50 protein-coding genes and 1 riboswitch (1 of these 51 running past the window's edge) are annotated in these 57,671 nt (G+C 71.0%); of the genes, 39 read left to right on the forward strand and 11 right to left on the reverse strand.

Annotation, left to right across the window (positions count from 1 at the left end; all coding sequences use genetic code 11):
• The 4 genes from AB0K02_RS27335 to gcvT form a co-directional block, all read right to left on the reverse strand.
• The coding region (locus tag AB0K02_RS27335; RefSeq protein WP_365995186.1) for a serine dehydratase beta chain at nt 1–194 on the reverse strand (194 nt) is incomplete at its 3' end.
• Nucleotides 195–338: 144 nt separating this feature from the next.
• Nucleotides 339–1,598 carry a serine hydroxymethyltransferase gene (gene glyA / locus AB0K02_RS27340; protein ID WP_365995187.1) on the reverse strand — a complete coding sequence of 420 codons (1,260 nt, stop codon included), beginning with the start codon at nt 1,596–1,598 and terminating at the stop codon, nt 339–341.
• Nucleotides 1,599–1,621: 23 nt separating this feature from the next.
• Entirely contained in the window at nt 1,622–1,996 is a 375-nt protein-coding gene (gene gcvH / locus AB0K02_RS27345) for a glycine cleavage system protein GcvH (protein WP_365995188.1), read from the reverse strand.
• Between the two features lie 58 nt (nt 1,997–2,054).
• Nucleotides 2,055–3,170, reverse strand: a complete 1,116-nt coding sequence (gene gcvT / locus AB0K02_RS27350) for a glycine cleavage system aminomethyltransferase GcvT (RefSeq protein ID WP_365995189.1) — start codon at nt 3,168–3,170, stop codon at nt 2,055–2,057.
• 146 nt (nt 3,171–3,316) lie between these two features.
• A riboswitch (glycine riboswitch) is annotated at nt 3,317–3,414 on the reverse strand.
• A 147-nt stretch (nt 3,415–3,561) separates the two neighbouring features.
• On the opposite strand from gcvT, the gene AB0K02_RS27355 reads away from it, so the two are divergent.
• From AB0K02_RS27355 to AB0K02_RS27400, 10 genes are all read left to right on the forward strand, one after another.
• Nucleotides 3,562–4,233: an AAA family ATPase gene (locus tag AB0K02_RS27355; protein ID WP_365995190.1), complete on the forward strand. Its 672-nt coding sequence runs from the start codon at nt 3,562–3,564 to the stop codon at nt 4,231–4,233.
• A gap of 260 nt (nt 4,234–4,493) precedes the next feature.
• On the forward strand, nt 4,494–5,243 hold the full coding sequence (locus tag AB0K02_RS27360; RefSeq protein WP_365995191.1) for an enhanced serine sensitivity protein SseB: 750 nt from the start codon (nt 4,494–4,496) through the stop codon (nt 5,241–5,243).
• Between the two features lie 118 nt (nt 5,244–5,361).
• A complete protein-coding gene (locus AB0K02_RS27365) occupies nt 5,362–6,150 on the forward strand; it encodes an enhanced serine sensitivity protein SseB C-terminal domain-containing protein (protein WP_365995192.1) in 789 nt (262 codons plus the stop codon).
• 188 nt (nt 6,151–6,338) lie between these two features.
• Nucleotides 6,339–8,006, forward strand: coding sequence for an ABC transporter substrate-binding protein (locus AB0K02_RS27370; protein ID WP_365995193.1), 1,668 nt, complete (start codon nt 6,339–6,341; stop codon nt 8,004–8,006).
• A gap of 84 nt (nt 8,007–8,090) precedes the next feature.
• On the forward strand, nt 8,091–9,095 hold the full coding sequence (locus AB0K02_RS27375; protein WP_365995194.1) for an ABC transporter permease: 1,005 nt from the start codon (nt 8,091–8,093) through the stop codon (nt 9,093–9,095).
• 10 nt (nt 9,096–9,105) lie between these two features.
• Nucleotides 9,106–10,059 carry an ABC transporter permease gene (locus AB0K02_RS27380; protein ID WP_365995195.1) on the forward strand — a complete coding sequence of 318 codons (954 nt, stop codon included), beginning with the start codon at nt 9,106–9,108 and terminating at the stop codon, nt 10,057–10,059.
• Nucleotides 10,060–10,065: 6 nt separating this feature from the next.
• Nucleotides 10,066–11,064 carry an ABC transporter ATP-binding protein gene (locus tag AB0K02_RS27385; RefSeq protein ID WP_365995196.1) on the forward strand — a complete coding sequence of 333 codons (999 nt, stop codon included), beginning with the start codon at nt 10,066–10,068 and terminating at the stop codon, nt 11,062–11,064.
• Nucleotides 11,061–12,524 carry an oligopeptide/dipeptide ABC transporter ATP-binding protein gene (locus tag AB0K02_RS27390; protein ID WP_365995197.1) on the forward strand — a complete coding sequence of 488 codons (1,464 nt, stop codon included), beginning with the start codon at nt 11,061–11,063 and terminating at the stop codon, nt 12,522–12,524. The genes AB0K02_RS27385 and AB0K02_RS27390 overlap by 4 nt, the downstream gene beginning before the upstream one ends.
• A gap of 34 nt (nt 12,525–12,558) precedes the next feature.
• On the forward strand, nt 12,559–13,230 hold the full coding sequence (locus tag AB0K02_RS27395; protein ID WP_365995198.1) for a trimeric intracellular cation channel family protein: 672 nt from the start codon (nt 12,559–12,561) through the stop codon (nt 13,228–13,230).
• 22 nt (nt 13,231–13,252) lie between these two features.
• On the forward strand, nt 13,253–14,107 hold the full coding sequence (locus AB0K02_RS27400) for a thioesterase family protein (RefSeq protein WP_365995199.1): 855 nt from the start codon (nt 13,253–13,255) through the stop codon (nt 14,105–14,107).
• A 118-nt stretch (nt 14,108–14,225) separates the two neighbouring features.
• Here the strand turns inward: AB0K02_RS27400 and AB0K02_RS27405 are convergent, their stop codons facing one another.
• Nucleotides 14,226–14,840: a TetR family transcriptional regulator gene (locus tag AB0K02_RS27405; RefSeq protein ID WP_365995200.1), complete on the reverse strand. Its 615-nt coding sequence runs from the start codon at nt 14,838–14,840 to the stop codon at nt 14,226–14,228.
• A 93-nt stretch (nt 14,841–14,933) separates the two neighbouring features.
• On the opposite strand from AB0K02_RS27405, the gene AB0K02_RS27410 reads away from it, so the two are divergent.
• The 3 genes from AB0K02_RS27410 to AB0K02_RS27420 all read left to right on the forward strand — a co-directional run bounded on the left by AB0K02_RS27410 (nt 14,934) and on the right by AB0K02_RS27420 (nt 16,757).
• The gene (locus tag AB0K02_RS27410; RefSeq protein ID WP_365995201.1) at nt 14,934–15,086 is read left to right on the forward strand and encodes a hypothetical protein; all 153 of its coding nucleotides are present in this window, start codon (nt 14,934–14,936) and stop codon (nt 15,084–15,086) included.
• Between the two features lie 32 nt (nt 15,087–15,118).
• Nucleotides 15,119–15,391 (forward strand): DUF4190 domain-containing protein, encoded by a 273-nt coding sequence (locus AB0K02_RS27415; RefSeq protein ID WP_365995202.1) that lies wholly within the window; start codon nt 15,119–15,121, stop codon nt 15,389–15,391.
• Nucleotides 15,392–15,593: 202 nt separating this feature from the next.
• Entirely contained in the window at nt 15,594–16,757 is a 1,164-nt protein-coding gene (locus AB0K02_RS27420; protein WP_365995203.1) for a cysteine desulfurase family protein, read from the forward strand.
• On the opposite strand, the gene AB0K02_RS27425 is transcribed toward AB0K02_RS27420, so the two are convergent.
• A complete protein-coding gene (locus AB0K02_RS27425; protein WP_365995204.1) occupies nt 16,750–17,445 on the reverse strand; it encodes an N-acetylmuramoyl-L-alanine amidase in 696 nt (231 codons plus the stop codon). The two genes, AB0K02_RS27420 and AB0K02_RS27425, sit on opposite strands and share 8 nt — an antisense overlap.
• A 60-nt stretch (nt 17,446–17,505) precedes the next feature.
• On the opposite strand from AB0K02_RS27425, the gene mnmA reads away from it, so the two are divergent.
• The 14 genes from mnmA to AB0K02_RS27495 all read left to right on the forward strand — a co-directional run bounded on the left by mnmA (nt 17,506) and on the right by AB0K02_RS27495 (nt 34,979).
• Nucleotides 17,506–18,627, forward strand: a complete 1,122-nt coding sequence (mnmA, locus tag AB0K02_RS27430) for a tRNA 2-thiouridine(34) synthase MnmA (protein ID WP_365995205.1) — start codon at nt 17,506–17,508, stop codon at nt 18,625–18,627.
• Nucleotides 18,628–19,225: 598 nt separating this feature from the next.
• On the forward strand, nt 19,226–19,657 hold the full coding sequence (locus AB0K02_RS27435) for a hypothetical protein (protein ID WP_365995246.1): 432 nt from the start codon (nt 19,226–19,228) through the stop codon (nt 19,655–19,657).
• A gap of 17 nt (nt 19,658–19,674) precedes the next feature.
• The gene (locus AB0K02_RS27440) at nt 19,675–22,008 is read left to right on the forward strand and encodes a hypothetical protein (RefSeq protein WP_365995206.1); all 2,334 of its coding nucleotides are present in this window, start codon (nt 19,675–19,677) and stop codon (nt 22,006–22,008) included.
• A 28-nt stretch (nt 22,009–22,036) separates the two neighbouring features.
• Nucleotides 22,037–22,705 carry a hypothetical protein gene (locus AB0K02_RS27445; protein WP_365995207.1) on the forward strand — a complete coding sequence of 223 codons (669 nt, stop codon included), beginning with the start codon at nt 22,037–22,039 and terminating at the stop codon, nt 22,703–22,705.
• Nucleotides 22,706–23,135: 430 nt separating this feature from the next.
• The gene (locus AB0K02_RS27450) at nt 23,136–23,675 is read left to right on the forward strand and encodes a TIGR00730 family Rossman fold protein (RefSeq protein WP_365995208.1); all 540 of its coding nucleotides are present in this window, start codon (nt 23,136–23,138) and stop codon (nt 23,673–23,675) included.
• A 7-nt stretch (nt 23,676–23,682) separates the two neighbouring features.
• A complete protein-coding gene (locus AB0K02_RS27455) occupies nt 23,683–24,381 on the forward strand; it encodes an SDR family oxidoreductase (protein WP_365995209.1) in 699 nt (232 codons plus the stop codon).
• 48 nt (nt 24,382–24,429) lie between these two features.
• Nucleotides 24,430–25,443 (forward strand): methionine synthase, encoded by a 1,014-nt coding sequence (locus AB0K02_RS27460; protein ID WP_365995210.1) that lies wholly within the window; start codon nt 24,430–24,432, stop codon nt 25,441–25,443.
• A 30-nt stretch (nt 25,444–25,473) separates the two neighbouring features.
• The gene (ligA, locus tag AB0K02_RS27465) at nt 25,474–27,657 is read left to right on the forward strand and encodes an NAD-dependent DNA ligase LigA (protein WP_365995211.1); all 2,184 of its coding nucleotides are present in this window, start codon (nt 25,474–25,476) and stop codon (nt 27,655–27,657) included.
• Nucleotides 27,658–28,019: 362 nt separating this feature from the next.
• Entirely contained in the window at nt 28,020–30,149 is a 2,130-nt protein-coding gene (locus AB0K02_RS27470; protein WP_365995212.1) for a bifunctional diguanylate cyclase/phosphodiesterase, read from the forward strand.
• Nucleotides 30,150–30,765: 616 nt separating this feature from the next.
• Nucleotides 30,766–31,062 carry an Asp-tRNA(Asn)/Glu-tRNA(Gln) amidotransferase subunit GatC gene (gatC, locus tag AB0K02_RS27475; protein WP_016642027.1) on the forward strand — a complete coding sequence of 99 codons (297 nt, stop codon included), beginning with the start codon at nt 30,766–30,768 and terminating at the stop codon, nt 31,060–31,062.
• 4 nt (nt 31,063–31,066) lie between these two features.
• Nucleotides 31,067–32,560, forward strand: coding sequence for an Asp-tRNA(Asn)/Glu-tRNA(Gln) amidotransferase subunit GatA (gatA, locus tag AB0K02_RS27480; protein ID WP_365995213.1), 1,494 nt, complete (start codon nt 31,067–31,069; stop codon nt 32,558–32,560).
• On the forward strand, nt 32,557–32,799 hold the full coding sequence (locus AB0K02_RS27485; RefSeq protein ID WP_177147715.1) for a hypothetical protein: 243 nt from the start codon (nt 32,557–32,559) through the stop codon (nt 32,797–32,799). The genes gatA and AB0K02_RS27485 overlap by 4 nt, the downstream gene beginning before the upstream one ends.
• 16 nt (nt 32,800–32,815) lie before the next feature.
• The gene (gene gatB / locus AB0K02_RS27490; RefSeq protein WP_365995214.1) at nt 32,816–34,324 is read left to right on the forward strand and encodes an Asp-tRNA(Asn)/Glu-tRNA(Gln) amidotransferase subunit GatB; all 1,509 of its coding nucleotides are present in this window, start codon (nt 32,816–32,818) and stop codon (nt 34,322–34,324) included.
• A 517-nt stretch (nt 34,325–34,841) separates the two neighbouring features.
• Nucleotides 34,842–34,979, forward strand: a complete 138-nt coding sequence (locus AB0K02_RS27495; protein WP_365995215.1) for a hypothetical protein — start codon at nt 34,842–34,844, stop codon at nt 34,977–34,979.
• A 15-nt stretch (nt 34,980–34,994) separates the two neighbouring features.
• Here the strand turns inward: AB0K02_RS27495 and AB0K02_RS27500 are convergent, their stop codons facing one another.
• A complete protein-coding gene (locus tag AB0K02_RS27500; protein WP_365995216.1) occupies nt 34,995–35,894 on the reverse strand; it encodes a hypothetical protein in 900 nt (299 codons plus the stop codon).
• Between the two features lie 273 nt (nt 35,895–36,167).
• On the opposite strand from AB0K02_RS27500, the gene AB0K02_RS27505 reads away from it, so the two are divergent.
• The 4 genes from AB0K02_RS27505 (at nt 36,168) to AB0K02_RS27520 (ending at nt 42,232) form a co-directional block, all read left to right on the forward strand.
• Nucleotides 36,168–38,261, forward strand: a complete 2,094-nt coding sequence (locus AB0K02_RS27505; protein ID WP_365995217.1) for a phosphocholine-specific phospholipase C — start codon at nt 36,168–36,170, stop codon at nt 38,259–38,261.
• A 216-nt stretch (nt 38,262–38,477) separates the two neighbouring features.
• A complete protein-coding gene (locus AB0K02_RS27510; RefSeq protein WP_365995218.1) occupies nt 38,478–40,688 on the forward strand; it encodes an MMPL family transporter in 2,211 nt (736 codons plus the stop codon).
• 16 nt (nt 40,689–40,704) lie between these two features.
• A complete protein-coding gene (locus tag AB0K02_RS27515; RefSeq protein ID WP_365995219.1) occupies nt 40,705–41,268 on the forward strand; it encodes a GNAT family protein in 564 nt (187 codons plus the stop codon).
• Between the two features lie 184 nt (nt 41,269–41,452).
• Complete coding sequence (locus AB0K02_RS27520) at nt 41,453–42,232, forward strand: GNAT family N-acetyltransferase (protein WP_365995220.1); 780 nt, start codon at nt 41,453–41,455, stop codon at nt 42,230–42,232.
• 149 nt (nt 42,233–42,381) lie between these two features.
• Here the strand turns inward: AB0K02_RS27520 and AB0K02_RS27525 are convergent, their stop codons facing one another.
• From AB0K02_RS27525 to AB0K02_RS27535, 3 genes are all read right to left on the reverse strand, one after another.
• The gene (locus AB0K02_RS27525) at nt 42,382–42,591 is read right to left on the reverse strand and encodes a DUF6191 domain-containing protein (RefSeq protein WP_365995221.1); all 210 of its coding nucleotides are present in this window, start codon (nt 42,589–42,591) and stop codon (nt 42,382–42,384) included.
• A gap of 14 nt (nt 42,592–42,605) precedes the next feature.
• Nucleotides 42,606–43,760, reverse strand: a complete 1,155-nt coding sequence (locus AB0K02_RS27530) for a PQQ-dependent sugar dehydrogenase (protein ID WP_365995247.1) — start codon at nt 43,758–43,760, stop codon at nt 42,606–42,608.
• Nucleotides 43,761–43,978: 218 nt separating this feature from the next.
• Entirely contained in the window at nt 43,979–44,977 is a 999-nt protein-coding gene (locus tag AB0K02_RS27535; protein WP_365995222.1) for an aldo/keto reductase, read from the reverse strand.
• An 83-nt stretch (nt 44,978–45,060) separates the two neighbouring features.
• On the opposite strand from AB0K02_RS27535, the gene AB0K02_RS27540 reads away from it, so the two are divergent.
• From AB0K02_RS27540 to serA, 6 genes are all read left to right on the forward strand, one after another.
• A complete protein-coding gene (locus tag AB0K02_RS27540; RefSeq protein WP_365995223.1) occupies nt 45,061–46,014 on the forward strand; it encodes a 2-hydroxyacid dehydrogenase in 954 nt (317 codons plus the stop codon).
• A gap of 410 nt (nt 46,015–46,424) precedes the next feature.
• Nucleotides 46,425–49,214 (forward strand): EAL domain-containing protein, encoded by a 2,790-nt coding sequence (locus AB0K02_RS27545; protein WP_365995248.1) that lies wholly within the window; start codon nt 46,425–46,427, stop codon nt 49,212–49,214.
• A gap of 212 nt (nt 49,215–49,426) precedes the next feature.
• Entirely contained in the window at nt 49,427–51,280 is a 1,854-nt protein-coding gene (locus AB0K02_RS27550) for an acetolactate synthase large subunit (protein WP_365995224.1), read from the forward strand.
• A 26-nt stretch (nt 51,281–51,306) separates the two neighbouring features.
• Nucleotides 51,307–51,831: an acetolactate synthase small subunit gene (gene ilvN / locus AB0K02_RS27555; protein ID WP_365995225.1), complete on the forward strand. Its 525-nt coding sequence runs from the start codon at nt 51,307–51,309 to the stop codon at nt 51,829–51,831.
• Nucleotides 51,832–51,923: 92 nt separating this feature from the next.
• The gene (ilvC, locus tag AB0K02_RS27560) at nt 51,924–52,925 is read left to right on the forward strand and encodes a ketol-acid reductoisomerase (protein ID WP_307713286.1); all 1,002 of its coding nucleotides are present in this window, start codon (nt 51,924–51,926) and stop codon (nt 52,923–52,925) included.
• A 227-nt stretch (nt 52,926–53,152) separates the two neighbouring features.
• Nucleotides 53,153–54,745, forward strand: coding sequence for a phosphoglycerate dehydrogenase (serA, locus tag AB0K02_RS27565; RefSeq protein ID WP_365995226.1), 1,593 nt, complete (start codon nt 53,153–53,155; stop codon nt 54,743–54,745).
• A 397-nt stretch (nt 54,746–55,142) separates the two neighbouring features.
• On the opposite strand, the gene AB0K02_RS27570 is transcribed toward serA, so the two are convergent.
• Nucleotides 55,143–56,360: a helix-turn-helix domain-containing protein gene (locus tag AB0K02_RS27570; RefSeq protein ID WP_365995227.1), complete on the reverse strand. Its 1,218-nt coding sequence runs from the start codon at nt 56,358–56,360 to the stop codon at nt 55,143–55,145.
• A gap of 184 nt (nt 56,361–56,544) precedes the next feature.
• Between AB0K02_RS27570 and AB0K02_RS27575 the strand changes: the two genes are divergently transcribed.
• Together AB0K02_RS27575 and pruA are read left to right on the forward strand one after the other, a co-directional pair.
• On the forward strand, nt 56,545–57,471 hold the full coding sequence (locus AB0K02_RS27575; protein WP_365995228.1) for a proline dehydrogenase family protein: 927 nt from the start codon (nt 56,545–56,547) through the stop codon (nt 57,469–57,471).
• Between the two features lie 73 nt (nt 57,472–57,544).
• On the forward strand, nt 57,545–57,671 hold the beginning of the coding sequence (pruA, locus tag AB0K02_RS27580) for an L-glutamate gamma-semialdehyde dehydrogenase (RefSeq protein WP_365995229.1). 1,505 nt of this gene lie beyond the right edge of the window; the window shows 127 of its 1,632 coding nt (coding positions 1–127); the start codon lies at nt 57,545–57,547; its stop codon lies off the right edge, out of view.

Below are 57,671 nucleotides of genomic sequence, written 5' to 3' on the forward strand. Positions count from 1 at the left end.
TTGGGGGTGCCGTGGCCGTGTCCGGTCGCGCCCAGGGAGCCGTACAGCTCGGCGCGTATCGAGGCGGTGTGGGCCAGCAGGCCCTCGTTCTTCAGCCGCCGGGCGAACATCCGGGCGGCGCGCATCGGGCCCACCGTGTGGGAGCTGGAGGGGCCGATGCCGATCGAGAACAGGTCGAAGACGGAAAGGGCCACGGAAAACTCCTTGTGGGGTGGTAGACGCCGTTGTCTGCCGGGTGGTGCAGAGCGATGCGGTGGTACGTGGTGCGGGGCACCGCACTCACTGTCCAGTGTGCGCGGTGCCCCATTTGTTTTGCTCCGGGCGTTACGGGAGATCCGTCACAGTCCGGGGTAGAGGGGGTGCTTGTCGGCGAGGGCCGTGACCCGGGCGCGCAGGGCCTGCGCGTCGTAGGTGGGCTTGAGGGCCTCGGCGATGATGTCGGCGACCTCGCGGAAGTCCTCGGCGGTGAAGCCGCGGGTGGCGAGTGCCGGGGTGCCGATCCGCAGGCCGGAGGTGACCATCGGGGGCCTCGGGTCGTTCGGGATGGCGTTGCGGTTGACGGTGATGCCGACCTCGTGGAGGCGGTCCTCGGCCTGCTGCCCGTCGAGCTCGCTGTTGCGCAGGTCGACCAGGACGAGGTGGACGTCGGTGCCGCCGGACAGGACGGAGACGCCGTGCTCGGTGACGTCGGCCTGGACCAGGCGCTCGGCGAGGATGCGGGCGCCCTCCAGGGTGCGCTGCTGGCGCTCCTTGAACTCGTCGCTCGCGGCGACCTTGAAGGACACGGCCTTGGCGGCGATGACGTGCTCGAGGGGGCCGCCCTGCTGGCCGGGGAAGACCGCGGAGTTGATCTTCTTGGCGAGCTCGGCCGTGGACAGGATCACACCGCCGCGCGGACCGCCGAGGGTCTTGTGCGTGGTGGTGGTCACGACGTGGGCGTGCGGCACCGGGTTCGGGTGCAGACCCGCGGCGACCAGACCCGCGAAGTGGGCCATGTCGACCATCAGGTAGGCGCCGACCTCGTCGGCGATCCGGCGGAAGGCCGCGAAGTCCAGCTGGCGGGGGTAGGCGGACCAGCCGGCGACGATCAGCTTCGGCTTGGACTCCTTGGCCAGGCGCTCGACCTCGGCCATGTCGACCTGGCCGGTGGCGTCGTCCACGTGGTAGGCGACGACGTTGTAGAGCTTGCCCGAGAAGTTGATCTTCATGCCGTGGGTCAGGTGACCGCCGTGGGCCAGGTTCAGGCCCATGATCGTGTCGCCCGGCTTGAGCAGCGCGAACATGGCGGCGGCGTTGGCCTGCGCGCCGGAGTGGGGCTGCACGTTGGCGTGCTCGGCGCCGAACAGCTCCTTGATGCGGTCGATCGCGATCTGCTCGACCACGTCGACGTGCTCGCAGCCGCCGTAGTAGCGGCGGCCGGGGTAGCCCTCGGCGTACTTGTTGGTGAGGACGGAGCCCTGGGCCTCCATGACCGCGACCGGGGCGAAGTTCTCCGACGCGATCATTTCCAGGGTGGACTGCTGGCGGTGGAGCTCGGCGTCGACAGCGGCGGCGACATCCGGGTCCAGCTCGTGAAGAGGGGTGTTGAGAAGCGACATCACTCGGTCCCTAAGGTCTGGGGTCAGCCCGCGAAATCGGTGTACTCGTCGGCGGAGAGCAGGTCCTTCGGCTCCTCGCCCACGCGCACCTTGAAGAGCCAACCGCCCTCGAAGGGCGCCGAGTTCACCAGCGACGGGTCGTTGACGACGTCCTCGTTGGTCTCGGTGACCTCACCGCTGACCGGCGAGTACAGGTCGCTGACCGACTTGGTGGACTCCAGCTCGCCGCAGGTCTCGCCCGCGGTCACCGTGTCACCCACCTCGGGAAGCTGGACGTACACCACGTCGCCGAGCGCGTTGGCCGCGTGCTCCGTGATGCCGACCGTCGACACGCCGTCCTCGGCGGCCGACAGCCACTCGTGCTCCTTGCTGTAGCGCAGCTGCTGGGGGTTGCTCATGACCTGAATTCTCCTGTACGCGGGGGAGTGGTGGTGAACGAAGAGAGGGTGCGGGCGATCACTTCTGACGCTTGTAGAACGGCAGCGCCACGACCTCGTACGGCTCGTGCGTGCCGCGGATGTCGACGCCGACGCCCGGCGTGCCCGGCGCGGCGTGGGCGGCGTCCACGTACGCCATGGCGATCGGCTTGCCGAGGGTCGGGCTCGGCGCGCCCGAGGTGACCGTGCCGACGACCTTGCCGTCGGCGACCACGTCCATGCCGGCGCGCGGGACCCGGCGGCCCTCGGCGATCAGGCCGACGAGCTTGCGCGGCGGCGCCGTCTCGGCACGCTCGGCGGCCGCCGTGAGCGCCGCGCGGCCGACGAAGTCGCCGTCCTTCTCGAACTTCACGACCCGGCCGAGGCCCGCGTCGAACGGGGTGAGAGCCGTGGTCAGCTCGTGCCCGTACAGCGGCATGCCCGCCTCCAGGCGCAGCGTGTCGCGGCAGGACAGGCCGCAGGGGACGAGCCCGGCCGGGGCGCCCGCCTCGGTCAGGGCCTGCCACAGCTTCTCGGCGTACTGCGGCTCGACGAACAGCTCGAAGCCGTCCTCGCCGGTGTAGCCCGTACGGGCGATCAGGGCGGGGACGCCCGCGACGGTGCCGGGCAGGCCCGCGTAGTACTTCAGACCGTCGAGGTCGGCGTCGGTGAGCGAGGCGAGGATGCCGGGGGACTGCGGGCCCTGGACCGCGATCAGCGCGTAGGCGTCACGGTCGTCGCGCACCTGCGCGTCGAAACCGGCCGCACGCTCGGTGAGCGCGTCGAGGACGGTCTGGGCGTTGCCCGCGTTGGCGACGACCATGTACTCGGTTTCGCCGAGGCGGTAGACGATCAGGTCGTCGAGGATGCCGCCGTCCTCGCGGCAGATCATCGTGTAGCGGGCACGGCCGGGAGCCACCGTGCCGATGTTGCCGACGAGCGCGTAGTCCAGCAGGGCGACGGCCTGCGGGCCCGTGACGGTGATCTCGCCCATGTGCGAGAGGTCGAAGAGGCCGGCCGTCGTGCGGACGGCGTTGTGCTCGTCGCGCTCGCTGGCGTAACGCAGGGGCATGTCCCAGCCGGCGAAGTCTGTCATGGTCGCGCCCAGAGAACGATGCAGGGCATCGAGGGCTGTACGACGGGGGGCGTTGCTCATAGGTATGGCTCCCAGGGCATGGCTGCGAGGACAATCCTCCCCATCTGTCATCGGAACCTGAGAGGTTCGCCGCGACCCCGCGTTTGGATGGTCGTGGCTTGCACCTTGGGTGGAGCCGTCCGGACGGCTCGCTTTTCAGATCTGCCTCATCGCACGCGGTACGGGGCCTGAGAGATTCAAGGGAGGAACTTGCTCCTTCGGCGCCCGCCACACCAGGTGGCAGGGACTCTCCCGCGCGGATTCAAGCGGCCGGTATGCAGTTGGCGCGCACATCATTGCATGCCTGCGGCGGGAGTGGGGCGCGCGGACCGAGGCAAAGTCGGTTGTCCTGTATTACCAATTCTTTACACTTCATGGGCAAGGGTGGGGTGACCCGACTTGGGGGAGCGTGATGATGTTGCAGCGGTCCGGCGCATACGCCGCCACAGCCGCGGGGATGCCCGTCCAGCAGGGCGCCTCCGTCGGTGGTCTGCTCGGGGCGCCCGCGCCCGTCCTGCGCGACCTGCGGGCCCGTGCGGGCCGCAGTCCGCGCGCCCTGGTGTTCGCTGCCGGTGACGTGGTGGTCGTCTCGGGACTGCCCGGCAGCGGCAAGACGACGCTGATGAAGCGCGCGGTGACCGGGCGCGGGATCGACTCCCAGGACACCCGTGACCGGTGGGACGCGCGCATGCCCCGCTTCCTGCCGTACGCCGTCTACCGGCCCCTCGTGCGCCTCGCGCACTACGCGGGTCTGTGGCGAGCCCTGCGCTCGGGCGAGAGCGTCGTCGTGCACGACTGCGGTACGCAGGCGTGGGTGCGGCGCTGGCTGGCGCGGGAGGCGCGGCGGCGCGGGACGTCGCTGCATCTCGTCCTGCTGGACGTACCGCCGCGGGTGGCGCGGGAGGGCCAGCGCGAGCGGGGCCGCGGAGTGTCGGGGTACGCCTTCGCCCGCCACCGCCGGGCGGTGGGCCGCCTGATCGCCGACGCGGAGTCGGGCCGTCTGCCGCGGGGCTGCGCGGCGGCGGTCCTGCTGGACCGGGAAGCGGCGGGAAGGCTGCGCGTCCTCGGCTTCACGGCGGACTGACGCCGGGGTGCGGGTGCGGGGCTCTGCCCCGCGACTCGCCGGTCCGGTCCGGTGCGCGGCGCTCTCGGCGGGCTCCGCCCCGGGCCCCCGCGCCGCGCGGCCCGCCTCACCGAGTCTCTCGCCGGGCCGGCTCGGCGAGAGACGCCTCGTCGGGGCTTCGCCCGGGCCCCGCGCCGCACGCCCGGGCGGCGCTGGATTATCGTCGACGCCGCGAACACGCACGGCCGGGGTGCGTGCCCCGGGGAGGAAGAGACGAGCGCATGGAGATGCCCTACAGCGGCTGGCCCGGGAACGAGCTGGAGGAGGCCCTCGCCGCCTCCGTCGGCAGTCCCTCCGCCGGAGCCCGCCTCGTCGAGGTGCTCGGCCGCAGCAGCCTCTGGGTCCCCCTGCCCAACGGGGGCGGCCCCGACAGCGTCGGTCTCGACCTGCCCACCATGGAGATCGAGGGCGCCGCCTACGTCCCCGTCTTCAGCTCCGAGCAGCAGTTCCTCGCCGTCGTGGGCTCCCACATGTCGTTCACCGTCGCCCCCGCCCGTGAGTTCGCCCGTGGCCTGCCCCCGCAGCTCGGCATCGCCGTGAACCCGGGCGGCGCCGTCGGAGCTCCCCTTCCGCCGCCCGCCGTCGCCGAGTTGTGCCGCGCGGGGCGCACGCCGCTCGACGGTCCCGGGTCCGGCGGGAGGGTGCGGCTCTTCGAGCCGCACTGGCAGGAGGAGCCCGTCGACTTCCTCGCCGCCGCGGCCGGCGAGTTCGAGGCCGCCGGCGTCGTGCTCACCGCCCGCCGGGTGCTCGCCTCCGTCGAGGGCGAGGCGCCGGCCCTCTTCGTGGGCGTCCAGCTCTCCTCCTGGGAGGGCGCCGACCGCAACGCGCCCATGGACGCGCTCGGCCGCGCGCTCGCCCGCGTCCCGGTCCCCTGGCCGGTGAACATCGTCCTGCTGGATGTCGCGCAGGACCCGGTGGGCGACTGGATGCTGGAGCGTGTCCGCCCCTTCTACCAACGACATCACGCGTAGAAGTCAAGCCGGCGCCAGGACGGCCGCTTAAGCTGGTTTGATGACCTGGCCGGAGGTCCCCTGACACAGGGACGGACCACTCGGGCACGGGTACGGATCGAAGAGGGGCGGAATCCAGGTGAGCGCGTCAGGCACCGCGGCGACCGGGCAGGTCGAGCACATGCTGCGCCAGGTGACTCCCGGGCGCTACGACGCGTACGAGGCACTGCTGCACGCCCTCGCCGACCCCGGTGGCCGGATCTTGATGCTGCTGTGGCACGGACAGCCCGGCTCCCCCGACGCCCAGTACGGGAACATGGAGGTCGACGGCGTCGGCTACGCGCCGTGCGTCACCTCCGCGCAGGAGCTCGCCGTCTCCGGCTGGAGCCGCGCGCACGAGGTCGTCACCGGCCGGGACATCGCCCGTGCCCTGTACCCCGAGCGCTGGGGCATCTGGCTCAACCCGCACGCGTCGGGCGGCGGCGTCGGCATCCCGTGGCTGGACCTGCGCCGCATCGCCACCGGACTCGACCGGATGCCCGCGGGCCCGCTGCGACTGTCGGACCCGGCCGTCGAGATCCCCCAGTTCTACGCGCTGCTCACACAGAACGCGCACCGCACGCCGGCCGTGCGCTCGCTGCGCCGCGCCTGGGTGCAGCCGTCCGTCGGCGCCGCGTACCTCGCCATCGGGCTCGATCTGTACGACACCGGACCCCAGGCGGTCGACGCGGCACGGGCGATGATGCAGCAGTCGATCGGCGCGGTCCCGGACGGGCTGCCGGTCTCCACGGTCGCGCTGTCGGACGAGTACGACCCGGTGACGATGTGGATGCGGGCGAACGCCCGGCCCTTCTACGACCGCGAGGCGCACGGCGGCGCCCAGCCGGCCGGTGGCGGTTACGGATACCCGCCGGTCGGCGCTCGCTGACCGCTGCCGAACTCTCCCGGTTCCCAGGGAAATTCGTCTCCCGCGTGGGGATGTCCCGTATCCGGCGGGTTTGTTGAGTGTCCGGGTCTCGACTAGGTATCACCGTTATCCGGACCGTTCTCCCAGGTGTCTCCCGTCTGTAGTGTTCGGCCGGTCAAGACTCCACATGGTGAACCAGGGGTGGACCCATGCGAATATTCAAGTCCGGGCCTGTCCGGGCGATCACGGCGGCGGTTGCCGTCGGCTTGATCGCGACAGGTTGCGCCAGCGAGCGGGACAAGGACGGCGGCAAGGCGGCGAAGGACACCTTCGTCTTCGCCGGCGCCGGTGACCCTGGTTCTCTGGACCCCGCTCTCGCGAGCGACGGTGAGACCTTCCGCGTCACGCGCCAGGCCTTCGAGGCGCTGCTCGAGCACGAGTCCGGTGGCAGCAAGCTCGTCGGCGGGCTCGCGGAGACGTGGTCCAGCAACCCGGCCGGCACCGTGTGGACGTTCAACCTGAGGAAGAACGTGAAGTTCCACGACGGCGAGGCGTTCAACGCCGCCGCCGTGTGCGCGAACTACGACCACTGGTTCAACTGGAAGGGCACGTACCAGTCCAGCGCGGTCTCCTACTACTGGCAGACCATCATGGGCGGGTTCGCCAAGAACGAGGACCCCGAGGCCCCGAAGGCGAACTACAAGTCCTGCACCGCCAAGGACGAGAACACCGCCGTCATCGAGGTGAACGAGCCCTCCGCCAACCTGCCCGGCGGCTTCTCCCTCCAGGCCCTGGCGATCCACTCGCCGAAGGCGATCAAGGAGTACGCGAAGCAGGACGCGACCGCCAAGGGCGACGCGATCACGTACCCCAAGTACAGCCAGGAGGCCGGCACGGTCGCCGGCACCGGCCCGTACAAGATCGTGAAGTGGAACAAGGGCAACAAGGAAGTCTCCCTCGAGCGCTTCGACGACTACTGGGGCGAGAAGGCCAAGATCAAGAACCTGGTCTTCCGTACCATCGACACCGAGGACGGCCGTCGCCAGGCCCTCCAGGCCGGTGACATCAACGGCTACGACCTCGTCGCCCCGGCCGATGTGAAGACCCTCGAGGGCGAGGGCTACCAGGTCCCGACCCGTGACGTCTTCAACATCTTCTACGTCGGCATGACGCAGTCGAAGAACCCGGCGCTGAAGAAGCCCGAGGTCCGCCAGGCCCTCACGCACGCCATCGACCGCGAGCACCTGGTCAAGACCCAGCTGCCCGAGGGCGGCAAGGCCGCGTCCCAGTTCATGCCCGACACGGTCGCCGGCTTCTCGGACAAGGTGAAGACCTACCCGTTCGACACCAACAAGGCCAAGGAGCTCCTCAAGAAGGCGGGCGAGGAGAACCTCAAGATCGAGTTCTGCTACCCGACCGAGGTCACCCGCCCGTACATGCCCGCTCCGCAGGACATGTTCGAGCTGATGAAGGCCGACCTGGAGAAGGCCGGCGTCACCGTCACCCCGAAGGCCATGAAGTGGGCCCCGGACTACCTGGACGCCACCGAGGCGGGCTCCTGCGCCCTGCACATGCTCGGCTGGACCGGTGACTTCAACGACGGCTACAACTTCATCGGCACCTGGTTCGCCGGGCCCGACAAGCAGTGGGGCTTCAAGGACAAGAAGGTCTTCGACGCGGTCAACGCCGCCTCGAAGGTGACCGACCCCGCCGGCCGCACCGAGGCGTACAAGAAGGCCAACGAGGCCATCATGGAGTACGTCCCGGGCATCCCGATCTCGTCCTCCCCGCCGGCCATCGCCTTCGGCAAGAACGTCAACCCGCCGAACGTCTCCCCGCTGACGCAGGAGAACTTCGCCGAGACCTCCTTCAAGTAATCGCACACCAGCGGGTCCGCCCGGCCACTGCTCCAGGTGGCCGGGCGGACCCGCATCGACGCACGTTAGAAAGGGGCATGCGGGGTGCTGCGACTTGTCATACGACGACTGCTACAGCTCATTCCCACCCTGCTCGGCCTGTCGGTTCTCCTCTTCCTCTGGCTGAACCGGCTGCCCGGCGGACCCGCCTCAGCGATCCTGGGCGAGCGGGCGACCGAAGCCGAAGTGGCACGCATCAACCGGGCGCTGGGACTGGACGAGCCTGTCCATGTCCAGTACTGGCGCTTCCTCAAGCGCATTTTCGAACTGGACCTCGGCACCTCCACCCAGACCGGCCAGCCGGTGTGGGAGGAATTCACCCTGCGCTTCCCGGCCACGGTGGAACTCAGCGTCGCCGCGATCCTCATCGCGGTGGCCGTCGGCATCCCGCTCGGCTACCTGGCCGCCAAGCGCCGCGGAGGCTGGCTCGACGTCGCCTCCGTCTCCGGGTCGCTGATCGGCATCTGTATCCCGGTGTTCTTCCTCGCCCTGCTCCTCAAGGGCATCTTCGCCGTCGAGCTGGGCATCTTCCCGAGCTACGGGCGGCTGTCGACGGGTCTCGACGCCACGGACGTCACCGGATTCGCGGTTCTGGACGGCCTGCTGACCGGTGAACTGGACGCCAGCTGGGACGCGATCATGCACCTGGTCCTCCCCGCTGTGGCGCTCGCCTCCATCCCGCTCGCGGTCATCGTGCGCATGACCCGCGCCAGCGTTCTCGAGGTCCTCGGCGAGGACTACATCCGCACCGCCGAGTCCAAGGGTCTGGACAAGCGCGTCGTGCGCGGCCGGCACGTCCTGCGCAACGCGATGCTGCCGGTGGTCACCGCCGTCGGTCTGCTGACCGGCAGCCTGCTGTCGGGTGCGGTGCTGACCGAGTCGGTGTTCTCCTTCGGCGGCATCGGCTCCTTCATCCGCACCTCGATCGACGCCCGGGACTACCCGGTGCTGGTCGGGTTCATCCTCTTCATCGCGATGGTGTACGTCCTCATCAACCTGCTGGTCGACCTCGCGTACAGCATCATCGACCCGAGAGTGCGGGTGCACTGACGTGACGACCATGACCAAGAAGGCAGACAGGATCGACCGGCTCGCCGAGTTGATGCAGCAGACCGAGGTGACCTCGGGCGCCAGTCTGTGGCGCGAGGCGATGCGGCGCCTGAAGTCCAGCAAGATGGCCGTCATCGGCGTGGTCATCATCGCCGCGTTCGTCGTCCTGGCGGTCGTCGGCCCGTGGATCGCCCCGCACGCCCCCACGGCACAGACCTGGCGTGACGAAGTCCTGACCAACCAGGGCAAATTCGTCGGCATGCGCGGCGAGAACTGGTTCGGCCTGGACCACCTCGGCCGCGACATGTTCTCCCGGATGCTCGTCGGAGCACGCCAGACCCTGCTCGTCGGCGTCGTCTCGATGCTCATCGGACTGGTCGTCGGCGCCGTCGTGGGTGTGGTGTCCGGCGCCGCCGCCACTCTCGGCGGCAGGTCCGGCCAGCGGCTCGACACGGTGATCATGCGCATCACCGACATCATGCTGTCGCTGCCGTCGCTGCTGCTCGCGGTGTCCATCGCCGCGGTGATGGGTCAGTCCCTGACGACCGTGATGATCGCCGTGGGTGTCGTCCAGATCCCCGTCTTCGCCCGTCTGCTGCGCGGTTCGATGCTCGCCCAGGGCGGCGCCGACTACGTGCTGGCGGCGAAGGCGCTCGGCGTACGCCGGAAGCGGATCGTTCTCACCCAGATCCTGCCGAACTCGCTGAGTCCGGTCATCGTCCAGGCGACGCTCAGCCTCGCCACCGCGATCATCGAGGCGGCCGCCCTGTCCTACCTGGGCCTCGGCAACCCCGACCCGGCGATCCCGGAGTGGGGCGTCATGCTCTCGCAGGCACAGCGGTTCTTCGACAACGAGCCGATGATGGCGGTCTATCCGGCGGTCGGCATCATCATCACCGCCCTTGGCTTCACCCTGCTCGGCGAGGCCATGCGCGAAGCCCTCGACCCGAAGCTGCGAGGCTGAAGTCCCATGCCACTGCTTACTGTTGACGAACTCAGCGTCACCTTCGGCGGCCGCGGCCGCAAGGAGTCCACGGCGGTCGACGGCGTCTCCTTCGACGTCGACCAGGGCCAGGTGGTGGGACTGGTCGGCGAGTCGGGCTGCGGCAAGTCCGTGACCTCGCTCGCCCTGATGGGTCTGCTGCCGGCCAAGGGCGTGAAGATCGGCGGACGTGCCGACTTCGACGGCGAGAACCTGCTCACCATGAGCCCGCGCAAGCTGCGGGACATGCGCGGCAGCCGGCTCGCCATGATCTTCCAGGACCCGCTGTCCTCGCTGAACCCGGTCGTCCCCATCGGCGTCCAGGTCACCGAGATCCTCCGGCGCCACCGCGGACTGAAGGGGGAGGCCGCCCGCAAGGAGGCCGCCCACCTGCTGGACAGGGTCGGCATCCCCGATCCGAACCGGCGGCTGAAGGAGTACCCGCACCAGCTCTCCGGAGGCATGCGCCAGCGCGCGCTCATCGCCATGGCGGTGGCCTGTGCGCCCCGGCTGCTCATCGCCGACGAGCCGACGACCGCGCTGGACGTGACCATCCAGGCCCAGATCCTCGAACTGCTCAAGGAACTGGTCGACCAGGAGGGCACCGCCCTGCTGATGATCACCCACGACCTGGGTGTCGTCGCCGGCCTGTGCGACCAGGTCAATGTGCTGTACGCGGGCCGGGCGGTGGAGTCGGCGGGCCGCCGCGAGCTGTTCGCGCACCCCACCCACCCGTACGCACACGGTCTGCTCGGCTCCATCCCGCGGCTCGACGCGCCGCGCGGCGAGCCGCTCAACCCGATCCGCGGATCCATCAACGACAAGATCGCCTGGGCCGACGGCTGTGCCTTCGCACCCCGTTGCGACTTCTACACGATGGAGTGCCTGACCGGCACACCAGAACTGACCGAACCACGCGCGGCCGGCCACCAGGTGCGCTGCGTCAACCCGGTCCTTCCCAAGCCCAAGGCGGAGGTCTCGGCATGAGCTTGCTCGAACTCGACGATGTGAAGGTCCATTTCCCGGTCAGGAAGGGCATCTTCTTCGACCGCACCGTGGGCCATGTGTACGCCGTCGACGGTGTCTCGCTCAAGGTCGAGGCGGGGCAGACGTACGGCCTTGTGGGCGAGTCGGGCTGCGGCAAGACGACTCTGGGCAGGGCGGTCCTGCGGCTGGTGGACATCACCGGCGGCGAGGTCGTCTTCGACGGCACGGATCTGGCGAAGCTGCCGAACGAGGAGATGCGCGGCTTCCGCCGCCGGCTGCAGATGGTCTTCCAGGACCCGCTCGGCAGCCTCAACCCGCGGCAGAACATCGAGTCGATCCTGAGCGAGGGCATGGCCGCGCACGGGATCGGCAAGGACCAGAAGGAGCGCCGCGAGAAGATCAAGGAGATCCTGGCCAAGGTCGGTCTCCCGGCGAACGCGCTGTCCCGTTACCCGCACGAGTTCTCCGGCGGGCAGCGCCAGCGCATCGGCATCGCGCGCGCGCTCGTCCTCGAACCGGACCTGATCATCTGCGACGAGCCGGTGTCCGCGCTGGACGTCTCCATCCAGGCTCAGGTCATCAACCTCCTGGAGGAGCTGCAGGAGTCGCTCGGGCTGACGTACCTCGTCATCGCCCACGACCTCGCCGTCGTCCGGCACATCTCGGACGTCATCGGGGTCATGTACCTGGGCGGCCTGGTGGAGGAGGCGCCGAGCGACGCCCTCTACGCGGGACCCAAGCACCCGTACACCAAGGCGCTGATGTCCGCGGTGCCGGTGCCGGACCCGGAGGTCGAGGACCGGCGGGAGCGGATCCTGCTCCACGGCGACCTGCCCTCGCCCGCCAACCCGCCGGCCGGCTGCCGCTTCCACACGCGGTGCCCGTGGGCGCAGGACACGCTGTGCGCCACGGACCGGCCGAAGCTGACGGACCTGGGCGACGGGCACAAGGTGGCCTGCCACTTCGCGAAGGAGATCGAGGAGGGAACGGTCGCGCAGACCCGGGCGACCGGCATCGAGGCGGTCGTGGCCACCGAGTCGGTCGCCGCCGAGGGCCCCGACGCGGTGGCCTCAGGGGGGGCCGGTGCGCCGGAGTCGGAGTCGGAGTCGGAGGAGGCGGCGGAGGCGGAGAAGCCGGTGACGACGTCAGGTGCCGTCGCCGCTGCCGGCGGCGACGCGTCCGACGAGCCGGCCGGTACCGAGCCGGTGGTCGCGGAGCCGCGCGACGAGCCGGACGCCGCGGAAGCAGCGGACGCCGCAGAGCCGGTGGTCGCGGAGCCGCGCGACGAGCCGGACGCCGCGGAGCCCGGTGCCGCGCCCGCCGCCACGGACGGCGCAGAGGCGCAGGACTCCGCGGGCAAGGCACCCGCCGACACGGTGCCGGTCCCGGAACAGCCCGCGGAGGACGATGCGGCCACGCCCGCCGAGACCGCAGCCAAGGGGGCCACCGCGTCCGACTGACGGGCGGGACCGCCGGAGGCGGCACAATCGTCCGGTGTTCCAAGAACTGTTCACGCCCTCCGTCCAGCATGCGCTCGACCTCGTCGGGATCTTCGTCTTCGCGATCTCCGGGGCGCTGCTCGCCGTACGCAAGAACTTCGACGTGTTCGGCATCGCCGTGCTCGCCGAGGTCACGGCGCTGGGCGGAGGGCTGCTGCGTGACCTGATCATCGGGGCCGTGCCGCCGGCGGCCTTCACCGACCTGGGGTACTTCCTGATGCCCCTGGTGGCCACGGTCATCGTCTTCTTCCTCCATCCGCACGTGGAGCGCATCCAGGCCGGCGTCAACGTCTTCGACGCGGCGGGACTCGGGCTGTTCTGCGTGACCGGCACGACCAAGGCGTACGAGTACGGTCTCGGCCTCACGTTCTCGGCGGCGCTCGGGCTGGCCACGGCGGTCGGCGGCGGTGTACTGCGCGACGTGCTGGCCAACGAGGTTCCGTCGCTGCTGCGCTGGGACCGTGACCTGTACGCGGTGCCCGCGATCGTGGGCGCGACGATGGTCGTCCTGTGCATCCGTTTCGACGCCCTGAACGCGGTGACGAGCGGACTGGCGGTGGTGACCGCGTTCGTGCTGCGACTGCTCGCGATGCGCTTCCACTGGCGGGCGCCGCGCGCGTGGAACCGGCGGTCGGAGGCCACCGAGGAGAAAGCTACCGCTCAGTAATTGTTTGTTGTACGGTACCGGCATGGCTGAGGCAGCACAGACGGCGCGCGCGACCGTCGGGGACAGCGAGTTCGACCGCGACACCGCGGTCACCCTGCGCGAGACCGGTGTCTACGACGCCGAGCTCTCGGCGGGCTGGACGATCATCCAGGCGGTGAACGGCGGCTACCTGCTCGCGATGCTGGGCCGGGCGCTCGGGGACGCGCTGCCGCACCCGGACCCGTTCACGGTGTCCGCGCACTACCTCACGGCGTCCCGGCCGGGTCCGGCGGTGATCCGTACCGAGGTGATCCGCACCGGCCGCACGCTCTCCACGGGTCAGGCCTCGCTCTTCCAGTTCGAGGACGACGGCACGGAGGTGGAGCGCATCCGGGTGCTCGCCTCGTACGGGGACCTGGACGGGCTCCCCGACGATGTGCGCACCTCGGCGAAGCCGCCGGCGATCCCGCCGGTGGAGCACTGCTTCGGGCCCTCGGACGGTCCGGCTCCCATCCCCGGAAGCTCGGCGATCACCGAGCGCCTGGACATCAAGCTGGACCCGGCGACGGTCGGCTGGGCGATCGGCGCGCCGTCGGGCAAGGGCGAGATGCGGGGCTGGTTCGCGCTGGCGGACGGGCGTGACGCGGACCCGCTGTCGCTGCTGCTGACGGTGGACGCGCTGCCGCCGACGTCGTTCGAGCTGGGCCTGACGGGCTGGACGCCGACCGTGGAACTGACGACGCACGTCCGCTGCCGCCCGGCGCCGGGCCCGCTGCGCGTGTCGATCACGACGCGCAACCTGGCGGGCGGGTTCCTGGAGGAGGACGCGGAGGTCTGGGACTCTGCGGACCGCCTGGTGGCCCAGTCCCGCCAGCTCGCCAAGGCTCCCCGCGCCTGACGCCCGGGGGCGCCGCCCCTAGATGTGATGCGCCCGCGCGCATCTTTCGCTTGCGCCCGTGAGGCCGTCCTCGCGGGCGCAGCGCCGTTCACGGCGTCCCGCGACGGCCGCCGCCTGCTCAATCCAGCCAGTGTTCCCGCCCCAGGTTCACCAGTCGCAACCGTCTCCGGGCCAGCCCGCTCACCCGCTCCTCGCCCTCCGGCCCCGCCTCCAGGAACGACGACGCCGTCGTCATCATGTGGTCGACGTACAGCCCGGCCAGCATGTGCAGGTCGTCCTCGCTCCATCCCTCCGCACCCGCGTCGCGCGCGAACACCGCCGCCACTTCGTCGGTGAACCGCCGCAACTGCTCGGCTATCGCCTCCCGTACCGGTGCCACACCGCCATGGCGTTCGCGCGCGACGAAACGCACATGTGCCGGCGAGGTCCGCACCAGGTCGGCGATCAGCGCCACCGTACGGTCGATGCGCGCCGAGTCCGCGGGCTCGGTCATGGCCTGCGCGATGGTCGCGTGGAGGCTGCCGAGCGTCTCCTCGACGAGCGCGACGCCGAGGTCGGCCGTGTCCCGGAAGTGCCGGTAGAAGGCGGTCGGCGCGACACCCACGGCCCGGGTCACCTCCCGCAGCCCCAGGCTGCTCAGGCTCTGTTCCTCCAGCAGCCGCAGGGCCGCGTCCAGGAGCGCCTGACGGGTCTTCTGCTTCTGCGCCTGGCGGATGCCGACGGTGTGACTCATGGCATTCAGTAAACAGCCGTTCTCTGAAGAAGGGATAGTAGACTGGAAAGTCAGTGCACAGTCGTACTCTCAAAGTTCACCGAAAGGACGACCGTGATTGTCCTCGTCGCAGCACTCCTCCTCATGGGCGTGATGCTGGGCGCTGTGGTCCAACTCCCCGCCTCGGTCTCCCTCGTGGCCGCCGCCGTCATCGGCTGCTGGCTGCTCGTCTTCGCGGTGCGCGAGCGCCGCAGCCGCCGCAACTGACCCGGCAAGCACCCCGGAAGGAGAAGAACGTCATGCAACTCGCCATGCGTGTACGCGCCGACGAGCGGCGCAAGGACGCCGACGGCATGGCCGTCGCCGCCTTCGTGCTCGGCCTCGTCGGGCTCCTCGTGATGAACATCCTGCTGGGCCCCACGGCCGTCGTACTCGCCGCGCTCGCCCTGCGGCACGGCACCGGCCGCCGCGGCCGCGCCCTCCTCGGGCTCGCACTCGGCATCGCCGACCTCGTGGTCCTCGCCGTCCTCGTGACGGTGAACGGCTCGGTCGTCTGGGGCTTCGGCACCTGAGCCGCCACCGGATGCCGAGCGTCGGCCGCCACCGGCCGCCGTCACCGGTCGCCGAGCATCGGCCGCCGCCACCGGTCGCCGTCACCGGGGCCCCGCGCCGGGGAGAGCCGCCCCCGCCCCTCTGCCGCACGCGCCCAGGACGGCCCGTGCACCCCTGCGCCGCATCCGCGCCCCCGCAGCGCCTCGTAGAATCGAGGCCACCATGGCATACCTCGACCACGCCGCGACCACTCCGATGCTTCCGGAGGCGGTCGAGGCGATGACCGCCCACCTCGCCGTCACCGGCAACGCCTCCGCGCTGCACGCCGCCGGGCGACGGGCCCGCCGTACCGTCGAGGAGGCCCGCGAGACGCTCGCCGAAGCCCTCGGCGCACGGCCCAGCGAAGTCGTCTTCACCTCAGGCGGCACCGAGGCCGACAACCTCGCCGTCAAGGGTCTGTACTGGTCGAGGCGCGACGCCGACCCGGCGCGCACCCGCGTCCTCGCCAGCCCCGTCGAGCACCACGCCGTCCTCGACGCCGTCGACTGGCTCGCCGAGCACGAGGGCGCGTCCGTCGAGTACCTGCCGGTCGACACGTACGGCAGAGTCCACCCCGAGGCCCTGCGCGAGGCGATCGCGCGCAACCCCGACGACGTGGCGCTGGCCACCGTGATGTGGGCCAACAACGAGATCGGCACGGTCTTCCCTGTCGCCGAACTGGCCGCGGTTTGCCGCGAGTTCGGCATTCCGCTGCACGCCGACGCGGTACAGGCCGTCGGCCAGCTCGACGTCGACTTCGCCGCCTCGGGGCTCGCCGCGATGACCGTCTCCGCCCACAAGATCGGCGGCCCGTACGGCATCGGCGCGCTGCTGCTCGGCCGCGAGTACAGCCCCGTTCCCGTGCTGCACGGCGGCGGCCAGGAGCGGCACGTGCGCTCCGGCACGCTCGACGCCCCCGCCATCGCCTCCTTCGCCGTCGCCGGGCGGCTGGCCGCCGAACGCCGGGAGGACTTCGCCCGGGACATCGGCGCACTGCGCGACGAGCTCGTCCGCGTGGTGCGCGCGGCCGTGCCGGACGCGATCCTCGGCGGCGACCCGGTCGACCGGCTGCCCGCCAACGCCCACTTCACCTTCCCGGGCTGCGAGGGCGACTCCCTGCTCCTGCTGCTGGACGCACAGGGCATCGCGTGCTCCACGGGCTCCGCCTGCACGGCGGGGGTCGCCCAGCCCAGCCACGTACTGCTCGCCACCGGTGCCGACCCGGACCTGGCACGCGGGACGCTGCGCTTCAGTCTCGGCCACACCTCCACGAAGGCCGACGTGGACGCGGTGGCCCAGGCCATCGGGCCCGCCGTCGAACGGGCCCGTACGGCAGGACTCAGCTAGCGGGGCGCCGCGCGCGAGCCGAGGCCGGGCCCTGCTCGGCCGCCGCCTCCCGCACCAGCTTCATGTAGCGCTTCCAGTCCCAGTGCGGTCCCGGGTCCGTGTGGTCGGTCCCCGGGACCTCGATGTGGCCGATGATGTGCTCGCGGTCGACGGGTATCGCGTACCGCGCGCAGATGCCGGCCGTCAGCTTCGCGGACGCGCGGTACATCGCGTCCGTGAAATCCTGCGGGCGGTCCACGAAACCCTCGTGCTCGATGCCGATACTGCGCTCGTTGAACGAGCGGTTGCCCGCGTGGTAGGCGACGTCCAGCTCGCGGATCATCTGCGCCACATGACCGTCCTTGCGGACCACGTAGTGCGTCGCCGCCCCGTGGAGCGGATCCTTGAAGACCTTCAGCGCCGTCGGATAGCTGCCCTGGACGACATGGATGATCACACGGTCGATCGTGTAGTCGTCGGGGCGGTCGGCCAGCCGCCAGTTCGCGGCGTTCGCCGCGATCCACTGCGCCCCGGCATGATCGATCTCGCCCGGCTTGCGCGGCGTGCGCACCCACGGCATACCGCGCCAGATTCGGCGTATCTCCTCGCCGGCCACGACACCGCCGCCGACGACCACGGCCCCGCCCCCGATCAGCACGGCCCGCCGGCTCACGCCCTTGCGCTTGCCGTGCTTCTTCTCGCTCCCCATGACGACCACAACGCACACTCAGCGGTCATCGGTTCCCGGGCCCCGTACCCTGGTAGGGCTATGACTGAGACTTCCCCGCGCCCCCTCCGTGTGCTCGCCGCCATGTCAGGCGGCGTCGACTCCGCTGTCGCCGCCGCCCGCGCCGCCGAGGCCGGGCACGACGTCACCGGCGTCCACCTGGCGCTCTCCGCGAACCCGCAGTCGTTCCGTACGGGCGCCCGCGGCTGCTGCACCATCGAGGACTCGCGCGACGCCCGCCGCGCAGCGGACGTGATCGGCATCCCCTTCTACGTGTGGGACCTCGCCGAGCGCTTCCGTGAGGACGTGGTCGAGGACTTCATCGCCGAGTACGAGGCCGGCCGGACGCCCAACCCGTGCCTGCGGTGCAACGAGAAGATCAAGTTCGCCGCGCTGCTCGACAAGGCGCTCGCGCTCGGCTTCGACGCCGTGTGCACCGGCCACTACGCGACCGTGGTCGTCAAAGAGGACGGCACGCGCGAGCTGCACCGCGCCAGCGACATGGCCAAGGACCAGTCGTACGTGCTCGGCGTCCTCGACGAGAAGCAGCTCGCCCACGCGATGTTCCCGCTCGGCGACACGCTCACCACCAAGGACGAGATCCGGGCCGAGGCCGAGCGGCGCGGGCTCGCGGTCGCGAAGAAGCCCGACAGCCACGACATCTGCTTCATCGCCGACGGCGACACCCAGGGCTTCCTGGCGAACCGCCTCGGCAAGGCGGAGGGCGACATCGTCGACGAGGCGGGCAACCGGGTGGGCAGCCACGACGGCGCCTTCGGCTTCACGATCGGCCAGCGCAAGGGCCTGCGCATCGGCCACCCCGCCCCGGACGGCAAGCCGCGCTACGTGCTCGACATCTCCCCGGTGAACAACACGGTGACGGTCGGTCCTGCCGAGGCCCTGGACGTCACCGCCCTGACGGCGATCAAGCCCCGCTGGTGCGGCGCGGCCCCCGGGGGCCCGGCGACGTACACGGCGCAGCTGCGCGCCCACGGCGGCGAGACGGAGGCGACGGCGGAGCTGGTCGACGGCGAGCTGCACGTCACCTTCACCGAGCCGGTCCGCGCGGTGGCGCCGGGCCAGGCGATCGTGCTCTACGACGGGACGCGCGTGGTCGGCTCGGCGACGATCGCGACGACGCGGCGGGCAACCGCGGCGGCGTGAGGGCGGGGCCGGCCCCGCGAGTCGGTGCCGGCGGACACCGAACATCCCCTCCTGGGAGTACGAACTCCCCGTCGCTCGCGGCCCTGGAATCGCTCGAACTTGCCGACCGTGCCCAGCTTGCCGGTGAGCTGGCCACCGACTCCGTCCGTTACGCGTGGGGACGCGCCTCGGTCCGTCCCCTGGCCGCACCTCGTGCTGCGTGTGAGCGTCTCGGACGCCGGCTCGGTGAGGCCCGGTGACACCGGCCGGCACCTCGCCGCGTGAGACCGGACCTCTCTGTGCCTCGTCGGCAGCGCGGGGTCTCGGGCGGGCCTGAGAACGGGCCCGGATCGAGTGAATCGGCCGGATCACCCACCCATTTGGCCCCGTTGCTCCTGTGAAACCCATGTCCCTTAGTGCCTAGAATGGTCCACTTGTGCAGTGGCTTGGGAGGGTGCTGTGGTGCACGTGCCACTGGTGTGACCGGATGGGGGCATGGCTGAGCACATGGGCGACAAGGCGCCGCCGCCGCTCCGCACGCGTACGGAGTGCCTCAGCCTCCTACGCGCCCGCCAAACACCCCACCGCACAACCAGGACAGGTCGAACGGGGGCACATGATGGCTTGGGACGAGTGGGAACAGATCAAGACCGAAGCCACTGAGCGCCAGTCGGCACAGATGCAACTGAATCGAGTTGGTCAAGGCTCTGGAGCCTTTGGCGGTGCTGCTGATCTGGTGGTGAACAAGGACGACCTCGGAGCAGTCGGCCACGAAGCCCACGTGCTCTACGGTCGGCTCTCTCGGGACGGTGATCACGCCCGTCCTTCAACCTTCAATGCGGCGATCGCCCTGACGAACGGCGGCTTCACCAGCGGGTCGGAACTGCTGAAGGTGCACGATCGCTGGAACAAGCAGTTGCGGACGCTCCTGGACGCCTGTGCACGGATCTCCAACCACCTCGACTACACCAGGTCCACCCATGCCAAGAACGATGCAGACATCGGCGGCAGTCTGACCTCTGTGTCCAAGATCAACGAATACTTCAAGTAGTCCGTGGGGGAAGCGCCATGCTGACTTTCGTCGAAGTCGTCAACGCGCCTGTCGGCAAGCTGAAGGAAGCTGCGGACGACTGGTCGGAAATGGTGGCCAAGTTGGAGAAGCTCGCCGACGACGCCCGGCAGGGCATGAAGGCGAAATCCGACAAGGCTCGATGGCAGGGCGCCAACTCAGATGTGACCAGGCCCTTCATCGCCAAGACAGCCAACGAGTTCGACGATGCTGCCGCACAGGCCAAGGGCATCAAACTGCTGCTCGGGGAAGCTCACACCGCATTCAAGACGGCCAAGGACGCATTGGTCAGGATCAGGGACGAGGACGGGCCCGCCGCGGGCATCCATGTGAACGCCAACGGCAAGGTCACGCCTCGGCACGATCTGGAGGAGAACGAGGCGGCTCGGAACGACACGGATCGCGCCCTGTACCAGGAAGCCGTGCGAAAGCAGAAGGAAGCCGTCGCCTCCTGGCAGAAGAGGATTGATCAGATCGTCGATGACTGTTCCGACGCCGACGAATCACTGAAGCGCGCCCTCGCGGCTAACGTGACGGATGACCACAACTTCACCGCCCCCAAGTACAAGAGCCTGGACCAGGAAGAGGCCGCTCATGCCGCTGCTCTTGCCGCCAAGGGGCGTGATATCACGCACACCGAGCTCCAGGCGCTCAATGAACTGCTGCACGACAACAGCAAGTCGCTGGAGTTCTCGAAGAACTTCTACGAAAAGCTCGGACCCGAGAAGTCGTTGTCGTTCTTCGGTCAGCTCTCCACGGACACCTACGAATACGGAAAGCTCGACAAGGAGCGCCTGAAGGACGTCCAGGCCCTGCAGAAGAATCTCGGCCTCACCCTCGCCACCGCCTCCCACGACAAGACCTTCACCGCTGAGTGGGGTCCGGAACTGCGCAAGCTCGGTACTGAGCGCATCCCGCTGGCCAAGCACGACTACAACGGCCCCTTCGGCTACCAGCTGCTCGGCGGCATCATGCGGTACGGGAACTACGACGCGAAGTTCCTCAGCCCGATCGCCGAGCACGTGGCGCAGCTGCACGCCAAGGACCCTTACATGTTCGCCGAGAACAAGATGGTGAACAGCCCCTTCAAGAACCCGTTCAACCCGTCCGGCGTCAACGGATCCGGCTACGATCCGACCGTCGCGATGCTGGAAGCCCTGGGGCACAGTCCGGACGCGGCCAAGCACTTCTTCACGGATCCGCCGACGGCCTACGACGAGGACGGGACGGTCAACAAGGGGGCTACTGCCGAACTGGGGAAGGATAAGGATGGGAAGTCGTTCACGACCTACCTCGACTTCTTCACGGACAAGGACTGGAAGTCCTTCGGCGACGTTGACACCCTTGGCCCGGATGAGCTCAAAGGGTCCCTCAGTGACCTTCCGGACGCGCTCGGACACGCTCTTGAAGCAGGTGCCCTCGGATATGCCTGGGACGACCCGTATCCGACGCCGGTCCGCGATGCGTCCACTACCGAGGTCATGAAACAGGTGGTCGAGAAGTATGCGAACGACGGTGCCCTGCTGAAGCAACATGAGGCGCTCGCTGACAGCGTGGGCAACATGACTGCAGGCTATGTGAACGACATCAACTGGGCGCTTGACAAGGGTGAATCCGGGAGCATTTTCGCGCCGACCGCGAACGCAGAGAATCACCTCAGCCTGGCCAGAGGAACGGCCCGAAGTCTGCTCAGTGTGCTCGGTCAGTACCCCGATGCCTACGCCACCGTCTCCAAGGCCAACGAGATCTATACGACCAGTGTGCTCGAGGCGCAGGTCAACGAGAACGGGAAGATCGACACCGGCCGAGCCCGTTCCGCAGTGCACACCGGAGCAGAGCTGCAGGGCATGCTCGACAAGTCCCGCGCTGATCAGGTCGAGGCGACCAATCTGAAGACGCACGAGGAGTACCAGAAGGAGGTGCAGACGCGGTCCTGCTGGGTCCAGTTTGGTGCCACGACCGCCCTGGCCGCAGGTGTCGCCTTCCTCCCAGCGACCGCCGCCGTCGGTGCCGCGGCCGTGCTCGTCCCGCTGGCCACGGACACGGCCAGCGGTGCGGTCGGGCAGGTCATCGGCCAGGTCGTCGGAGACGTCTCAGACAAGTCGATTGACGAGCACAAGAACAATTTGGAGGAGCTCACGCGGGAGGAGAAGACCAGGGTGTACACCGGCGGCGAGGGAATGGCAGAGGCCCCGATAACGGGGTTCCTCCGGTACCACGGGATCGACTACAACAGCAATTTCGGTCAGGATTTGAAGGAATCCATGCGCGTGGGCTATGGCACCGGCAACGACCGCGAGGATCAGCAGGGCGCAGATCCCGAGACGGGCTGACACGCCGCGGTGAAGAAGGAGTAGGTACGTGAGATCCGCATGGGTGAGCATGGCCTTTGCTGTCGGCGTGGCACTGCTGCTGGGGGCCATGACTGCGGCCTGTGGAGGCGAGGAGTCCGATGAGCCGCCGCTCTACGTGGTCGCGTCCGACGTATGTGACGGTGTGTTCCAGGAGAAGAGGGCCTCCGAAGCAGTCGAGCGCATCCTTGGTTCCGGACCGTACGGGAGCGCCGGCCGTGATGCCGTCAAGCGGGTTGCCGATGCCCTTCGGGACGGATTCGCATCCGGTCGCTCCTGGAGCAGTGCCACCGAGTTGTGCCCGCTTGCACCGAAGCGGTCGCGGACCCTGGACCAAGGGTCGCTTGCGTTCTCGATCTATGACCCTTCCGATGTGGGGACCGGGAAGCTGCCCGCCGGTGCCCGGTTCTACGCGATGGGCGAAGAGGCTGTTGCGGGGCCCGGTATGGCGGAGATCTACTTCACCTGCGCGAGCCCTGACCTGGAGGGGTCGACAGACGGCCCTCTCAGGGTCCAGGGGCGCCTCAGTCTCGGTTCCGGCCTCGAGAAGGACTCCGATGAGCACCGTGAGGCCGGTCTGACCGTCGTCCATGCTGCGTCCCTCGCCGTGGCCGAGGAACTGGAATGCAAGGACAACGGCGGACTGCCTCAGCAGCCGGTGCTGACCGAAGCTCCGTAATCGCACTCATCCGATGTGCGGTGCCCTCCGAAGGGGCGCGGCCCGGTCAGGACGGGCCTGCGAGACGGGTGGCAGCCAGCGCCCTCTACCCCGTCACGCCCCGAAAAAGTTGATCAGCGGCGCCGCCAGCACATGCGGCGCCACCTCGTGCGTCCGGCCCGTCAGGGTCCGGTGGCGGCCGTGGGGGAGTGCCGCCGCGACCGCGGGTGCCGGCCTGCCGCGTCCCGGCCGGGCTCGCCCCGCCGTCGACGCCAACGCCACTGCGCCGCCGCGCAGTTCACAGACGATGCGTGTGCCGTCCGCCGATTCGGTCCTGTTGAGCGTCCTGCTCGGGTTCTCCACGAGGGGGCAGACCGGGTCGCCCGGCACCACTCATCGGTGGCGGTGAAAACATTTCCGGAGAGCTTCCGGGCGCCCGTACGGTGGGCGCATGAACATCTGCGTCTTCCTCTCCGCCGCCGATCTCGACGACCGCTACACCCGCCCCGCGCGCGAGTTCGCCGAGCTCATCGGCAAGGGCGGCCACACCCTGGTGTGGGGCGGTTCCGACGTGGGGCTGATGAAGGTCGTCGCGGACGGGGTCGAGGAGGCGGGCGGCCGGCTGGTCGGCGTGTCGGTGGAGTTCCTGCAGTCCAAGGCGCGGGCCACCGCCGACGAGATGGTCATCGCCAAGGACCTCGCCGAGCGCAAGGCGCTGCTTCTGGCCAAGTCCGACGCGATCGTCATCATGGTCGGCGGCACCGGGACGCTGGACGAGGCCACCGAGATCCTGGAGCTCAAGAAGCACGGCCACCACACCAAGCCCGTGGTCCTGCTGAACGCAGCCGGCTTCTACGACGGGCTGAAGGAGCAGTTCCAGCGGATGGAGGACGAGGGGTTCCTGCCGGTTCCCCTGGCCGACCTGGTGTTCTTCGCCGAGGACGGAGTGGCCGCCATGGCCTACCTGGAGGAGAGCCTCGGCATCCGCTAGTGCGAGCATGGCGGGCATGGCTACACATCTGATCACCGGCGCGGGATCCGGCATCGGCGCGGCGGTCGCCCGCAGGCTGCACGAGCGGGGCGACGAGCTCGTCCTCGTGGCACGGGACGCGGGCCGCGCCAAGGAGCTCACGGTGCGGTACCCCGGTGCCCGCACCCTCGTCGCCGACCTCGCCGAGCCCGACCGCATCTCCTGGGCGCTCGGCCACCAGACACTGCCCGAGCGCATCGACTCGCTGCTGCACAGCGCCGGCATCGTCGACCTCGGCCAGGTCGGCGAGCTGACCCCCAAGACGTGGCGCCACCAGCTGAACGTCAACCTGATCGCGCCCGCCGAGCTGACCCGCCTGTTCCTGCCCCAGTTGCGTGTGGCCCGGGGCCATGTCGTCTTCGTCAACTCCGGCGCCGGACTGAACGCCCACGCCGAATGGAGCGCCTACGCGGCCTCCAAGCACGGGCTCAAGGCGCTGGCCGACTCGCTGCGGCAGGAGGAGCACGCGGCCGGCGTGCGGGTGACCTCGGTGTACCCGGGCCGCACCGCGAGCCCGATGCAGGCCAAGGTCCACGCCCAGGAGGGCAAGGAGTACGACCCGCAGCGCTGGATCGACCCCGAGTCGGTCGCCACGACGATCCTCACGGCCCTCGACCTGCCGCGCGACGCCGAGATCAACGACCTGACGGTGCGGCCGGGCCGCTGAGGGGAGTGGGCCCGCGCCGGAGCCGCGCGGGCCACGTACGCTTCCCGCGTGAGCGAGAAACAGGACTTCACCTGGGGAGCGGCGACCGGCGTCGGCTCCATGCCCGGCTCGGACGCCCGGGAGACCGCGCGGACCGTCACCGGGTCCTTCGAGGACTTCCCGTACCTCGCCGAGCTGCCCGCCCGCGGGCCCGGCGCCGACATGATCGGGCGCACCATCGGGCTGCTCGTCGAGATGTACGCCCATGTCGAGCCCAGCGGCTGGCGCGTCAGCGACCGGCCGGGCCGCGACACCCGCCGCGCGCACTCGTGGCTGGGCGAGGACCTGGACGCGCTGGAGGAGTTCACGCAGGGGTACGAAGGCCCGCTCAAGGTGCAGGCGGTCGGCCCCTGGACGCTCGCCGCGTCCCTCGAACTGCGCGGCGGCGAGGCGGCGCTGGGCGACCCCGGCGCCTGCCGGGACCTCGCCGCGTCGCTCGCCGAAGGACTGCGCGGTCACCTGGCCGACGTCCGCCGCAGGGTGCCCGGCGCGCAGGTCGTGCTCCAGCTCGACGAGCCGTCCCTGACCGCCGTGCTGCGCGGGCGGATCCGCACGGCGAGCGGCTACCGCACCCACCGTGCCGTGGACCGCCAGATCGTCGAGAGCGCGCTGCGCGACGTCGTCGCGGTCACGGACGGTCCGGTGGTGGTGCACTCGTGCGCCCCCGATGTGCCGTTCGCGCTGCTGCGCCGCGCCGGGGCGCACGGGATCTCGTTCGATTTCGGCCTGCTCACCGAGCGTGAGGAGGAGGTGATCGGTGAGGCCGTCGAAGGCGGCACCAAGCTCTTCGCGGGCGTCGTCCCCTCCACCGAGGCCGCATCGGCGGGATTGTCAGTGGGCGCCGATATCGTCAAGGGTGTACGGACACTGTGGCGCAGGCTGGGGCTGAATCCGGGGAGTCTCTCCGAGTCGGTCGTGATCACCCCTTCCTGCGGCCTCGCCGGCGCGTCCCCCGCGTACGCACGCGCGGCGCTCGCCCACTGCGTCCGGGCCGCGAGATCGCTCGCGGACAACCCTGAGTAACGGGTGCACGGCAGACGGAAGGACGAAACGGTGGCTGGCGAACAGCAGACGGCACTGCCCGCCGATGTGCGGGAGCAGCATGCCCAACTCGCCGAGCAGATCGAGGAGCACCGCTTCCGGTACTACGTGAAGGATGCCCCGGTCGTCTCCGACGCGGAGTTCGACAGGCTCATGCGCGAGCTGGAGGCGATCGAGGAGCAGTACCCGGCACTGCGCACCCCCGAGTCGCCGACCCAGAAGGTCGCGGGGGCCTACGAGACGGAGTTCACGGCCGTCCAGCACCGCGAGCGGATGCTGTCGCTGGACAACGCCTTCGACGACGAGGAGCTGGCCGCCTGGGCGGACCGCGTCGCCAAGGAGGTCGGCACCTCGGCGTACCACTTCCTGTGCGAGCTCAAGGTCGACGGCCTCGCCGTCAACCTGACGTACGAGAAGGGGCGCCTCACGCGCGCGGCCACGCGCGGCGACGGCCGCACGGGCGAGGACATCACGCCGAACATCCGCACCATCTCGGACGTGCCCGACCGGCTGAAGGGCGACCACATCCCGGACGTCGTCGAGATCCGCGGCGAGGTCTACTTCCCGATGGAGAAGTTCGAGGAGCTCAACGCCCGCCTGGTGGAGGCCGGTGACAAGCCGTTCGCCAACCCGCGCAACGCGGCGGCGGGTTCGCTGCGCCAGAAGGACCCGAAGATCACCGCCACACGCCCGCTGCACATGGTGGTGCACGGCATCGGCGCGCGCGAAGGGCTGGAGATCAGCCGGCTGTCGGAGGCGTACGGGCTGCTGCGCGAGTGGGGCCTGCCGACGGCCCGGCACAACAAGGTCGTCGACGACATCGACGGCGTACGGGAGTTCATCGCGTACTTCGGCGAGAACCGGCACTCGGTGGAGCACGAGATCGACGGCGTGGTCGTCAAGCTCGACGAGATCCCGCTCCAGGGCCGGCTCGGTTCCACCTCGCGGGCGCCGCGCTGGGCGATCGCCTGGAAGTACGCGCCGGAGGAGGTCAACACCAAGCTGGTCAACATCCGGGTCGGCGTGGGCCGGACGGGCCGGGTGACGCCCTACGCGCAGGTGGAGCCGGTCACGGTCGCGGGTTCGGAGGTCGAGTTCGCCACGCTGCACAACCAGGACGTGGTCAAGGCCAAGGGCGTCCTCATCGGGGACACGGTCGTGCTGCGCAAGGCCGGCGACGTCATCCCGGAGATCCTGGGGCCGGTCGCGGACCTGCGGGACGGCACGGAGCGGGAGTTCGTCATGCCCGCCGACTGCCCCGAGTGCGGGACGCCGCTGCGGCCGATGAAGGAGGGCGACGTGGACCTGCGCTGCCCGAACGGCCGCACGTGCCCGGCGCAGCTGCGTGAACGTCTCTTCTACCTCGCCGGGCGCAAGTGCCTCGACATCGAGAACTTCGGCTATGTGGCCGCGGCCGCGCTGACCAAGCCCCTGGAGCCGGCCGAGCCGCCGCTGGTGGACGAGGGCGACCTGTTCGATCTCACCATCGAGCAGCTGCTGCCCATCAAGGCGTACGTCCTGGACCAGGACAGCGGCCTGCCCAAGCGTGACCCCAAGACCGGCGAGGAGAAGGTCGCCACGGTCTTCGCCAACCAGCAGGGCGAGCCGCGCAAGAACGCCCTGGCCATGCTGGAGAACATCGCGGCGGCCAAGCGGCGGCCGCTCGCCCGGATCATCACCGGCCTGTCCATCCGTCATGTCGGCCCGGTGGCGGCGGAGGCGCTCGCGCGCGAGTTCCGCTCGATCGACCGCATCGAGCAGGCGAGCCAGGAGGAGCTGGCAGCGGTCGAGGGCGTCGGCCCGACCATCGCGGCCTCCCTCAAGCAGTGGTTCGAGGAGGACTGGCACCGGGAGATCCTGCGCAAGTGGCGTGCGGCGGGCGTCCTGCTGGAGGCGGAGACGACCGGCGAGGAGGAAGGACCGCGCCCGCTGGCCGGGTTGACGGTCGTCGTCACCGGCACTTTGGAGCACCACACGAGGGATGGCGCAAAAGAGGCGCTCCAGAGCCTCGGAGCGAAAGTGGCCGGTTCCGTTTCCAAGAAGACCAGCTTCGTGGTGGTCGGTGACAACCCCGGGTCGAAGTACGACAAGGCCGTGCAGCTCAAGGTGCCCGTGCTGAACGAAGAGGGCTTCGCGGTCCTGCTGGAGCAGGGTCCGGATGCGGCCCGTGAGGCGGCAGTGACCGAAGAGGCATGACACGCCAGGAAAATGACGGTTCCTCCCGGGGCGCACGGGGAGCCCGGAAGGGGCGCGCGGGGCTGGAAAGCGACGCGTGGAGCGCCGGTGGAACGGCCAGTACAGGTCACCCGTTCAGCGCATATCAGATGGATGAGGATGGCCGGGTCGCATTCGGGCAAGAGCTGTAGAGCGCTGCCCGTCCGAGCCTCCTGCCGCCTACTGTTGAGACGTGCGCCTGTCGTGCACGGCTGCGTGGTGGGATTTCAGTCGTGGTGGCATGACAACGGGAGCCATCGCCCGGTCCCGTCCTGTTCGATCCAGCCCGGCAGGATCGACGGGGCGGGACCGCATCGGCACCGCCGGCTGTGAGAGGGACGGGAATGAAACCGACCGAGAGCGCCGCCCCGGCCCCACGGCCGCGTGCCTTCGCGGCCCTGGTGGGCCGGACCCCCGGGCTGCCCGCGGCCGTCGTCGCGGGCGCCGGGCTCGTGCTCGTGACCGGAGTCGTCACCACGGTACGCGAAGGGCACGCCCTGTTCCCCGGTTCCGCCGAGGGCTGGTCCCTCGCGCTGCTCACCGGGATCATCGTCGGCCATCTCGTCGCACTCGGCCGCGACCGCTGGTGGGGCGGGACCGGCTCGGGCGCCGCGCTCACCCTGGCCGTCCTGCTGCTGTTCGGCTGGGTGCCCGCCGGGCTCGTCAGCCTCTCGGTCGTCGCCCTCGTGGGCGCAGCGTGCCGCGGCAGGTGGCGCCAGGGCCTGTTGCACGGCGCCGTCGACATCCTGGGGATCGGCGCCGCGGCGCTCGCACTCGCCGCCTTCGGAGTCGTCCCCACCGTCGAGGAGCCGTGGGATCCGCTCGGCTGGGAGGTCGAGGCGGCACCCGAGGTCATGCTCGCCGCCACCGCCTATCTCGCCGTCACCCGCCTTCTGTTGTGGTACGTCCTCGCCCCGCAGGGCGGCGGACTGCCCACCGTCGCCCGCACCGCTCTGCTCCGGCAGGGACTGGTCGCCCTCGCCCTCGTCGGCATCGCCCCGCTCATCAGCGTCGTCACGGTGGCCATGCCCGTGCTCCTGCCGCTGTTCGCCGTACCGCTGATCGCGCTCGACTCCACCCTGTGGATCGCCAGGGCCCGCGCCGAGGAGCAACTGCGCGACCCCCTCACCGGGCTGCCCAACCGTCAGTGGCTGCTGGAGCGCACCTGGTCCGCGCTGGAGGACGCCGAGAGCTCCGGCGCGCGCTCGGCCCTCGTCCTCATCGACCTCGACCGCTTCCGGGCGGTCAACGACACCCTCGGCCATCTCGCGGGGGACAGGCTGCTGCTCCAGATCGCCGAGCGGCTCGGGCTCGCGCTGCCGCGCGGGGCCGAGGCGGCGCGGCTCGGCGGCGACGAGTTCGCCGTGCTGCTGCCCACGGCCGACTCCACGACCAGCGCGCAGCGCGTCGCCCGCCATCTCGTCGCCGAACTGTCCTCGCCGCTCGACCTGGACGGGCTCACCCTCGTGCTGGAGGCGAGCGCCGGACTCGCCGTCTTCCCCGACCACGCCCTCGACGCCGAGGGACTGCTGCGCCGCGCGGACGTCGCGATGTACCAGGCGAAGCGGGACCGCACGGGAGTCGAGGTGTACGAGTCGAAGCGCGACAGCAACACCCCCGACCGGCTCGGCCTCCTCGGCGATCTGCGCCGGGCGCTGGACGCGGGCGAGGTCGAGCTGCACTACCAGCCCAAGGTCCGCTTCGACGGGCACGTCTCGGGGCTGGAGGCCCTGGTGCGCTGGGTGCACCCGGAGCGGGGACGGGTCCCGCCGGACGAGTTCATCGCCATCGCCGAGTCCTCGGGTCTGATGCCCCACCTGACGGAGTACGTCCTCGAGACGGCCCTCGCGCAGGTCGCGCAGTGGCGGGCGCAGGGGCTCACGGTCCCGGTCGCCGTCAACGTCTCGCCCCGCGACGTCCACACCCCCGGCTTCGCCGGCGCGGTCGCCGCCCGGCTCGCGCGGCACGGGGTCCCGCCGGGGGCGCTCCAGCTGGAGATAACGGAGCACGTTCTCCTGGAGGACCCGCAGCGGGCCGCCGACACGCTGGCCGGGCTCGCCGACCACGGCGTGAAGATGTCCCTGGACGACTTCGGCACGGGCTACTCCTCGCTGGTGCACCTGCGCCGGCTCCCGGTCAGCGAGCTGAAGATCGACCGGTCCTTCGTGGCGCGGCTCGCCGTGGACGCCGAGGACGCCGAGATCGTCCGCTGCACCGTGGACCTCGCCCACTCGCTCGGCCTGCTCGTCGTCGCGGAGGGCGTCGAGGACGACGAGACGTGGGAGCGGCTGCGGGACCTGGGCTGCGACGCGGTGCAGGGGTGGCTGGTGGCGGCGGCGATGCCGCCCCAGGAGACGACGGCGTGGCTTCTGGCCAGGGGCGAGCGGGGCTGGCACCGCCCGGCGCTCCCGGCGGGGGAACGGCCGCCGTCGCCCAACGGCGCCAAGCGCACACCGGGCCACGCGGTTCCGTAGCCCGGGGCCGCCCGATGCGCGGTGGCACGCCACGGCCGCCTGACGCGCGGTGGCACGTCACGGTCGCCCGATGCGCGGTGGCATGCCACGGCTGCCCGATGCGCGGTGGCATGCCACGGCTGCCCGATGCGCGGTGGCACGTCACGGTCGCCTGACGCGCGGTGGCACGTCACGGTCGCCCGATGCGCGGTGGCACGTCACGGTCGCCTGACGCGCGGTGGCACGTCACGGTCGCCCGATGCGCGGTGGCATGCCACGGCTGCCCGATGCGCGGTGGCGCGCGACCGTCGCGGCGCCGGTACGCCCCGGGCGCGAGGCCGCCGCCGTGGACAGCGTGTGGGGCCCGCACGGGCGGGGCAGCCGTACCCCCGAGGGCGCGAGGCCGGCTCGCCCGCGGTGCCGGCCCGTGCGACGGCAACGGCGCGCAGCCGCACGCCCCGGGCGCGGGCGTCGGCCGCGGCGGAGGTCGGCGCGGGGCCGGGGGCGGCCATCGGCCGCGGTGGGCGGTGGCCCGGGGCCAGGGGCGGGCGCCCTGGAGCAAACCGTTTCACGGTCACCCCGCCCCGCCCCATAGGATTGGGCCAAAACCATCACACTCACCCCTGAGGATCGCTGCATGCCTGGCATCACGCGCGAGGAGGTCGCCCACCTCGCCCGGCTGGCGCGTCTCGAGCTGAAGGACGAAGAGCTCGACCACTTCGCCGGACAGCTCGACGACATCATCGGCGCGGTCGCCCGCGTCTCCGAGGTCGCCGACCAAGACGTACCCCCGACCTCCCACCCGCTGCCGCTGACCAACGTCATGCGCGCGGACGAGGTCCGTCCGTCGCTCACCCCCGAGCAGGCGCTCTCCGGCGCCCCGGCCCAGGAGCAGCAGCGTTTCAAGGTGCCGCAGATCCTGGGGGAGGACTAATCACATGACGGACATCATCAGGCTCACCGCCGCCGAGACCGCCGAGAAGATCGCCGCGGGCGAGCTCACGGCCGTCGAGGTCACCGAGGCCCACCTGGCCCGTATCGAGGCCGTCGACGAGAAGGTCAACGCCTTCCTGTACGTCGACCGCGAGGGCGCCCTCGCGCAGGCCCGCGCCGTCGACGAGAAGCGGGCCAGGGGCGAGAAGCTCGGCCCGCTCGCCGGCGTGCCGCTCGCGCTCAAGGACATCTTCACCACCGAGGGCATCCCGACCACCGTCGGGTCCAAGATCCTCGAGGGCTGGATCCCGCCGTACGACGCGACCGTGACCAAGAAGCTCAAGGCCGCCGACGTCGTCATCATCGGCAAGACCAACATGGACGAGTTCGCCATGGGGTCCTCGACCGAGAACAGTGCGTACGGCCCGACGGGCAACCCCTGGGACCTGACCCGCATCCCGGGCGGCTCCGGCGGCGGTTCGGCCGCCGCGCTGGCCGCCTTCCAGGCCCCGCTCGCCATCGGCACGGACACCGGCGGATCGATCCGCCAGCCCGCCGCCGTCACCGCGACCGTCGGCGTCAAGCCGACCTACGGCGGCGTGTCCCGCTACGGCATGGTGGCGTTCTCCTCGTCCCTCGACCAGGGCGGCCCCTGTGCCCGTACGGTCCTCGACGCGGCCCTGCTGCACCAGGTCATCGCCGGTCACGACCCGCTCGACTCGACGTCCATCGACGCCCCGGTCCCGCCGGTCGTCGAGGCCGCCCGCAACGGCTCCGTCCAGGGCATGCGCGTCGGCATCGTCAAGCAGTTCCGCGGCGAGGGCTACCAGGCCGGTGTCCTGCAGCGCTTCGACGAGTCCGTCGAGCTGCTCAAGGAGCTCGGGGCGGAGATCGTCGAGCTGGACTGCCCGTCCTTCGACCTGGCACTCGCCGCGTACTACCTGATCGCGCCCTCCGAGTGCTCCTCCAACCTCGCCCGCTTCGACGCCATGCGCTACGGCCTGCGCGTCGGCGACGACGGCACGAAGTCCGCCGAGGACGTCACCGCGCTCACCCGCGAGGCCGGCTTCGGCCCCGAGGTCAAGCGCCGCATCATGCTCGGCACGTACGCGCTCAGCTCCGGCTACTACGACGCGTACTACGGCTCCGCCCAGAAGGTCCGCACCCTCATCACCCGGGACTTCGAGAAGGCGTTCGAGAGCGTCGACGTCATCGTCTCCCCGACGACGCCGACCACCGCCTTCCCGATCGGCGAGCGCGCCGACGACCCGATGGCGATGTACCTCGCGGACCTGTGCACCATTCCGACCAACCTGGCCGGCAACGCGGCGATGTCCCTGCCGTGCGGTCTCGCGCCCGAGGACGGCCTGCCTGTCGGCCTGCAGATCATCGCCCCCGCCATGAAGGACGACCGGCTGTACAAGGTCGGTGCCGCCGTCGAGGCGGCCTTCGTGGAACGCTGGGGTCACCCGCTGCTCGAGGAGGCTCCGTCGCTATGAGTGCCATGGCAAAGAAGGCCAAGAACTTCAAGAAGTCCAAGACCGGGCTGTACGTGTCGCTGGGCACCACCGCCTTCGGTGCGATCAGCGTCGCCAAGCAGGCCAAGCTGGCCCGCGAGGACGGTGATCTCCTGCGGCTCGTCGACGCCGCCGTGTCCGCCGCCGCGATCGTCACCGGCCTGGCCATCCTCTACCGCGAGCTGAAGCGGCTCGGCGACGACGACGTCCTGCTGGGCTGAGAGGGAAAGTTTCATCGTGACCGTCACTGAACTGGTGTCGTACGAGGACGCCCTCGCGTCCTACGACCCCGTCATGGGCCTGGAGGTCCATGTCGAGCTCGGCACCAAGACCAAGATGTTCTGCGGGTGCTCCACGGAGCTGGGCGCCGAGCCCAACACGCAGACCTGCCCCACCTGCCTCGGCATGCCCGGCTCCCTCCCGGTCGTCAACGCGACCGCCGTCGAGTCGGCCGTCAAGATCGGCCTCGCGCTGCACTGCGAGATCGCCGAGTGGTGCCGCTTCGCCCGGAAGAACTACTTCTATCCGGACATGCCGAAGAACTTCCAGACCTCCCAGTACGACGAGCCGATCGCCTTCAACGGCTATCTGGACGTCCAGCTGGAGGACGGCGAGGTCTTCCGCGTCGAGATCGAGCGCGCGCACATGGAGGAGGACACCGGCAAGTCGACGCACGTCGGCGGGGCCACGGGCCGCATCCACGGCGCGTCCCACTCCCTGCTCGACTACAACCGCGCCGGCATCCCGCTGATCGAGATCGTCACCAAGCCGATCGTCGGCGCCGGTGAGCGCGCCCCCGAGGTCGCCAAGGCGTACGTCGCCGAGCTGCGCGAGCTCATCCGGGCGCTCGACGTCTCCGAGGCCCGCATGGAGATGGGCCAGATGCGGTGCGACGTGAACCTCTCGCTGATGCCGAAGGGCTCGTCCGCGTTCGGTACGCGCTCCGAGACGAAGAACGTCAACTCGCTGCGCAGCGTCGAGCGTGCGGCCCGGTACGAGATCCAGCGGCACGCCGCGGTGCTCTCGTCCGGCGGCACGATCGTCCAGGAGACCCGCCACTTCCACGAGGACGACGGCTCCACCACGTCGGGCCGTGTGAAGGAGGAGGCGGAGGACTACCGCTACTTCCCCGAGCCGGACCTCGTGCCGGTGGCCCCGGCCCGCGAGTGGGTCGAGGAGCTGCGTGCCGGGCTGCCCGAGCTGCCGCGCGTGCGCCGCAACCGGCTGCGCGAGGAGTGGGGCATCTCCGAGCACGACATGCAGTCCATCCTCAACGCGGGCGCGGTCGACCTGATCGTCGCCACGACCGAAGCGGGCGCCGACGCGGCCGCGGCGCGCAAGTGGTGGATGGGCGAGCTGGCGCGCAACGCCAACGAGCAGGGTGTGGACCTGTCCGCGCTCCCCATCACGCCGGCGCAGGTCGCCCGCGTGACGGCGCTGGTCGCGGCCGGTGACCTCAACGACAAGCTGGCCCGTCAGGTCATCGAGGGCGTCCTCGCCGGCGAGGGCGACCCGGACCAGGTCGTCGAGAAGCGCGGTCTGAAGGTCGTCTCGGACGAGGGCGCGCTCGGCGCGGCCGTCGACGAGGCGATCGCGGGCAACGCGGCGATCGCGGACAAGATCCGCGGCGGCAAGGTCGCGGCGGTGGGCGCGCTGGTGGGCGCGGTCATGAAGACGACCCGCGGCCAGGCGGACGCGGCGCGCGTCAAGGAGCTGATCCTGGAGAAGCTGGGCGTCGAGGCCTGACATCCCTGTCTCCCCGAAGGGCGGTACGCATGGCGTGCCGCCCTTCCGCACGTCCGGGCCGGGCGCCGGGGCAGGGGAGTCCGAGGCACCGGGGCCGGGGCGGCGCCTCCGGCGGACCGGCTGCGGCCGGTGGTCGCGGCACGGGCCCCCGGGCCCGGCCGCGGGGCGGTCCGGCGGCGAGCCGCTTGCACCCTGGTGGTCGTGACACCGCCCTGCGGGTCAACTCCTCAGGCGCCGCACGAGTGTCGGTGTCGGGACACATGTCCTCGGTCGGGCCGCGGTCTCGGCCCGGGATGCCGCCCGCAGGGGGTGCCTGCCACGCCGGCGTGGGAAGTGCGGCCCGTCCGGCCCGGGGCCCCGGGGCGGAGCAGTTCGTCGGGCTCATCCCCCTCGCCGGCGTGCCGAACGGCCTCCAGCCGAAGGCGCGCACGAGTGTCGGTGTCGGGACACATGTCCTCGGTCGGGCCGCGGTCTCGGCCCGGGATGCCGCCCGCAGGGGGGTGCCTGCGACGCCGGCGTGGGAAGTGCGGCCCGTCCGGCCCGGGGCCCCGGGGCGGAGCAGTTCGTCGGGCTCAACCCCCTCGCCGGCGTGCCGAACGGCCTCCAGTCGATGACGGGCTGGCTCGCCCCGGTCACCGGACTGCTCGGCGCGTGAGGGCAGCGGGGAGCGTCAGTGACGTATGCCGAGGCCGGGCAGCCACATCTCGCCGCGGTCCTTGCAACTGACGTCCCGGGCCCGCAGCTCCTCCGGCTCCCTCGTGCCGCGTGCCCTCAGCTCCGCCACCACCAAGTGGGCGAGCGCCGCCGCGTGTTCGCGCTCCGGCTCGGTGAACTCCGTCTGCCACCAGCCCCGGTCGCGTGACTGCCAGCCGCGTGCCCGCATCAGCCGGGCCCGCTCCTCGCCGTCCTCCCCGTCGCGGTCGTCGACCGACGCGTACAGCCCGTCCTCGATGCTGTACGACACGAGGATCCGGCGGCCGCGGTCGGCGGAGCTGGTCACGCAGAAGCTGGCCCAGTCGGTGCCGACCTGCACGGGCAGCTGCTCCACCCATGCCGTGAGGAGCAGTTCGAGCCCGGTCCGGAAGTGATCGAGGGTCGGGGCGAGCCGGCAGCCGGGCCGTGCGAGGGGGCGCTCGCCCGGGCCGCTGCGGTCCAACTGCCAGACGTACGGCAGGAAGTCGAGCCCCTGCGGCTCGTCGCCCGACCAGGCGCCGCCCCACTTGAAGGTGCGGTGCTCCTCGCCCTCCATGGCCTCCGTCTCGTGGACCGACAGCCCCACCTGCCGGTGGTCACCCGCCAGGAGCACCAGCCGGTGACTGTCCCGCCAGCGCACGCTGGGCCCCTGCGACGACCCGCCGTAGAGCGTCGGCTGGCCTATCCGGGCCGTGATCGCCTCGTACACCCCGCGGAACGCCTCCCGGCGCTCGGCGAGCGGGGCGCCGGGTCCGTGCACGAGCACCGGGACGGGGGCGCGGCCCAGATGAGGGCCGGGCGCGTCGTGGAGCATGCGGGCGAACTCCGCCGCGTCCGCGGGCGTCAGTGCCGTCTGATCGATCCCCCTGTAGTCCATGTCGGCCATGGTGCCAGGGCCCACCGACAATTCCGGCGGTCTTGCCGACCGAGTCCGATTTCCGCCGCAGGCCGGCCCCCCGGCACCTGGGCGGTTCCTCTCGGACCGGGGCCCGCTGGCCGGATCTCGCTTGGACTCCCGGCGCGGTCTCTTGGACGTTCACGACGGGGTCGTCACCAGGCCTTCTCCTCGACATCCGCTCTCACTACCGTCCCGCCGTAACCACTCAATGGATCGCAGCGGAACCATTGGTCGACGACGAAGAGGTCGGGCATGTCACCGGAAATCTCACGCAGAAGGATGCTCGCGCTCGGGGGAGGAGCCGTCGGTGCCGCCGCCGTCGGCTCGTTGCTGCCGCCGTCCCTCCAGGCCGCACTGGCCGCCGAACCGCCCACGGGCGGCCTGCGCGCTGTGAAGCACGTGGTGATCCTGATGCAGGAGAACCGTTCCTTCGACCACTACTTCGGTACCTTGCGCGGAGTTCGCGGCTTCGGTGACCGCAACGCCGTCGAACTGCCCTCCGGCAAGCCGGTCTTCGAGCAGCCTGGGCCGAAGGGCCCGGTCCTGCCCTTCCCCGTCCGCGACGCGGCCGAGGCCCAGAAGAAGGACCTCCAGTACATCGGCGACCTCGACCACTCGTGGACCGGTGGCGCCAAGGCCTGGCGGAGCGGCTGGATGGACGGCTGGATCACGGCCAAGACCGCGGCCACCATGGCGTACTACGACCGCCGCGACCTGCCGCTGCACTACGAACTCGCGGACACGTTCACCATCTGCGACGCCTACCACTCCTCCACCCACACCTCGACGAGCCCCAACCGCAACCACCTGTGGAGCGGCTGGACCGGATACGAGGCCGACGGGCGCCGCGCCGTGACGAACGCCGCGTACGCCGAGGGCACCCACCCCGGCTACCCGTGGCCGACGTACGCGGAACGGCTGGAGAGGGCGGGCCGCACCTGGAAGACGTACACCGAGTGGGAGAACTTCACCGACAACAACATCGAGTTCTTCACCACGTTCAAGAAGATCGCGCGCAAGGCGCTGGCGAAGGCCGGTGGCTTCACGTACATGGAGGCCTTCTACGCCAAGGTGCGCGGGACCGCGGACGCCGCCGAGCGCGACCGGCTGCTCGGCGCGCTCGAGGAGGGCGTCACGACCCTGACCGCCGCCGAGCGCTCCCTCTTCGAGCGCGGCCTGCGCCGGGTGGAGACGGGCCGGCTCGCCGACGCCTTCCGGGCCGACGTCGCCGCGGGCACGCTGCCCGAGGTCTCCTACCTCGTGCCGTCCGCCGTCGACTCCGAGCACCCCGGCTCCTCCTCGCCGATCGCCTCCGCCTCGCTCGTCTACAAGGTGCTCGACGCGCTCGCCTCCCACCCGGAGGTGTGGCGGCACACCGTCCTCCTGATCAACTACGACGAGAACGACGGCTTCTTCGACCACGCCCCGCCGCCCGTGCCGCCTGCCGACGACACCGAGGAGCGCTGGCAGGGGCTGCCCACGGGTCTCGGCATCCGGGTGCCGATGCTCGTCGTCTCGCCCTGGTCGGTCGGCGGCTACGTCTGCTCCGAGGTCTTCGACCACACATCGGTGATCAGGCTGCTGGAGAAGTGGACCGGCGTCGATGAGCCCAACATCACGCGCTGGCGGCGTGCGGTGACCGGCGACCTCACCTCGGCGTTCGACTTCGGGCGCGGCAGGCCGCAGCCGGAGGTCGAGCAGCCCGGACCGGTCCCGCCGTTCACGGGGCGCTGGCGTCCGGTGCCGCCGGCGGAGCAGCGCATGCCGGTCCAGGAGCCCGGCACCCGCCCGGCCCGCCCGCTGCCGTACCAGCCCGACGCGCACGGAACGACGGACGGCAGGACGGTCACGGTGGCGCTGCGCAACACCGGGCGCGCGAGCGCGCACTTCGCCCTCTACCCGTACGCCGGCGAGTTCGATGTCCCACAGCACACGGACGTGAAGGGGGAGGCGCAGTGGAGCGTGCCCGTGACCGGTGACCACTATCGCTTCACCGTCACCGGCCCCAACGGCTTCCGCCGGGAGTTCGCCGGGCGGCCCCGGGGAGCCGCCGAGGTCACCTCGCACATCGACCACCACGACCGCGATGTGCACCTCACGCTCCGCAACCACGGCAGTGAGCCGGTGACCTTCACCGTCCGTCCGCTCGGCTACGTCGACGAGGCCGGCCTGCTCACCTGGACCCGCAGCGTCACGGTCAGGCCGGGCCGCAGCCGCACGGTGGTGCACTCCGCCGCCGACGCGCACGGCTGGTACGACATCGAGGTGACCGCCGACGGCGACGAGGGCTTTTGCCGCAGGCTGATGGGCCACATCGAGAACGGGCGCGCCAGCGTCTCCGGCTGACCCCGCGCGGCCTTCGGCCGCTCGTCGCGCGGTGTGCGCACGCGGTGCGCGCAAGCGGGAAGACGACTGACCGTCCCGCTTCCGCGCGGCTGTGTGAGCAACGACACGAAACGGGCAAATGATCATCATTGCCTGCGAGAGTATTCCTCGCAGATCATGAGTTCTTTGCGGGCTGTTCCCGGTCAAAGATCCACGAACGACTCAGGGAGCAGGTCGTTGTCAGCTATCGCCCGGTGGTGCGTCGGGCACCGACTCGTCGTCGTCCTGCTCTGGCTCCTCGCCCTCGGCGGCAGCGCGACGGCCGCGAGCCTCGCCGGGTCCGCGTACTCCCGCGACTACGACGTCCCGGGCACGGAGTCCGGCCGGGCGAACGCCCTTCTGGAAGAGGGCTTCGACGGCCGCGTCGGCGACGGCGACACCGTTGTCTGGCACACCGAGGACGGCAGCGTCCGCTCCCCGGCCGTCGAGCAGCGCGTGTCCGCGATGCTGGACCGCGTCGCCGGCCTCGACGGCATCGCCTCCGTCACCAGCCCCTACGGCAGCCAGGGCGCCCCGCAGGTCAGTGCCGACGGGCGCACCGCCTACGCCGTCGTCACCTTCGACGCGCAGGCCGACGACGTTCCCGAGTCCCAGGCGCGCGCACTCGTCGACACCGCCAAGGCGGCCGAGGACCGCGGCCTAAGGGTCGAGCTCGGCGGCAGCGCCATCGCCCTGTCCGAGACGCCCGGCGGACACGCCGCGGAGATCGTCGGCGTGGCCGTCGCGGCCGTCGTCCTCTTCCTCGCCTTCGGCTCCTTCGCCGCCAGCGTGCTGCCCATCGCCACGGCGCTCGTCTCGGTCGGCACCGCGTACGCGGGCACCGTGCTCCTCGGCCACGCCATGCCGGTGGCGGACTTCGCGCCCATGCTCGGCATGCTCATCGGCCTGGGCGTCGGCATCGACTACGCGCTGTTCATCGTCACCAGGCACCGCAAGGGCCTCAAACGCGGACTCCCGGTCGCCGAGGCGGCGCACGAGGCCGTGGCCACCACCGGCCGTGCCGTCGTCTTCGCCGGGGCCACCGTCTGCATCGCCCTGCTCGGCATGCTGATCCTGCGTCTCGGCTTCCTCAACGGCGTCGCGATCGCCGCGTCCCTGACCGTCCTCCTCACGGTCGCCGCGTCGGTGACCCTTCTGCCCGCCCTGCTGTCCTTCATCGGAATGCGCGCCCTGAGCCGGCCCGAGCGACGCCGGCTCGCCAGGCGCGGCCCCCGGCCGGAACTGCCCACCGGCCTCTCCGCCCGCTGGTCGGCGTTCGTCGAACGGCGCCCCAAGCTGCTCGGCGCGGTCGCCGCCGTCGTCATGCTGGTCCTCGCCCTGCCGACCCTCTCGCTCCACCTCGGCACCTCCGACCAGGGCAACGGTCCGGCGACGGCCACCACGCGCCAGGCGTACGACCTGCTCGCCGACGGCTTCGGTCCGGGTGTCAACGGGCCGCTCGCCGTCGTCGCCTCCCTCGACGGCGCCGACGACGAACTCGCCATGGACCGGCTGGCCCGGACCCTGCGCGCCACCGACGGCATCGCGTCCACCGGCCCGGTCGCCTACAACGGCAGCGGCGACACCGCGCTCCTCACCGTCGTGCCGGACACCTCGCCGCAGTCGCGGGAGACCAGCGAACTCGTCGACCGGCTGCGCGACGACATCCTCCCGGCCGCCGAACAGGGCAGCTCCCTTGTGGCCCACGTCGGCGGCGTGACCGCGAGCTACGACGACTTCGCGGAGGTCATCGTCGGCAAGCTGCCGCTGTTCGTCGGCGTCGTCGTCGCGCTCGGCTGCCTGCTCCTGCTGCTGGCCTTCCGCTCCCTCGGCATCCCGCTCAAGGCCGCCGCGATGAACGTCGCCGCCGTCGCCTCCGCCTTCGGAGTCGTCGTCGCGATCTTCCAATGGGGCTGGGGCAGCGAACTGCTGGGCCTGGGCGGCGCCGGCCCGATCGAGCCGTTCCTGCCCGTGATCATGGTGTCGGTGCTCTTCGGGCTCTCCATGGACTACCAGGTGTTCCTGGTCAGCCGGATGTACGAGGAGTGGCTGGAGACCGGGGACAACCGGCGCGCCGTGCGCGTCGGCCTCGCCGAGACCGGCCGCGTCATCAACTCCGCCGCCGTGATCATGATCTCGGTCTTCCTCGCCTTCGTCCTCAGCGGCGACCGGGTCATCGCGATGTTCGGCATCGGCCTCGCCGCCGCCGTCGCCCTGGACGCCTTCGTCCTGCGGACCCTGCTCGTCCCGGCCCTCATGCACATGCTCGGCAGGGCGAACTGGTGGCTGCCCCGCTGGCTGGACCGCCGGCTGCCCCGTATCAGCATCGAAAAGCCGGAGTGCCGCGACGCCGCGCGTGCGAAGATCGCCGTGCAGCGCACGGGTGACCGGGAAGAGCTCGTGCCCTAACCCCCCGAGGAGCACAGTGTTCGCGGTAAGCCTGGGCGACGACGGAGCCGAACTGCGCCCCCTGGAGCCGTGGCAGGCCGAGGAGTTCTTCGCGCACATCGAGCGGGGCCGCGAGTTCATCGGCCGGTATGTCGGACTGCCCGACGCCGCCCGGGACCTGGCATCGGCCCGCGCGTTCCTCCAGTCCTACGCGGACAAGGCCGCGGCCGACGCCGGGCGCATCTACGGCATCTGGCTGGACGGCACGCTCGTCGGCGGCGTGCTCTTCCGCACCTTCGACCCGGCCATGGGCAGCTGCGAGGCGGGCTGCTGGCTGGAGCCGTCGGCGGCGGGCCGCGGGCTCGTCACCCGCGCGGTGCGGGTGATCATCGACTGGGCGGTCGAGCAGCGCGGAATGCACCGCGTCGAATGGCAGGTCTCCTCCGCCAACAAGCCGAGCATCGCCGTCGCCCAGCGGCTGGGAATGACGTACGAGGGCGTGCTGCGCGAGAGTTACGCCTACCGCGGCACCCGGCACGACATGGAGAGCTGGTCGATCCTGGCGCCGGAATGGCGCGAGCGGCGGGCCCTGGCCGCGTAGCGGCCGATCGTTCCTCCGCCGCGCCCGTGACGGCGGGCCCCGCCCCGTCCCGTCGCGTGATGCCGTCCTGCCAACGCGCCGTGCCGCGTACTGCCCGCTTACGGCGCCACGTCGCGTGATGCCGGGCCCCGTGGCGCCGTTAAAGCGCTGGCCGCCGCAGCCGGCCGGGTGCTCCCATGCACCTATGGATCACACAGCCGTGCTCGCGCTCTTCGACGGCCAGACGCGCCGCCGCACCACCACGCCCGGCGCCGCAGGTCCCCTGACCGAACGCTCCGGCCGCGTCGTCCGGCAGGTCGGTGCGGGCGGCGACTGGAGCGGCGTCCTCTGGTCGGACCTGACGGCGACGACGGCGGACGCCGCGATCGCGGAACAGGTGCGGTACTTCACCGCACGCGGCCTCGCCTTCGAATGGAAGCTCTACAGCCACGACCAACCGGGGGACCTCGCCGGCCGGCTCCTCGCGGCGGGCTTCAGGCCCGAGCCCGTGGAGACCGTGCTCGTCGCCGAGACGTCCGGGCTGCCCACCGTGCCCGAACTGCCGGACGGCGTACGGCTGGAGCCGGTCACCGGGCCCGCGGGCGTCGAACTGACGATGCGGGTCCACGACATGGCGTTCGGCACGGACGGCACCCGGCTGCGGCGGCAGCTCCTCGCCCAGCTCGCCCAGACGCCGGACACGGTCCTCATGACCGTCGCGATGGCGGGCGACCTGCCGGTGTGCGCGGCCAGGATCGAGTTCACCCCGGGCACCGACTTCGCCGGCCTGTGGGGCGGCGGCACCCACCCCGACTGGCGCGGCCGCGGCATCTACCGCGCCCTGATCGCCCACCGGGCCGCGGCCGCGGCGCGCCGGGGCGTCCGCTACCTGCAGGTCGACGCGTCCGACGACAGCCGCCCCATCCTCGAACGCCTCGGCTTCGCCGCCCTGGCGACGACGACACCGTACGTGTACGAGCCGTAGGAACCGGCTGCTGCGGGGCGCTCGGCGGCCGGGTCCGGGCATCTCGGGCGGCCGCCGGGCCGCCGCTCACCTCTCAGGCACCTGCCGCCGGAACATGCGGCAGTCGCCCCGTGCACGGAGCCGCCGGGGAGACGCGTCCTGCGGCTGAATCACGGGTTTTCCGGACGGGGCGCAGCCTCGTCCGCGGGAACCGTCGGTCCCTGCGGAACGCGGATCGTGACGCGCCCCGACGCCAGGTCTATGGGGCCGCTGCCCGGGTCGCTGTCGCCGACGTCGGCACGGGTCAGCGCCAGGCGCTGCCGTTCCTCGTCGGCGTGCCTGCGGCCCGGGGCGAAGAACTCGTCGAAGGTGTGGAACACGGACCGGTCGCCTCCTATCCCACCTCCAGCCGGAGGATCCTGTCGTCACCCGGCTCGGGGGTGCCCCGGGTGTCCGTCTCGCTGGTGACGAGCCAGACCTGGTCCCCGCCCGCCGACAGCACGGTGCGCAGACGGCCGTACTCCTCTTCGAGGAACGGCTGGGGCTCGGCGGAAGGTTCCGCGCCGGACAGGGGGATCCGCCACAGCCGCTCGCCCCGCAGACCGGCCATCCAGATCGAGCCCTCGGCGTAGGCGATACCGCTCGGCGAGGCGTCCGCCGTCCGCCACTGCGCCACCGGGTCGACGTAGCCCGCCCTGCCCGCCTTGCCCTCCACCGCGGGCCAGCCGTAGTTCTTCCCCGGCTCGACCAGATTGAGCTCGTCCCAGGTGTTCTGCCCGAACTCGGCCGCCCACAGCCGCTTCTCGGAGTCCCAGGCGAGGCCCTGCACATTGCGGTGCCCGTACGAGTAGACCACCGAGTCGGCCTCCGGATTGCCGTGGACCGGCTGACCGTCCGGGGTCATCCGCAGGATCTTGCCGCCCAGCGACTCCTTGTCCTGCGCGAGTCCCGTCTCACCGGTCTCGCCCGTGCCCGCGTAGAGCATCTTGTCCGGGCCGAAGGCGATCCGCCCGCCGTTGTGGATGACCCCCTTGGGAATGCCGCGGAGCACCGTGTCCGGCGCGCCCAGCTGCTGGCCGGGGGGCTTTCGCTCGTCGTACAGCATGCGGGCGATGCGGTTGTCGGACGCGGTGGTGAAGTACGCGTAGACCTGCTGGTCCGAGGCGAACGAGGGGGAGACCGCGAGGCCGAGCAGGCCGCCCTCCCCACCGGGGGCGACGCCCGGCACGGAACCGATCTCGGTCTGCTCGCCCCCGTCCGCCGACACGCGGGTGATCGTGCCCTCGTCGCGCGAGGCCACCAGCAGGTCCCCGCCGGGCAGGGCCGCCACGCCCCATGGGGACTGCAGCCCCTCCGTCAGGGTCGAGAGCACCTTCACCGAACCCTTCGCCGGAGGCCCGGAGGGGGTGGGGGACGCGCTGGGCGAGGCGGCGGTGGGAGAGGCCGCCCGGTCCGACGACGGCCCGGCACTGCCCGCCGGGTGCCTCCCGTCGCCGGAGGAGCACCCGGCCGTGAGAACGAGCACGGCGGCGGCCACGACGGCCGTCAATGCAGGACGGTGCACGGTGGTGATCCCTTCCACGGCTGCTTGCGCTGCCCGGCGAGCCGGGTGAACTGCCTGACTACTGTTCTTACACCGCGGCCCGCCCGGAGGTTCCCGATCTTTGCCAGAACGTTCGCCAGTACGTTCGCGCGACCCGCCACGGCAGCGCCCACGCACCCCGGACGCCGGCGGCCGCCCGGGGTCAGCGGACGCCGCCTGCCTTCTCAGTCCCAGGATCCCTGCGCCGGCGGGAGCGAGGAGATCTCCGCGAGGTCCCGCGGCGTCAGCTCCAGATCCGCGGCGCCCGCGTTCTCCACCGCCCACTCCGGCCGCTTCGTCCCCGGCAGCGGCACCACGTGCCGCCCCTGCCCGAGCACCCATGCCAGCGCCACCCGCGCCGGCGTCGTCCCCGGACCGTGGCGCTCCGCGATCCGCCGCAGTCCCGCCACCACGGGCTGGTTGGCGGCCATCATCTCCGCCGTGAACCGCGGGTGGCGCGCCCGCACGTCGTCCGCCTCGAAGCCCTGCCCGGGCGTCAGCGTCCCGGTGAGGAACCCGCTCCCCAGCGGCATCGCCGCAAGGAACCCGATCCCGCGCGCCTCGCACCACGGCAGCAGCCGCTCCAGCGCCTCCGGCGACCACACCGAGAGCTCCGCCTCCACCGCGCTCACCGGGAACACCTGCTGGACGCGCTCCAGCTGCCGGATCGTTTGCTCATGCACGTCCGCGCCGGAGCGCCGTCCGGCGCGCGCCCCCACGGCACACAGCCCCAGCGCCCGCACCTTGCCGGCCGACACCAGCTCGGCCATCGCGCCCCAGGTCTCCTCCACGGGCACCTCCGGGTCGGCCCGGTGCAGCTGGTAGAGGTCGATCACATCGGTCTGCAGGCGGCGCAGCGACGCGTCGCAGGCGCGTCTGACGTATCCGGGGCGGCCGTTGGCGACGATGTGCTGGTCCCCGACGAGGAGCCCCGCCTTGGTCGACACGAAGGCCTCGGCGCGCCGCTCCTTCAGCGCCCTGCCGATCAGCAGTTCGTTGGTGAACGGGCCGTACATGTCGGCGGTGTCGAGCAGGGTCGAACCGGCGTCCAGCGCGGCGTGGACGGCGCGCAGCGAGCGCTCCCCGCGTTGCTCGGAGCTCGTGTAGGCCCAGCTCATCGGCATGCAGCCGAGCCCGACGGCGCCCACATCGAGGGCCGCCGCACCGATTGTCCTGCGCTCCAACTCCCCGTACCTTCCCGTTGGGCCCCTGGCCGTCGTCAAAACTAACCAATGGCCCGCGGCGCGGTTCGCATAGCCTCCTGACCATGACTGCTGATGTGTGGCTGCCCATCCCGGCCGACGAGATCGACGGCCTGCCCGCGCCCGCCGATTCGGGACTCACCTACCGATTCTGGGACGGCGGACCGGACTTCCCGGCCGACCCCGCCGACTGCGTGTACTACGTCGTCCCGTACATGAAGGGCATGGAGGTCGCGATACGGCCCCTGTCCGCGATGCGGTCCGTGCGCGTCGTGCAGACCCTCTCCGCCGGCATCGACCACGTGGAGCCGGGACTTCCGCTGCTGCCCGAGGGCGTACGCCTGTGCAACGCCCGGGGCGTCCACGAGGCCTCGACCGCCGAGCTGACGCTCGCGCTGATCCTCGCCTCGCTCCGCGGCATCCCGGGCTTCGTGCGCGGGCAGGATGCGCAGGAGTGGCGGGCCGGCTTCTATCCGGCGCTCGCCGACAAGTCGGTGCTCATCGTCGGTTACGGCTCCATCGGCGCGGCCATCGAGGACCGGCTCGCGCCCTTCGAGTGCGCGCGGGTGGCGCGCGTCGCGCGCTCCGCCCGGGCAACGGAGCGCGGCGAAGTGCGCGCACTCGCCGATCTGCCGGAACTACTGCCCGAGGCGGACGTCGTGATCGTCTCCACACCGCTCACGGAGCAGACGAAGGGCCTGGTGGGGGCCGACTTCCTGGCCCGGATGAAGGACGGCGCGCTGCTGGTGAACGTCGCGCGCGGCCCCGTCGTCGACACAAAGGCCCTGCTCGCGGAGGTGGAGAGCGGGCGGCTCACCGCGGCACTCGATGTCACGGACCCCGAGCCGCTGCCCATGGGCCATCCGCTGTGGCACGCGCCGGGCGTACTGATCAGTCCCCATGTCGGCGGTTCGACCTCGGCGTTCATGCCGCGCGCCAAGCGGCTGCTCGCCGATCAGCTCACCCGGTTCGCCGCCGGAGAGCCTCTGCGCAACGTCGTGACGACCACCGGCGCCTGAGGGTCCGTCAGTCGGCGCATAATCACGCTTTGAAGTCACCCGAACGCGCCGCGTGCCGTCATCTTCGCAGGTCGTCACGGAGAGTAGAGGTGCTATGTCGCTGAGTGACGATATTGGTGTATCGTCCCGACCTGGGGGCTGCACCGGACGCGGGGAGCGGTGCTGTGGCGCGAGCTGACCGCCGATCAGACCTGAGGGGGGCGACGGGCGATGCAGGGCCGATGGACCGACCATCCGACGCGGCGGGGCCGCCGACGGCGGCTTCTGTGCGCGGCGGCGCGCAGGCCCGACCGGGCGCCGCGCATGCCGATGTGCCGGCCGCGGCCGGCACATCCACCGCTCACCCACCCGGCGCGGCCCCAGCCGCCGACCACGCACCCGAGGGCGGTCCGGTGAGCGCCCCCGGGGCGATGATGGCCCGGGACACCGTCCCGGCCGGCGCCGCCGCGCTGCGTCCGCAACTGACCCTGGCCGCCGTCTGCGCCGCCTACGGCATCGGCGCGGCCCTGGGCTGGGGATCGCCCTACGTGGCGTTGATCATGGGCGACTTCGGCCTCAGTGCCGCCGCGCTCGTCGCCGCCGTCTCCTGCCTGGTCTACGCGCGCACACCCGAGTGCCGCTTCCGGCCCGCCTGGCTGCTCTTCTCGTTCTCGTCGCTCATGGCGTCCGCGGGGAACGGCGTCTGGGGCTGGTACGAGGTGGTGCTCGGGCGCGAGGTGCCGAGCCCCTCGGTCGCCGACCTGTTCTTCCTGTGCTTCGCGCCCCCGGCCATCGTCGGACTCCTGGTGCTCGCCAAGCGCCCGGTGACCAGGGCCGGCTGGCTCTGCCTCGTCCTCGACGCGTGGCTGATCGGCGGTTCGCTGCTCACCCTGTCGTGGAGCCTCGCCCTCGCGCACACCGCGCACGCCCAGGGCGAGAGCGTGGCCCCGGCCGCACTGGCCCTCGCGTACCCGCTGCTGGACATCGTGCTGGTCAGCATGGTGCTCGCGCTCCACTTCCGGCGTTCGCCGGCCAACCGGTCCGCCGTCAACACGGCGATCGCCGGCCTCGCGCTGACCGTGCTGTGCGACGCCCTGTTCACCTCGCCGCTGCTGCGCGAGAGCTACCAGTCGGGCCAACTGCTCGACGCGGGCTGGTTCGCCGGCTCGCTCCTGCTGGCGTACGCGCCCTGGGGCGCACGCCGCTCCTCCGAGACCGGAGGGCCGCCGCGACTGCGGCAGACCGGCCGGCCCCTCGCGAGCTCGCTGGCCGCCCTCACGCCGTACCTCGCCGCGGCGGTGTGCACGCTCGGGATCCTGCACAGCGTGACCGAGGACCGCCGGGTCGACCGCGTCGTCGTGATCACCGGCTGCACCGTCGTGCTCGCTCTCGTCGTGCGCCAGGGGATCATGCTCCTGGACAACATCGCGCTCACCCACGAACTGGCCCAGAAGGAGAACCACTTCCGCTCCCTGGTCCAGGGATCCAGCGACGTCATCATGATCGCCGCTCCCACCGGCGTCCTGCGCTATGTCTCGCCCGCGGCCACCAAGGTCTACGGGCGCGACGCCGAGGAGCTCGTCGGCTCCGAGCTGGCCTCGCTGATCCACCCCGACGAGCTCGGCCGCGTCGTCCACGAGCTGCGCCGGTTCCTCGCCGCGCCGCCCTCCGACGAGCCGACGACCCGCATCGAGTGCCGTTTCCGGTCGGGTACGGGCGACTGGCTCAACGTGGAGTCCACGGTCAGCCGCCACCAGGGCGGGCTGATCCTCAACAGCCGTGACGTCACCGAGCGGGTGCGCCTGCAGGCCCAGCTCCAGCACAACGCCGAACACGACCCGCTGACCGACCTGCCCAACCGCGCCCTGTTCACCGAGCGGGTCCGCCGCGCCCTCAGCGGGCGCAGGGCGGGCGATCCGGGCACCGCCGTGCTCTTCATCGACCTCGACGGCTTCAAGGGGGTCAACGACCGTCTCGGCCACCAGGCGGGCGACGAGCTGCTCATCCAGGCGGCCCGGAGGCTGGCCGATTCCGTACGGGCGGGGGACACGGCCGCCCGGCTGGGCGGCGACGAGTTCGCGGCCCTCATCATCGGCGACGGCGGCCGCGACGGGACCGCGCGCGAGCTCCAGGTCCACGAGATCGCCGACCGGCTGCGGCTCATGCTCTCCCAGCCGTACCGCATCGACGGCACCGAGGTGCGGGTGGCCGCCTCCATCGGTGTGGCCTTCGCCGAGCCCGCCATGAGCCCCACCGACCTCATGCGCAACGCCGACCTCGCCATGTACCGGGCCAAGGCCGCCGGGAAGAACCGCGTCGAGCTGTACGCGCCCCAGATGCAGGCAGACGTGGTGCGCCGGACCGAGCTGGCCGCCCGTCTGCGCAGCGCCCTGCACGACGGCGAGTTCGCCCTCCTGCACCAGCCCGTGGTGAGCCTGAGCACCGGCCGGATCGCGGCCGTGTCCGCGCAGGCCCGATGGCGGTCCGCCCAGGGCATCCTGTTCACCCCGGCCGAGTTCCTGCGGGTCGCCGACGACGGCAACCGCACCGCCGAGCTCGGCCGCTGGCTCCTGGAAGAGGCCGTGGAGCAGGCCGCGGAGCGGGGCGGGCTGGGGCACCCCACCCCGGTCTCCGTACGGCTGTCGGCCCGGCTCCTGCTGGACAGGTCCCTGCCGCTCGGCTCGATCGAGGCGCTGCTCACCCGCCACCAGCTGCCGTCCGGAGCGCTGATCATCGAGCTCGCGGACAGCGACCCGCGGATCTCGTTCGACGAGCTGGAGCAGCGGCTGGTCGCCCTGCGCCGGCTCGGCGTACGGATCGCGCTGGACGGATTCGGCAGCGGCTACGCGGCCATCAACGCCCTGCGGCGGCTGCCCGTGGACGTGCTCAAGCTCGACCGGGGCCTGGTCGAGGGCGTCGTGGAGTCCGCGCGGCTGCACAAGATCACCAGCGGGCTGCTCCGCATCGCCCGCGATCTCGGCATGCAGTCGGTGGCGGACGGCGTCGACGTCCCGGAGCAGGTTCTCGCGCTGCGGGCCATGGGCTGCACCCACGGCCAGGGAATGGCCTTCTCGGGACCGCTGGACGAGTACCGGCTGCGTCGGGCCCTGGTCAGGGAGGAGTACCCGGTTCCGCAAGGGATGGCTCTGCCCGTGCTGACCGGTGGGATTCCACCGGCACGAAATGGCTCAAATACTGAGACGCGCGTCCCACCCACTTGACAGTGACGGCGCGGCGGGGAGAGGGTCAGTGCCATGCGCACCCGAATTCTCGTACTTGGAAAGCGCGTCGGCTGAGCAGAGCCGCACCGATCAGGCTCTGCGGACACCTCCCGACGCGCTCCCCTCGCTTGCCTCACGGCACGAGGGGTTTTTTGTTGCACCGGCACGTACCAAACCCTCGCAAAAACCCTCAGCATCGAGAAGAGAAGCCGATGACCGAGCAGGCCACCGGGGCCCACCATCCTCAGCCGCGGGCCCGTAGCGGCGGACAGCCGTCCGCCACCGTCGAACACGTCACGGGTGCGCAGTCCCTCATCCGCTCTCTCGAGGAAGTAGGGGCCGAGACGGTCTTCGGCATTCCGGGCGGCGCCATCCTCCCGGCGTACGACCCGATGATGGACTCGGCCAAGGTCCGTCACGTCCTGGTCCGGCACGAGCAGGGCGCCGGCCACGCGGCCACCGGTTACGCGCAGGCGACCGGCAAGGTCGGCGTCTGCATGGCCACCTCGGGTCCGGGCGCCACCAACCTGGTCACCCCGATCGCCGACGCGCACATGGACTCCGTCCCGCTCGTCGCGATCACCGGCCAGGTCTCCTCCAAGGCGATCGGCACGGACGCCTTCCAGGAGGCGGACATCTGCGGCATCACGATGCCGATCACCAAGCACAACTTCCTGGTCACCAAGGCCGAGGACATCCCGCGCACCATCGCCGAGGCGTTCCACATCGCCTCGACCGGCCGCCCGGGCCCCGTCCTGGTCGACATCGCCAAGGACGCCCTCCAGGCGCGGACCACCTTCAGCTGGCCGCCGCAGACCGACCTGCCCGGCTACCGCCCGGTCACCAAGCCGCACGCCAAGCAGATCCGCGAGGCCGCCAAGCTCATCACCGCCGCCAAGCGTCCGGTGCTGTACGTCGGCGGCGGCGTCATCAAGGCCGGCGCCACCGCCGAGCTGAAGGTCCTCGCCGAGCTCACCGGAGCCCCCGTCACCACCACCCTGATGGCGCTGGGCGCATTCCCCGACAGCCACCCCCTGCACGTGGGAATGCCGGGCATGCACGGTTCGGTCACCGCCGTCACCGCGCTGCAGAAGGCCGACCTGATCGTCGCCCTCGGAGCCCGCTTCGACGACCGCGTCACCGGCAAGCTGGACAGCTTCGCCCCGTACGCCAAGGTCGTCCACGCCGACATCGACCCGGCCGAGATCGGCAAGAACCGCGCCGCCGACGTCCCGATCGTCGGCGACGCCCGCGAGGTCATCGCCGACCTGGTCCAGGCCGTCCAGGCCGAGCACAGCGAGGGCAACACCGGCGACTACACCGCCTGGTGGAAGGACCTCAACCGCTGGCGCGAGACCTACCCGCTCGGCTACGAGCAGCCCGACGACGGCAGTCTCGCCCCCCAGCAGGTCATCCAGCGCATCGGAGAACTCGCGCCCGAGGGCACGATCTTCGCCGCCGGCGTCGGACAGCACCAGATGTGGGCCGCCCACTTCATCGACTACGAGCAGCCCGCCACCTGGCTGAACTCGGGCGGCGCCGGGACGATGGGCTACGCGGTCCCGGCCGCGATGGGCGCCAAGGCCGGACAGCCGGACCGCACGGTCTGGGCGATCGACGGCGACGGCTGCTTCCAGATGACCAACCAGGAGCTCACGACCTGCGCCCTGAACAACATCCCGATCAAGGTCGCCATCATCAACAACGGCGCCCTCGGGATGGTCCGCCAGTGGCAGACGCTGTTCTACAACCAGCGCTACTCCAACACCGTGCTGCACTCGGGCCCCGAGGCCACCGGCACGGAGAAGAGCGCCGGCACCCGCGTCCCGGACTTCGTCAAGCTGTCCGAGGCCATGGGCTGCTACGCGATCCGCTGCGAGTCCCCGGACGACCTGGACAAGGTCATCGCCGAGGCCAACGCGATCAACGACCGCCCGGTCGTCATCGACTTCATCGTCCACGAGGACGCCCAGGTGTGGCCGATGGTCGCCGCCGGCACCTCCAACGACGAGGTCATGGCCGCCCGTGGCGTGCGCCCCGACTTCGGCGACAACGAAGAAGACTGAGAGCCGTAGGAAGAGGTACGACGCACATGTCCAAGCACACGCTCTCCGTCCTGGTGGAGAACACCCCCGGCATCCTGGCCAGGATCGCCGCCCTGTTCTCCCGCCGCGGCTTCAACATCGACTCGCTCGCCGTCGGTGTCACCGAGCACCCCGACATCTCCCGCATCACCATCGTGGTCAACGTCGAGGACCTGCCGCTGGAGCAGGTGACCAAGCAGCTCAACAAGCTCGTCAACGTCCTGAAGATCGTCGAGCTCGAGCCCGCCGGCGCCATCCAGCGCGAGCTCGTGCTCGTGAAGGTCCGCGCCGACAACGAGACGCGCTCGCAGATCGTCGAGATCGTCCAGCTGTTCCGCGCCAAGACCGTCGACGTCTCGCCCGAGGCGGTCACCATCGAGGCCACCGGTTCGAGTGACAAGCTGGAGGCGATGCTGAAGATGCTGGAGCAGTTCGGCATCAAGGAGCTCGTCCAGTCGGGCACGATCGCCATAGGGCGCGGCGCCCGGTCCATCACGGACCGCTCGCTGCGCGCCCTGGACCGTTCCGCCTGACGCACCCTTCTCGCCTGGCGAGACCCGCAGACTTCCCCGTCCCCTCCCGCCGTACGGTGGGACGCAACACCAGCACTCCAAGGAGAATCCCAGTGGCCGAGCTGTTCTACGACGACGACGCCGACCTGTCCATCATCCAGAACCGCAAGGTCGCGGTGATCGGCTACGGCAGCCAGGGCCACGCCCACGCGCTGTCGCTGCGTGACTCGGGTGTCGACGTCCGCGTCGGTCTGCACGAGGGCTCCAAGTCCAAGGCGAAGGCCGAGGAGCAGGGCCTGCGCGTGGTGACGCCCGCCGAGGCCGCCGCCGAGGCCGACGTCATCATGATCCTCGTCCCGGACCCGATCCAGGCCCAGGTCTACGAGGAGTCCATCGCCCCGAACCTGAAGGACGGCGACGCCCTGTTCTTCGGCCACGGCCTCAACGTCCGCTACGGCTTCATCAAGCCGCCGGCCGGTGTCGACGTCGCCATGGTCGCCCCCAAGGGCCCGGGCCACCTGGTCCGCCGCCAGTACGAGGAGGGCCGCGGCGTTCCCTGCATCGCCGCCGTCGAGCAGGACGCCACCGGCAAGGCCTTCGACCTGGCGCTGTCGTACGCCAAGGGCATCGGCGGCACCCGCGCCGGCGTCATCAAGACGACCTTCAAGGAAGAGACCGAGACCGACCTGTTCGGCGAGCAGGCCGTCCTGTGCGGTGGCACCGCGGCGCTGGTCAAGGCGGGCTTCGAGACCCTGACCGAGGCCGGCTACCAGCCGGAGATCGCCTACTTCGAGTGCCTCCACGAGCTGAAGCTGATCGTGGACCTCATGTACGAGGGCGGCCTGGAGAAGATGCGCTGGTCGGTCTCCGAGACCGCCGAGTGGGGCGACTACGTCACCGGCCCGCGCATCATCACGGACGCCACCAAGGCCGAGATGAAGAAGGTCCTCGCCGAGATCCAGGACGGCACGTTCGCCAAGAACTGGATGGACGAGTACCACGGCGGTCTGAAGAAGTACAACGAGTACAAGACGCAGGACGAGAACCACCTGCTGGAGACGACCGGCAAGGAGCTGCGCAAGCTCATGAGCTGGGTCGACAACGACGAGGCGTGACGCTGTGGGCGAGGGGGCCGGTCTGCGGCCCCCTCGCCCTCGCCACTTCGTCCATCCCCGGACGGGTGATCCTTCCACCGAGGCGCAAGACCCACCCTGGTGCACCACTACACTCATCACTACATACGCGTCAGGCCCACAGTGTCGTGCGTCTTCCACGCGGCTAGCCCCCTCCACCGCCTGCGGCCGTCGGGACGGCCGTCCGCACTGGACATGTGAGGACTCACGTGAGCTCGAAACCTGTCGTACTCATCGCTGAAGAGCTGTCGCCCGCGACCGTCGACGCGCTCGGTCCGGACTTCGAGATCCGGCACTGCAACGGCGCCGACCGCGCGGAGCTCATCCCCGCCATCGCCGATGTCGACGCGATCCTGGTCCGCTCGGCCACCAAGGTCGACGCCGAGGCGATCGCCGCCGCCAGGAAGCTGCGGGTCGTCGCCCGCGCCGGCGTCGGTCTGGACAACGTGGACGTCTCCGCCGCCACCAAGGCCGGCGTGATGGTCGTCAACGCCCCGACCTCCAACATCGTCACGGCCGCCGAGCTCGCCTGTGGTCTGATCGTCGCCACCGCGCGCAACATCCCCCAGGCCAACACCGCCCTGAAGAACGGCGAGTGGAAGCGCTCGAAGTACACGGGCGTCGAGCTCAGCGAGAAGACCCTCGGCGTCGTCGGCCTCGGCCGCATCGGCGTGCTGGTCGCCCAGCGCATGTCGGCCTTCGGCATGAAGATCGTCGCGTACGACCCCTACGTGCAGCCCGCGCGCGCCGCGCAGATGGGCGTCAAGCTCCTCACGCTCGACGAGCTGCTCGAGGTCTCCGACTTCATCACCGTCCACCTCCCCAAGACGCCTGAGACGCTCGGCCTGATCGGCAACGAGGCCCTGCACAAGGTCAAGCCGACGGTCCGGATCGTCAACGCGGCCCGCGGCGGCATCGTCGACGAGGAGGCGCTGTACTCGGCGCTGAAGGAGGGCCGGGTCGCCGGCGCGGGCCTCGACGTGTACGCCAAGGAGCCGTGCACCGACTCCCCGCTGTTCGAGCTCGACCAGGTCGTCTGCACCCCGCACCTCGGCGCGTCCACGGACGAGGCGCAGGAGAAGGCCGGCATCGCCGTCGCCCGTTCCGTGCGCCTCGCGCTCGCCGGTGAGCTCGTGCCGGACGCGGTCAACGTGCAGGGCGGTGTCATCGCCGAGGACGTGCGTCCGGGCCTGCCGCTCGCCGAGAAGCTCGGCCGCATCTTCACCGCGCTCGCGGGCGAGGTCGCGGTCCGTCTCGACGTCGAGGTCTACGGCGAGATCACCCAGCACGACGTCAAGGTGCTAGAACTGTCCGCGCTGAAGGGCGTGTTCGAGGACGTCGTCGACGACACCGTGTCGTACGTCAACGCCCCGCTGTTCGCGCAGGAGCGCGGTGTCGAGGTCCGTCTGACGACGAGCTCCGAGTCGCCGGACCACCGCAACGTCGTCACGGTGCGCGGCACGCTCTCCGGCGGCGAGGAGGTCGCGGTCTCCGGCACGCTGGCCGGCCCCAAGCACCTCCAGAAGATCGTCGCCGTCGGCGACTACGACGTGGACCTCGCGCTCGCGGACCACATGGTCGTCCTGCGGTACGAGGACCGTCCGGGCGTCGTCGGCACGGTCGGCCGCATCCTCGGCGAGGCGGGTCTCAACATCGCGGGCATGCAGGTCTCGCGCGCGGAGGAGGGCGGCGAGGCGCTCGTCGTCCTGACCGTGGACGACACCGTGCCGCAGGCCGTCCTGTCGGAGATCGCGGAGGAGATCGGCGCGACGTCGGCCCGCTCCGTGAACCTCACGGACTGACGCAGGCGCAGCACGACGAAGGGCCCGGGAAACCGGGCCCTTTCTCGTGCGCGAGGTGTGGTGCCCCAGGACGCTTTCCCACCCGCCCTCTCCCGCAACCGTGGCAGGCCCCGGCCCCCGTCCCGCGCTTCGCGCGCACTCCTCGGTTGTCGGTGGGCTTTCCCCTAGGACTCAGCGGGGCTGCACAGCAGCTGGGCTCACCATTGTTTCGCCGGGGTCGCCGGTGGGCTCCTCCGAAGCCTTGCGGGGCCGCTGCCACCGGGCTTCGCCGAGGGACTCGCACCTTGCCGCCAGGTCCGTGGGGAGACGGCGCCGGGGGCCCCACGCCCATGGGGCGTAGGGGAGACGGTCTGGGGGCGCGAGACCGTCTCCCGGAAGTCCTAGCCCGCCCGGCCGCTCACAGCCGCGTGCCCTTCAGCGCCATGTGCAGCAGCAGCCGGTGCTCGCCGTCGTCCAGGTCCAGGCCGGTCAGCGCCTCCACCCGCGACAGGCGGTAGTAGAGCGTCTGCCGGTGGACGCCGAGGGCCGCTGCCGCGCGGCCCGCCTGGCCCGCGCAGTCGAGGAACACCTCGGCGGTCCGGGCCAGTTCGGCGTGGGAGGGAGCGAGCAGGTCCCGGACGGCCGGGTCGTCCGCCGCTCCCTCGGGAAGGGCCGTCAGTATCCGGTACGGGCCGAGGTCCGACCACCGGGCGACCGGGCCGAGGCCGGGCTCGGCCAGCACCGCCCGGGCGGCGGACGCGGCCTCACGCCACGCCCCGTCGAGCTCGCCGAGTCCGCGCCGCGCCGCCGCCACACCGGCGCCCGCCTCAGCCCCCGGGCCGGGGCCGGGGGGCGGTCCCGCCGCCTCGCGCAGCCGCGTGGCGACCGTCAGGGCGGGGGCCGTGCTGTCCGCGGAACGCAGCCGCACCAGCGCGGCCACGGCCCGCCCGGCCGCCGGCCTCTCGCTCCCGTGGGGAATCCCACCCGACGCGGCACCCGCCCGCAGCGGCAGCGTGCACAGCGCCGCAGCCCCGGGCAGCGCGCGGGCCGACGGCGCGTCGTCCGCGGGCCACGGCGTCACGCACACCACGGCGTGCGTCCCGTCGGCGTCCGCGCCCAGCGCCGTACGCAGCGTGGCCACCGCCATGTCGTACTGCCAGCCGCGCTCGGCGGCCAGCACCGCGCGCAACTCACGGGACAGGTCGGCGCCCGCACGCTCCTCGTCGGCCATCAGCGTGCCGATCCGCTCCGCCACCTCCATGGCCGCGGCGAGCTGTTCCACGGTCGGGCCGGGGTCGGCGTCGAGCAGCCACACGTACCCGAGGACGACACCCCGGTGCCGTACCGGCAGGCAGATGCGGTCACGGAAGACGCCCGCGTCCGGGGCGGCGGGGATGCGGACCGGCCCGGTCGCACGGGCGATGCCGAAGCCCTCGAACCAGGCGCGGACCGCCGGAGTGGACTTTCTGGTCAGGATCGACCGGGTGCGCACCGGGTCGAGCGTGGTCTCGTCGAAGGCGCTGTCGCTGTCGTGGGCGCCGAAGGCGATCAGCCCGAAGTCCCGGTTCTCCAGCGTCGCCGGCATGGCGAGCAGCGCGGAGATCTCGTCGACCAGGTCCTGGTAATCGCCCTTCATCCGGCCATTCTCCCATCCCTTCAGACAGATGTCTGAGATCCGGGACACGGATGCGTGACAGCTGTCGATGGCTCGTAAACGGAGCGATCCTTAAGTTTCACGGTGGTTCTTCGTGCTGTTCCCGACACGTCCGCGAGACGGTCGGCCTCGGCCCCTTTCAACACCTGTTCCGTGGAGGTGCCCCGTGCTGGGTCCCGTGATCCTCGCCGCGTCGCGCAGCGACAAGATGCGCCGCTTCGTGTCGGCCGCCCCGGGGACGAAGCAGGTCGTCGCCCGGTTCATCGCCGGTGAGAGCGTCGACCAGGTCATCCCCGTGGTCGAGGACGCCGCCGCCAAGGGCCTCGAGGTCACCCTCGACGTCGTCGGCGAGGACATCACCACCCCGGAGCAGGCGGCCGCCGCGCGCGACGCCTACCTGGAGCTCGTCGAGCACCTCAAGCCGCTGGACCTCGGCACCCGTGCCGAGATGTCCGTCAAGCTGTCGATGTTCGGCCAGTGTCTTGAGGGCGGCCACGAGCTGGCTCTCGCCAACGTCCGGCCCGTCGTCGAGGCCGCCGCCGCGATCGGCAGCACGGTCACGCTCGACGCCGAGGACCACACCACCCTCGACTCGATGTTCGCCATCCACGAGGAGCTGCGGAAGGACTTCCCGCAGACCGGCTGCGTGATCCAGGCGTATCTCTTCCGTACCGTGGAGGACGCCCGGCGCCTGGCCGCCAACGGCAGCCGCGTGCGTCTGGTGAAGGGCGCGTACAAGGAGCCCGCCTCCGTCGCGATCCAGGACAAGGCCGAGATCGACAAGGCGTACGTCCGCATCCTGCGGATCCTGATGGAGGGCGACGGCTACCCGATGATCGGGTCGCACGACCCGCGTCTGATCGCCATCGGACAGGAGCTCGCGCGCAGCGCCGGGCGCAAACTGGACGAGTACGAGTTCCAGATGCTGTACGGGATCCGTACCGACGAGCACGTCCGCCTCGCCGCCGAGGGACACCGGATGCGCGTCTACACCGCGTACGGCACCGACTGGTACGGCTACTTCATGCGCCGCCTCGCGGAGAAGCCGGCCAACCTGCTGTTCTTCGTGCGTTCGATGATCACCAAGAACTGACCCCAGGCACAGACCCCAGAACCGATTCCAGGGCCGAGCCCCTCCCCACCCTCGCAAAGGAGTCACGGAACTCATGGACGCTGTCACCCAGGTCCCCGTACCGGTCAACGAGCCGGTGCACGGCTACGCCCCCGGTTCCGCCGAGCGCGCCCGTCTCGAGGCCAAGCTCAAGGAGCTGGCCGAGAACCCGATCGAGCTGC

It is taken from the genome of Streptomyces sp. NPDC049597 (assembly GCF_040675505.1).
Classification (GTDB): Bacteria; Actinomycetota; Actinomycetes; order Streptomycetales; family Streptomycetaceae; genus Streptomyces.

Excerpts from the sequence above, each read along its gene's own strand:
- glyA (WP_365995187.1), bottom strand. The coding sequence starts at position 1,598 with ATGTCGCTTCTCAACACCCCTCTTCACGAGCTGGACCCGGATGTCGCC.
- gcvH (WP_365995188.1), bottom strand. The coding sequence starts at position 1,996 with ATGAGCAACCCCCAGCAGCTGCGCTACAGCAAGGAGCACGAGTGGCTG.
- gcvT (WP_365995189.1), bottom strand. The coding sequence starts at position 3,170 with ATGAGCAACGCCCCCCGTCGTACAGCCCTCGATGCCCTGCATCGTTCT.
- AB0K02_RS27355 (WP_365995190.1), top strand. The coding sequence starts at position 3,562 with ATGATGTTGCAGCGGTCCGGCGCATACGCCGCCACAGCCGCGGGGATG.
- AB0K02_RS27360 (WP_365995191.1), top strand. The coding sequence starts at position 4,494 with ATGGAGATGCCCTACAGCGGCTGGCCCGGGAACGAGCTGGAGGAGGCC.
- AB0K02_RS27370 (WP_365995193.1), top strand. The coding sequence starts at position 6,339 with ATGCGAATATTCAAGTCCGGGCCTGTCCGGGCGATCACGGCGGCGGTT.
- AB0K02_RS27380 (WP_365995195.1), top strand. The coding sequence starts at position 9,106 with ATGACCAAGAAGGCAGACAGGATCGACCGGCTCGCCGAGTTGATGCAG.
- AB0K02_RS27385 (WP_365995196.1), top strand. The coding sequence starts at position 10,066 with ATGCCACTGCTTACTGTTGACGAACTCAGCGTCACCTTCGGCGGCCGC.
- AB0K02_RS27390 (WP_365995197.1), top strand. The coding sequence starts at position 11,061 with ATGAGCTTGCTCGAACTCGACGATGTGAAGGTCCATTTCCCGGTCAGG.
- AB0K02_RS27400 (WP_365995199.1), top strand. The coding sequence starts at position 13,253 with ATGGCTGAGGCAGCACAGACGGCGCGCGCGACCGTCGGGGACAGCGAG.
- AB0K02_RS27405 (WP_365995200.1), bottom strand. The coding sequence starts at position 14,840 with ATGAGTCACACCGTCGGCATCCGCCAGGCGCAGAAGCAGAAGACCCGT.
- AB0K02_RS27415 (WP_365995202.1), top strand. The coding sequence starts at position 15,119 with ATGCAACTCGCCATGCGTGTACGCGCCGACGAGCGGCGCAAGGACGCC.
- AB0K02_RS27420 (WP_365995203.1), top strand. The coding sequence starts at position 15,594 with ATGGCATACCTCGACCACGCCGCGACCACTCCGATGCTTCCGGAGGCG.
- AB0K02_RS27425 (WP_365995204.1), bottom strand. The coding sequence starts at position 17,445 with ATGGGGAGCGAGAAGAAGCACGGCAAGCGCAAGGGCGTGAGCCGGCGG.
- mnmA (WP_365995205.1), top strand. The coding sequence starts at position 17,506 with ATGACTGAGACTTCCCCGCGCCCCCTCCGTGTGCTCGCCGCCATGTCA.
- AB0K02_RS27435 (WP_365995246.1), top strand. The coding sequence starts at position 19,226 with ATGGCTTGGGACGAGTGGGAACAGATCAAGACCGAAGCCACTGAGCGC.
- AB0K02_RS27440 (WP_365995206.1), top strand. The coding sequence starts at position 19,675 with ATGCTGACTTTCGTCGAAGTCGTCAACGCGCCTGTCGGCAAGCTGAAG.
- AB0K02_RS27450 (WP_365995208.1), top strand. The coding sequence starts at position 23,136 with ATGAACATCTGCGTCTTCCTCTCCGCCGCCGATCTCGACGACCGCTAC.
- AB0K02_RS27455 (WP_365995209.1), top strand. The coding sequence starts at position 23,683 with ATGGCGGGCATGGCTACACATCTGATCACCGGCGCGGGATCCGGCATC.
- AB0K02_RS27470 (WP_365995212.1), top strand. The coding sequence starts at position 28,020 with ATGAAACCGACCGAGAGCGCCGCCCCGGCCCCACGGCCGCGTGCCTTC.
- gatC (WP_016642027.1), top strand. The coding sequence starts at position 30,766 with ATGCCTGGCATCACGCGCGAGGAGGTCGCCCACCTCGCCCGGCTGGCG.
- gatA (WP_365995213.1), top strand. The coding sequence starts at position 31,067 with ATGACGGACATCATCAGGCTCACCGCCGCCGAGACCGCCGAGAAGATC.
- AB0K02_RS27485 (WP_177147715.1), top strand. The coding sequence starts at position 32,557 with ATGAGTGCCATGGCAAAGAAGGCCAAGAACTTCAAGAAGTCCAAGACC.
- AB0K02_RS27500 (WP_365995216.1), bottom strand. The coding sequence starts at position 35,894 with ATGGACTACAGGGGGATCGATCAGACGGCACTGACGCCCGCGGACGCG.
- AB0K02_RS27505 (WP_365995217.1), top strand. The coding sequence starts at position 36,168 with ATGTCACCGGAAATCTCACGCAGAAGGATGCTCGCGCTCGGGGGAGGA.
- AB0K02_RS27520 (WP_365995220.1), top strand. The coding sequence starts at position 41,453 with ATGGATCACACAGCCGTGCTCGCGCTCTTCGACGGCCAGACGCGCCGC.
- AB0K02_RS27540 (WP_365995223.1), top strand. The coding sequence starts at position 45,061 with ATGACTGCTGATGTGTGGCTGCCCATCCCGGCCGACGAGATCGACGGC.
- AB0K02_RS27545 (WP_365995248.1), top strand. The coding sequence starts at position 46,425 with ATGATGGCCCGGGACACCGTCCCGGCCGGCGCCGCCGCGCTGCGTCCG.
- AB0K02_RS27550 (WP_365995224.1), top strand. The coding sequence starts at position 49,427 with ATGACCGAGCAGGCCACCGGGGCCCACCATCCTCAGCCGCGGGCCCGT.
- ilvN (WP_365995225.1), top strand. The coding sequence starts at position 51,307 with ATGTCCAAGCACACGCTCTCCGTCCTGGTGGAGAACACCCCCGGCATC.
- AB0K02_RS27570 (WP_365995227.1), bottom strand. The coding sequence starts at position 56,360 with ATGAAGGGCGATTACCAGGACCTGGTCGACGAGATCTCCGCGCTGCTC.